Source organism: Nonomuraea sp. NPDC049480 (assembly GCF_044465905.1).
Taxonomy (GTDB): Bacteria; Actinomycetota; Actinomycetes; order Streptosporangiales; family Streptosporangiaceae; genus Nonomuraea.
In genome coordinates, this window is the sequence record NZ_JBITMD010000004.1 from 507921 (window position 1) to 565297 (window position 57377).

Sequence of the window (57377 nt, forward strand, 5' to 3'; positions counted from 1 at the left end):
GTGGAGTAGTCGAAGATCTCCTGGCAGCGGATGGCGTCGACGGTGGTGCCGAGGCCGCTGATCAGCAGCGGCAGGACGTCGTTGCCCCAGCCGGGGTCCACCCCTGAGACGAACAGTGAGCCGCCGCCCTCGCCGATCGCGGCCAGCACCCGCTCGCGGAGCTCGGGCGGGGCGTTGCGCTGGTCGTAGAGAGCGTAGAGGGAAGGGGTGACGACCACGGCGCCGGCGCGGATCGCCCGCAGGACGTCGGCCAGCGCGTCGTCGGGGCGGATGTCGCCGGAGGCGGCGTACACGACCGCCCGGGGAGAGCCGGCCAGGACGGCGTCGACGTCGGTGGTCGCCGCTATGCCCACCTCGTGGCCGAGCCCGCTCAGGTCACCGGCGTCGCGTCCGGCCTTGCCCTGGTCGTGGACCAGGACGGCCGTCAGTTTCAGCGCCGGATGGGCCTCGACGGCCCGGATGGCCGCCCGGCCGACGTTGCCGGTACCCCAGATCACCGTGGACACCATGGGCGGAGCGTAGCAAGCGCTTGGTTCGGTGCCTAGGGCCGATCACAGGTTCTTCGGCCGTGTTGTGATGTCCCTCGCGGAGCGGACGCCCGACGCCCTTCCGACCTGGGGCGCCGGACGAAAAGTCGCGGATCATCGAACCGGTGGCCTCCCGCGGACGTCTTCATTGAACGGGCTCTCTACATCGGAGTGAAGGGCGGCCACACGAACATGATCGGTCCGGATACGGCGCTGGCGGGCCGGTATCGCCTGTTGTCACGGCTCGGCAGCGGCGGGCACGGCGAGGTGTGGCGCGCCCGGGACACGCTGCTCGACCGGGTGGTCGCGGTCAAGACGGTACGGGCGGGGCTGGACACCGATCCCGAGTTCGCGGCCCGCTTCCACGCCGAGGCCCGGTCGATGGCCACCGTGGACCATCCCGGCGTGGTGGCCGTGTTCGACTACGGGATCGCGGAGATGCCCGGCAGGCGCACACCGTACCTGGTGATGCAGTACCTCGACGGGGAGCCGCTCCACCTGCTGCTGTCCCGCCGGGGACGGGTCGCCTCCGGTCCGACGATGGACCTGGTCGCGCAGGCCGCCGACGCGCTCCAGGCCGCGCACGAGGCCGGGGTCGTGCACCGGGACGTCAAACCCGGCAACCTCATGATCCGGCCCGACGGGACTGTCGTGCTGACCGACTTCGGCATCGCCAGGACCGCCGAGGGACTGGGGTTGACCGCCTCGGGCATCGTGCTCGGCACCGCCACCTACTGCGCACCCGAACAGGCCGAGGGTGCCGCGGCCAGCCCGGCGATGGACGTGTACGCGCTGGGGGCGGTCGCGTACGAGTGCCTGGCGGGGCGGACGCCCTTCGACGGCGAGAACGCGGTGGCGATCGCGCTCAAACACCTGCACGAGATGCCTCCGCCGCTGCCCGGCGACGTGCCGCGGGCGGTCGGCGAGGTCGTCATGCGTGCCCTGGCCAAGGACCCGGCTTCCCGCTGGCCGACCGCCGCCGCGTTCGCCACGGCGGCCCGGGCCCTCGCGGGGGACCCGGATGAGGGGCGTCCCTTGGCGGACGGGCAGGCAGCGGCGGCGGCCGGCGGCTCCGGGGGCGGGGCTTCGCCCGCGGGCGGAGGAGCGGCGTCCACCTCACGAGGTGCAGCGTCCGGCGCCGGCGCCAGGATCACGCCTCCCCAAGCCAGGGCCGCTGAGCGGGGCAGGGCGCCTGAAGGCGAGCCGGGCATCGGACCGGGCGGGGTTCCGGTCGGCGGGCCGGGCCAGGATCGTGCCGGAAGGCCGAGCCGTGCGGAAGGGGCCCGCCGCGGGGGAGGGCCGGGCCGCGGGGGAGGGCCGGGCCGGCTTCGGGCGGTGGCCGTGGGAGGCGGGCTCGCCGCCGTGGTGATCGCCACCGCGGCGGCGTCCTGGACCTTGATGCGGAACGACGCGGCCCCCTCCTCGACGTTCCAGGCCCGCATCGGCGAACCGACGCCGTCCCCCACGACGGAACCCTCACTGGACCCCATGACTCACACCAAGGACAGCAAGGTCCGCGACACGCCCACGCCCCCGGAACCCTCGGCCGCCCCCGAGAAATCCACGGCTCCGGACACGACCAAGGCCCCCCGGACGCCCGCGAAATCATCAGAACCATCCCCGCCCCCGGGCCTGCTCGTCGGCGGCATCATCCACCTCGGCGGCCCCTCTCCCGGACTGTCCGCCGCGGACGGCTACCAGCCAGGCCTCGTCGAGGTCTACACCGACAAGGGCCGGCGGGTGGCCGGCCGGAGCGTGGACCGGCGCGGGTTCCGCTTCTCGCTGCCCCAGGGCGGTTACCGCGTCCAGACCGCGATGGGCGACGCCACGTGCGCGACGAAGGCCCAGGTCAAGCCGGACATGACCACCCGCGCGGACCTGAAGTGCTCCATCCCCGCGCCCGCGTCGAACCCGGTCTTCCAGACCGCGGCCATCAAGGACGCACGCGGAGACGTCAAGAACCAGGCGGCCGTGGGGGCGGCGCCGCCGTACGCCGACCTCCTCGCCGCCGCCACGAAGGCCGGCAAGGAAGGGGTGACCATCGACTTCACCACCGCCGGCGCCATCCCCGCGGCAGTGCCCTCGGAGGGGAACAGCCGCCGCCACTGGGCCGTCTCCGTCGAGCAGGGAGGCAAGACGGCGATCCTGTCGATCACCGGCGCGAAGGGCGCGTGGACCACCCGGTGGGCGGCGAAAGACGGCAAGACCGGCCTGCCGTCGGTGACCGACCAGGCGACGCCGGCGGCCAAGCCCGTGATCTCCGGCGCCCGGATCTCCGCCGCCCTCGGCCGGAGCGCGCCGCTGAAGACGGCCCCGATCGACTTCACCAAGCCCTACCGGATCGTGGCCGCCGAGTCGAACATGGTCGATGTGCTCCGAGGCTGGACGGACACCGCCCCCTGACCACCCGGCGCGGGAAGCGGCACGAGCCGGTGGTGTCGGGCCGGCCAGGTGAGGACGGGGCTACGACGTCGGCGACGGGCTCGGTGACGCGGTGCCCGTAGGCGTGGTGGCCGGGGACGGGGACGGCGGCGTGGTGGCGGGCGTCGGGCTCGGGGGCGCGGTGCCCGGGCCCGTGGGGGAGGGCGATCCCGCCGGCGAAGGGGTGAGGTGCGAGAACTGGCCCGTTCGCTCCTTGATCGGCACGTTCAGGCGTACGGGCTCGGCGCCGCTGAAGGCGAAGGTCATCGGCACGGTGGTGCCCCGTGCCCGTACCCCGGTGACCGTGGCGATGGGCTTCTCGCCGGCGCCGACGGGCTGGTTGGGTGGCACGGTGATGGGGCCGGGGAGCTGCACCGACCCACCCCCGTCGACGGTGATCCGCTCGAGCCGCGCCGGCTGGCGGCCGTCGTTGATCAGCACCGCGTACAGGACCTGCTGCGGAGCGGGCGAGGCCGGGTCCGTGCCGCCCAGCAGGAAGGCGTTGCGAATGTGCAGGACGCCTCCGACATCGGCGTTGGCGCCTTCGTTCTGCGGCGCGTCCTGCGCGGTGTCGATTCCCACGTTCGCGCACCCGGCGGCGGCCGCCAGGGCCACGGCGATCACGGCAGAGGCGATGGGACGCATCGCTTCGCCCTCCTCTCGGCACCCCTCGTTGTCCCGGAGCTACCCCTGGACATCACCCTGAACCCAGCCCACGCGGAAGCCGCGACGGGACCGGCCGGACGGACATTCCATTTCGCGCGAAATCTGTCAGGTGACCGTCACCACTCCTTCATGTAGCGTCACGGGAAAGCGGGACCTGCCGGAGGAGCGGTAGATGGTTGAGGAGCAGGCGCTCGACGCCACAGGTCAGCAGAAGAGACGGCAGCTGGTCCGGGCGGTGATCGCCTCGGCCGTGGGCACCTCGATCGAATGGTACGACTTCTTCCTCTACGGCTTCGCCGCCAGCACCATCTTCGCGGAGCTGTTCTTCCCGACGAGCGAGCCGACCACGGGCCTCCTGCTGGCCCTCGGCACGTATTTCGGCGGCTTCGCCGCCCGCCCGATCGGCGCGGCGATCTTCGGCCACTACGGTGACCGCATCGGCCGCAAGGCCACCCTGATCATCACGCTCCTGACCATGGGCATCGCCACGGCCCTGGTGGGCCTGGTGCCGACGTACGAACAGATCGGCATCTGGGGCGGCATCCTGCTCACCCTGCTGCGCCTGCTCCAGGGCATCAGCGTCGGCGGCGAATGGGGCGGTTCCGTCCTGCTCGCCACCGAGTGGGGCAAGTCGCGTGGCGGACGGCGCGGCTTCCTCGGCAGCTGGCCGCAGTTCGGCGTCCCCGTCGGCCTGGTGCTGGGCTACCTGGCGCTGCAGGTGTTCCAGCCGGTCGACCCCTACTGGGGCTGGCGCATCCCGTTCCTGCTCAGCATCGTGATGGCCGCGGTCGGCCTCTACATCAGGCTCGGCATCCTGGAGACGCCGGTCTTCACCAAGGTGCTCCTGGAGAACAAGGTCGAGCGCGTCCCCGTGCGCGAGGTCATCGTCAGGAACTGGCGCGAGATCGTGCTGAGCGCGCTGCTGCGCACCGGCCAGCAGGCGCCTTTCTACGTCTTCACCGTCTTCATCCTGACGTACGCCACCAAGACGCTGGGGTTCGAGGCCAGCCAGGTCTACACGTACGTCATCATCGCGGGCGTCGTCTCGCTCTTCACCGTGCCGTTCTGGGGCTACATCTCCGACATCGTGGGCCGCAGACGCCTGTACATCGTGGGCGCCGCCGCGATGGTCGTCTGGTCCTTCGTCTACTGGCCCCTGCTGGACACCCGCGTCCCGTCGCTGGTCCTGCTGGCCATCGTGCTGGCCGCGCCGATCCACGACATCCAGTACGGCCCGCAGGCCACGTTCATCGCCGAGAGCTTCACCGGGCGGCTGCGCTACAGCGGGGCCTCGCTGGGGTACCAGCTGGCCTCGGTCACGGCGGGCGGTCCCGCGCCGTTGATCGCCGTCTGGCTGTACGCCACGTACCAGAGCTCGTTCGCCATCGCCGTCTACATGGCGATATGCGCGGTGATCAGCGTGGTGGCGGCGTTCGCACTGAAGGACCGTTCGCAGCACGACTACGCGATCGAGTACGACGAGCCGCAACAGCCGCCCGGCTGAACTGCTCGTGCAGGACCGGCTGCACAAAGGAAGACTTTCTACAGAAAAGTTATTCCGGTATTCTTCATCTTAAGTTACCTTGAACTTACCGGACCTAGACCCGGTCCTTCCGTTGTGGGCAGGGAGGCTGTGATGTCGGATGCTCCGCACCCCATCCGGGCGCACGTCGCTTTCGGTTCGCGGCGTCCTAAGGGCCGGCGGGGCGGGAAGGCGCAAGGGCAGACGGAGGCGACAGGCGTTGGCGACCCCGCGGTCGCCATCGAGCAACTGCTGTACGCCGACCACCTCGTACGCGTCACCTGCACCGTGCGGCCGGGCCCCTCGCTGATCCGGGTCACCGGCGAGATCGACAGCACCAACAGCACCGAGCTGCTGGGCACGCTGGAGCAGGCCCGGAGGATCGACCGCGACCTCGTCGTCGACATCGGGCGGGTCTCCTTCACCGACGTCACGGGGATCCGGGCGCTGGCCGCGTTCGCCGGGAAGGGCGGTGCCCGCATACGGAACACCCCGCGCCAGATGCGCCGGCTGATGCGGCTCATGCAGGTGCCGCCGTTCGAAAGGCCGGGGGGCTGAGCAGGCGTGTCTCCTTACTCGGCCGGGCGACGGTGCTCGCCGACCAGGTGGCCGTTGTGCCGGATCCGGGCCACGTCGTACGGGTGCGTGGAACGGGTGACGAACGACTCGGCGATGCTGTCGGCGTGCACCCGATCGACGCCCCAGCCGATCGTGTGCCAGCGCCCCTGCCCCTCCTCGCCGGTGGAGTCGAGCACGGCGATCTCGAAGAGCTGGGCGGCTGGAGCAGGGGTGCAGGAGACATGCCCGGTGCCCGCACCGGTTCGCCGGCTGTCGATACCCGTTCGTTCCATGTGGATCTCCCTTCGGCCCTGACGATGTCGTCCGACGTCGATGTCCGCACGATTCCGGACAAGGTCATACCCGGCTTCGGGCACCAAAACATCCGCGCCGGCCCGTATCCCGCCCCAGTGACGCAGGAACATTCATCCGCGAGGCAGATGCCAGAAGAAGACTTCGCTATAGGATTCTTCGGGAAAGAGCCTCATGTCTCGATGGGAGGGCTGAGGCCTTGCCTGAGGCCAGAAGCGTGAGATCCGATGACCACCTATGACGATCGTCCTTCCTCCTCCTGGACCTTTCTCACTCACCATGCCAGGGTCCTGCTGGAGATCGCCCGTGATCCCGAGGCGCGGCTGCGCGACATCGCCGCCAGCATCGGCATCACCGAGCGCGCCGTCCAGGGCATCGTGTCGGACCTGCACGAGGCGGGCTACCTGACACGCGAGCGGGTGGGGCGGCGCAACCGCTACAGCCTCAACCTCGATCAGAGCTTCCGCTACCCGACCGAGGCCAACCTGCCCGTCCGCATGCTGATCGACCTGTTCACCCAGCACGACCTCTGGCGCGCACGTCCTGCCGGCCCGTCCCGGGAGACGAGTTCGCACTGAGCCCGGGGAGCGAGAATCCCGGCACGGACCTCAGCCGGCTCCGTCCGCTCCTGGTCTCAGCCCCAGACTTTCTGGGCGGTGTCCACGACCAGCTCCAGCTTGCGCCGCTCCTCGTCGACGGTGAGCAGGTTCCCCCTGGCCGTGGAGGCGAAGCCGCACTGCGGGCTGATCGCGAGGTTCTCCAGCGGCACGTACGCCGCCGCCTCGTCGATCCGGCGGCGCAGGTCGTCCTGGGACTCCAGCGTCGGGGTCTTCGACGAGATCAGCCCCAGGACGACGGTGGTGCCCTCGGGGACGAAGCGCAGCGGCTCGAACCCGCCCGCCCGGTCGGTGTCGTACTCGAGCAGGAACCGGTCCACCGGGACCTCCCCGAACAGCCGCTCGGCGACCGGCTCATAGCCGCCCTTGGACATCCACGCGCTGCGGTTGTTGCCCCTGCAGATATGCATCCCGACCGTGACCTCGGGGTTCATGGCCTTGGTCGCGCGCACCAGCTCGGTGTCGATCGCCACCGTCGCGTTGAGCACGTCCTCCGGGCTCGGCCCGGCGGGCCCGAACATGCGGGCGCGGAAGTCCGGGTCGATGACGAAGTTGTAGCTGAGCGAGTCGAGCTGGATCCAGTTCACCCCGCGGTCCAGCAGGCCCTCGATCTCCTTGATCCGTAACGCGACCAGGTCGCGCATCATGTCGGCGGGCGTGGGGTAGGCGGGCCGGCTGATGTCCGGCCGCCACAGGAGGTTGCCCATCGAGGAGCTCATCATCGTGATCTTGAACTGGCCGGGCGCGTGGCGGGACATGAAGTCGGCCTCGACCGCGGTGAGGTGCGCCTTCTGAGTGATCTTGTCCTTGGCCGCCACCATCCGGAACGCGGTCTCCTCGGGCGCCGGCATCGTGCCGTCGTCCCGGAACCACGCCGACGTGGGCGGCTCCACGGGCACCACACCGCCCAGCGACTCCAGCAGCCCGGCCATCCACGTGGCCCGCCGCATCTCGCCGTCGGTGAAGACCTCGATCCCGGCCTCGCGCTGAAGCTCGATCGCGGCCAGCGCCGCGTCGTCCTCCAGCTTCGCCAGCTGCTCGCCGGTAAGCTCGCCCCGGTCGTGCGCCTCCCTGGCCTGCAGCAGCTCGGGCGGCCGCAGAAGGCTCCCGACATGCTCGGCGTGGTGGGTCGCGGGCATACTTCCTCCTCGGTGTCAGGGGCGCGGGAGACCGGTGGGCCCGCGCCGGCTGTGAGGTGAGAGTCCACCAGCCACTCTCCGCCGACGAGGGAGGGCCGTCCACCCCGCGAAGCGGAAATCGAGGAAACCGGCCCGGTGGTTCGCGCCGAGGCGCCGCCGTACGGCGAATCCGCGCTATCGGGCCCCCGGTTTGCCGATCGTGCCCGGTCGCGTGCGGACGTGCGGACGTGATCTTTTTGTGACATAATATGGTGGTAAGTCGGGGTTGATGGGGAATTACCGACTCCGAAGTCCAGCAGAGGGCTTCGACTCACGCGAAAACGTGGTGTGCCTCTGCCTGGACTTTTCCATGTGCAGGGGCGCCTGAGACTTACTCTCGGAGTATGAGATGGCAGTCCTGGAGATCGCACTCGAGGAAATGACCGCCGAGCAGCTCCTGGCCGAGATGAACCGGCCGGAGACGAGCGAGCTGCAGCGGGTCCGCATCCGCGAGCGCCTGGTGGACATGTACGCCGGCCTGGTGAACGAGATCACCCGCCGCTACTACTACCGTGGCGAACCCATGGAGGACCTGCGCCAGGCGGCGTACGTCGGCCTGATGAAGGCCATCAACGGATTCGACCCGGACCTCGGTCACGAGTTCCGCGGCTACGCGATGATCACGATGGTGGGTGAGGTCAAGCGGCACTTCCGCGACCGGACCTGGGCCATCAGGGTGCCGCGCGTGTACCAGGAGCGCCGGCTGGAGCTCAACAAGATCACCGCCGAGCTCACGCAGACCCTCGGCCACTCGCCGACCGTCGCGGAGCTGGCCGAGAGGATGGGCATCTCGCAGGAGGACGTGCTGCTCACGCTCGACGCGTCGTCCGCGTACAACACGCTGTCGCTGGACGCGCCGGTCGGCGGCGAGGAGGACGCGGCCGACCTGGGCGATTTCCTGCCCGCGCAGGACGACTCGCTGGACGACATGCTGGGCAGGTACGCGATCAAGCCGCTCATCGACGCGCTCCCGGACCGGGAGCGGAAAATCCTCCTCATGCGTTTCTACGGCAACATGACCCAGTCCGAGATCGCCGCCGAGTTCGGCATCTCGCAGATGCACGTCTCCCGCATCCTCCGCGCCGTGCTCGCCAAGCTCCGGGCGGCCTTGCAGGACTGACCGGGGGCGTCAGCCGCTGCGCCACTCGCCCGAGCCGAGCGCCCCCGCGGCCTGCGGCCCCATCAGCCCCAGGGCGCCGTCGACGAACACCGTCGCGCCCGTGACGTACGAGGCGGTGGGACCGGCGAGGAAGGCCACGACCGCGGCGACCTCCCGGGCGTCGCCCGGCCGGGGGATGGGATAGCCCGGCCGGCTGCCGGTCTGCGGCGGCACGTCCTCCTGGCCGGTCATCGGGGTGGCGATCTCGCCGGGCGCCACGGTGTTCACGGTGATGCCGTGCTCGGCCAGCTCCAGCGCCAGGACGCGGCTGAGCATGCGCAGCCCGCCCTTGGCCGCGCAGTACGGCCCCGCTCCCACCCGCGGATACTCCTCGTGCACGCTGGTCACGTTGACGATGCGGCCGCCCCGGCCGACCGCGACCATGCGCCTGGCGGCTCGCTGGGCGCACAGGAACGCGCCGTCGAGATCCACCGCCAGCACCGATCGCCACCGTTCGTAGCCCATCTCCAGCAGCGGCTCGGCGGTGCCGGTACCGGCGTTGTTGACCAGCACGCCTATCCCGCCCAGCTCCTCGGCCAGCTCGTCCACGACGGCCGCGGCCCGTTCAGGATCGGTCAGGTCGTGCCGGCGCACCGCCGGGGCCTTGCCGAGTCCGCGGACCAGCCCGGCCGTCTCCTCCGCGCCGTCGCGGTCACTGTGGTACGTGATGCCGACGTCGAACCCCTGCTCCGCCAGGGCCACGGCGGTGGCTTTGCCGATGCCCGAGTCGGCCCCGGTGACGATCGCGACCTGGTCGTACACGTCGCGTCACCCCCTCCCGGGCCCCGCTACCCGGCACGCCACCCATCACACGCCTGTCCACGAGTCCATGTGCGTCGCGCGGTAGTCTCCCGTTCATCGCGAAGCACTGACGGACGGGATCACCGCTGTATGAACGCTGACGTCATCGTCGTCGGAGCCGGCCTGGCCGGGCTGGTGGCGACCTGTGAGCTCGTCGCCAAGGGCAAGAAGGTCGCCCTGGTCGACCAGGAGAGCGCCGCCAACCTCGGCGGTCAGGCGCACTGGTCCTTCGGCGGCCTGTTCCTGGTGAACACGCCGGAGCAGCGGCGGCTGGGCGTGCGCGACTCCGTCGAACTGGCCTGGAGCGACTGGCAGGGCAGTGCCCAGTTCGACCGGCTCGACGACGAGGACTCCTGGGCCGTGCGCTGGGCGCGGGCGTACGTCGAGTTCGCCGCGGGGGAGAAGCGTGCCTGGCTGGACCGCCTCGGCGTCAAGCTGCTGCCCACCGTCGGCTGGGCGGAGCGCGGCGGCCTGCGCGCCGACGGGCACGGCAACTCCGTGCCGCGTTTCCACGTCGCCTGGGGCACCGGCCCCGGCGTGCTCGAGCCGTTCGTGGCCCGCGTCCGGGGGGCCGCCGCCGAGGGGCTGGTCGCCTTCCACCACCGCCACCAGGTGGACGAGCTGATCGTGTCCGGTGGCGCCGTCCAGGGGGTGCGCGGCACGTTGCTGGCCGAGGACGGCTCGCCGCGCGGTGTCACGTCCAACCGCGACCGGGTCGGCGACTTCGAGCTCACCGCCCCGGCGGTGATCATCACGAGCGGCGGGATCGGCGGCAACCACGACCTGGTGCGCCGCTACTGGCCGGAGCGGCTGGGCCCCGCGCCGGAGAGCATGCTCACCGGCGTGCCCGCCCACGTCGACGGACGCATGCTGGAGATCGGCGCCGGGGCCGGGGCGCGGCTGGTCAACCGCGACCGCATGTGGCACTACACCGAGGGCGTGCGCAACTGGGACCCGATCTGGCCCGGACACGGCATCCGGATCCTGCCCGGGCCCTCCTCCCTGTGGTTCGACGCGCTCGGCCGGCGGCTGCCCGACCCCTGCCTGCCGGGCTACGACACGACGGCCACGCTGCGGCACCTGCGCGGCACCGGGCACGACCACTCCTGGTTCGTGCTCACCCAGAAGATCATCGAAAAGGAGTTCGCGCTGTCGGGCTCTGAGCAGAACCCCGACATCACGGCGAAGGACCGCCGGGCCTTCTTCCGCGAGCGCCTGGTCGGCAAGGGCGCGCCCGGCCCGGTGGAGGCCTTCAAGCGGCACGGCGCCGACTTCGTCGTCGCCCCGACGCTGGAGGAGCTGGTGGCCGGGATGAACAAGCTGACCCCGGAGCCGCTGCTAGACCCCGCGCTCATCCGCCGCCAGGTCGTGGCGCGCGACCTCCAGCTGGCCAATCCCTACAGCAAGGACGCCCAGATCCAGGGCATCCGCAACGCCCGCCGCTACGTCGGCGACCGGCTGGGCCGCGTCGCCACGCCGCACCGGATCCTCGACCCGGCCGCCGGGCCGCTGGTCGGCGTCATGCTGCACGTCCTGACCCGCAAGACGCTCGGCGGCATCCAGACCGACCTGGACTCGCGCGCCCTGGACCTGGCAGGCCGTCCGATCGAGGGGCTGTTCGCGGCGGGGGAGGTGGCCGGGTTCGGCGGCGGAGGGGTGCACGGCTACAACGCGCTCGAGGGCACGTTCCTCGGGGGCTGCCTGTTCTCCGGCCGCCAGGCCGGCCGCGCCGCCGCCCGGTGAGTCATTCCTCCGCGGGCATGGCCGGGGCGGGGCATGCCGGCTCGGCACCTGCCCGGAGCGTGCGCGCCTGCGGTGGGCGGCGGCCTCGACCGGGCACGCGCGGCCGCCGCCGGGCAGCGGCTCAGAGCGCGTTGGTGTTCTGCGCGGCCTGGTAGACGGCCATCGCCTCGTTCCCGAAGAAGGGACCGAACATGAAGTCGGGGGCGAAGTTGTACTTGAAGCTGTTGACGGAGTTCAGCCAGCCCTGCCCGGTCGACTCGTCGAAGGCCTGGAACCACGGGCCGCCGCTCGACCCGCCGGTCATGTTGCAGCGCAGCCCGAGATCCCTGGTCTGGACGGTGTCGTCGAACGCGCGCCCGCTGCAGTAGATCAATCTCGACCCGTCGAACGGTTCCGCCGCCGGATAGCCGAAGGAGAACATCTGCCGCCGCCTGGCCTGGTTGAACGCCACCCCCTGGCCGCCCACGACGTCGGTCAGCGACCGCCCCTGCAGAGGCGCCACCACGGCCGCGGCGACGTCGAAGTTGATGTCCTCTCGAGCGTTCCACTGCTGGGTCGTGAGCAGCCTGGTGGCCACCCAGGTGCCGAACGGGCGGCGGCCGCGGTCGAACCCGGGGACGAACACCCAGTTCCGGTGTGCGGCCCCGTTCAGCCGCACGCAGTGCCCGGCGGTCATCACGACGCTCTCGTTGGCGCTGGTCACGGCCGTCCCCGAGCACGAGGACGCGCGCCCGTCCGCCGTGGTGAAGAACACCCTGCCGACCGTGCGCACGACCGCGCCGCCGTCGGTCCACCGCAGGCCGGGGCTGTTGGGCACCAGGGACCGCTGCTGCTGCTGCGAGTCCGTGGCCGAAACGGGCCGCACCGAATACGGGGTGTCCTGCGTGGTCTTCATGGACGCCCCGCCGAACGACCACGAGCTTCGGCGGGTCGCGCTGCTGCGGGTCGCCCACGGGTCGCCCACGGAGGGACCACTCGACTGGCCGGCGCGTCGCGGGGCGGGCGCTGACAAAGGCTGCGCCGCCAGCATGCGCTGCGACGTCCAGTACCCCGTCACAGTCTTGCGCTCCTGCCAGGAGTCCGCGCCGGACCAGCTGACGGGCCTGGGGTGGTCGAGGCCGGTCGAGGCACTGGCCTGGGCTGCGCCCGCGGGGACCAGGGCGCCCGCCACGGTGAGCGCGGCGGCGGAGAGCAGGGCGACTCTGCGGTGCATACGTACCTCCCGAAACCGGATGCTTGCGGGATGAGGTACGTACGGAGCCGCGAATCTTCCTCAAATCATGCACATATGGATATGGGACGATCGGCGGCCGGCCTCCGCGGGCCCCGGTCCTTCTCCGGCTATGGGGCGAGTGCCGCCGTGCGGAGCGCCTGGGCGAGGCGGGCCGCCGGCTCCGGCAGCGGGCCGGGCAGCCTGGCCAGCAGGAGCCGCCGCTGCTCCCGCGGCCCGCCCCGTACCGGGAGGACGCGTACGCCGGGCGGCACGGCGGCGGCGACCGCGACGGGGACGGTGGTCAGGCCGCAGCCGGCGGCGACGAGGTTGAGTTTGGCCAGCCAGTCGCGGGCCACGTGGGCGATCTCGGGGCGCTCGTCCAGGCCTGGCCAGACGACCAACGTGACGCTGTCGCCGGCCGGGGCGGGCGGGCCGGCGATCCAGCGCTGTCCGTGCAGGTCGGCGACATCGATGTAATCGCCGCGCGCGAGAGTGTGGGAGGCCGGTACGGCCACGCGGAGGCTGCGTTCGCTGAGGAGCTGCAGCTCCAATAGCGGCGCCTCGGTGTCGAGCGGTCGGTACGGCGGGATCCAGGCCAGGAGCGCGAGGTCCAGCGTGCCGGCACGCAGGGCGCGGACCAGCGCCGCCGTGCTGCCCTCCCGGCTGTTGACGGTGATCGCGGGGTGCGTCTGCCGCAGGACGGCCAGGGCTCGGGGCAGTACGACGGCGCCCGCGCTGGCGAACCAGCCGAGACGGACCGTGCTCGGTTCGCCGGGCAGGCCGGCCAGCTCGCGCGACCCGGCGTCGACCTGATCGACCACGGCGGCCGCGCGGCGCAGCACGACGCGTCCCGCGGCCGTCAGGCGGACGCCGTCGTGGCGGCGCTCCAGGAGAGGCGCGCCCGCGGCGCGTTCGAGCGAGGCGATCTGCCGGGAGACGGCGGACTGCGTGTAGCCGAGGGCGGTCGCCGCCGCGGTGAGCGTGCCGCGCTCGGCCACTTCGCGGAAGACCCGCAGCGCGGTGAGGGAGGCGTCGGTGAGGGCCATGACAGTTACGCATACCACGCTTGATGAACTTTCGCTGGTCGCATGGGCTGAGCCTTCCTAACCTGAGCCGGGCGGCGTGCGCACGCCGCCGCTCCTCCGTACCGATGGGAAGGATTGCCCATGACCACCACGCCCAAGGTCGCCCTCGTGACCGGCGCGACGCAGGGACTGGGGCTGGCCCTGGTCGAAGGACTGGCGCGGCGGCTCGGTCCGGCGGACACCGTCTACCTCACCGGCCGCGACGCCGGCCGCGTGGCACACGCCGTCGATGCCATGCCCGGCGCCGGCGCCCGGGTGCTCGGCGAGGTTCTCGACGTGGCCGAGCACGAGGCCGCCGCCAAGCTCGCCGACCGGCTACGGGAGCGGCACGGCGGCGTCGACGTCGTGTTCGGCAACGCCGTCATGCGCATCGGGCCCGACGACGACCCCCGCGCGATCATCGAGTCCTATGTCGAGGTGAACAACTTCGGGACCACCCGGCTCATGCGGGCCTTCGCCCCGTTGCTGCGCGACGGCGGGCGGCTCGTCGTGGTCGCCAGCACGCTGGGCACGCTGCACTACCTGGCGCCCGTGCTGCACGACCGCTTCGCCGGCCTGACGTCGCTCGACGAGGTGGACGAGCAGGTGGCGGCGTGGCGCGACGCCGTCAAGGACGGCAGCGCCCGCGCCGGCGCCTGGCCCGGCTTCGTCAACATCCCCTCCAAGATCGCCCTGGTCGCCGCGGTACGCGCCCTCGCCGGGCAGCGGCGGGCCGAGGACGCCCGCCGCGGCATCCTCCTCGCCTCCACCTGCCCCGGGATGATCAACACCCCGACCTCCGCGCTGTGGTGGGACGTCAGCGGTGCCGCCACTCCCGCGCAGGCCGCCGTCCCCCTCCTCGACCTCGCGCTCGGCCCCGTCGACCCGGACCACTACGGCGAGCTCGTCCGCTACGGCCGGGTTCTCCCTTGGAGTCCCCTTTCTCCGGAACATCTCATGCCTGAACCGAACATAATTCTGTAGAATGGGGTGATGACGGACGTCTTCGATGATCTGGCCGCGGAGTATCACCAGCTCGACGCGGTTCTGGAGTCCCTGACCCCCGATCAGTGGTCCCAGCCCTCCGCCGCGGAAGGATGGACGGTCTCCGACGTCGTCCTGCACCTCGCCCAGACCGAAGAGGCGGTCACCGGTCCCGCGATCACGGAGGCGCGGGCCTTCCTGCCGGACGGCGAGACCACCGTGGACGGCATGGCGGAGGACATGGTCGCCGCCGAGCGCGGGATGACCCCGGCCGACCTGCTGGCGCGCTGGCGCAAGGCCGCCTTCGCCACTCCGGGCGCGCTGCGCGCCCACCCGCCGGGCACGCGCCTGTCCTGGGTACGGACCCCGCTGTCCCCGCGTACGCTCGCCACCACCAGGATCGCCGAACACTGGGCCCATGCCCTGGACATCACCGTCCCGCTGGGCATTCCGTACCCGGACACAGCCCGGCTGCGGCACGTGGCCTGGCTGGCCCACCGCACCCTGCCCTACGCCCTCGCCGTCGCCGGGCTCCCGGACGCCCCGGTGTTCTGCGACCTCACCGCGCCGGACGGAAGCCGCTGGACCTTCGGCGACCCGGACGCCCCCAACCAGATCACCGGCCTGGCCTCGGAGTTCTGCCGGGTCGGCGCCCGGCGGCTCACGCCCGAGCAGACCGGTCTCGTCGCCGAGGGGCCGCAGGCCGCCGACGCCCTCCGCCTCGTCCGCAACTACGCCGCCTGATGACGTGCGGCCGACCGGCGCAGGCTGCACGGCTCGGGCCTTTCCGCCGTACCCCGCCGTGAGGTAAGGAGGAGGTGATCCACGACCCCACGCTCCTCGGGAGGAAACCGATGCCGCACATCGAGCTGGGCAACGACGCGCCGGGCATCGTCGGGCTGCTGCAATACCGTCCCGAGACGGGCAGGGTGCTGAACGAGCTGGCCGAGGTCCTGCTGCGCGGCGACAACACCCTGTCGCGGGGCGAGCGCGAGCTCATCGCCTCCTACGTCTCCACGCTCAACGGGTGCCGCTTCTGCGCGATGTCGCACGGGGCGTTCGCCGCCGCCCAGCTCCCCGGAGGCGAACCGGTCGTGGCCCACGCCTGCTCGGCTCCCGGCACCGCCCCCATCTCCGACAAGCTGCGGGCCCTGCTCGGCATCGCGGCGGCCGTACAGCGGGGCGGCACAGCCGTCACCCCCGAGGACGTCGCGGCGGCCAGGAAGGCCGGGGCCACCGACGCCGAGATCCACGACACGGTGCTGATCGCCGCCGCGTTCTGCATGTACAACCGCTACGTGGACGGCCTGTCCACCGTCGCGCCCGACGACCCCGGCCTCTACGCCCGCCGCGCCTCTCACATCGTCGCCCACGGCTATCTCCGGACCTCTGACGACCCGCGCCCCGGATCGGGCAGCGGCTGACGTGGTCAGGCCGTCCCGCGCCCGCTTGACGGACAGCAGAGCGGCCGGTAACGTCCCCCACCCCTAGCGACGCCTTCGGAGCTGCGGGTGGGGCTCACCCACCGGCTCTCTGGAGACTCCTCATGTCCAGCGGCTCGCCGTTCCGGCGGCGCGACTTCCTGCTCCTCCTTCTCGGGCAGACCACCAGCCAGCTCGGCGCACAGGTCAGCGGTGTCGCGATCCCGCTGCTCGCCGTCGTCACCCTCGGCGCCTCGCCGCTGCAGCTCGGGCTCGTCACGGCGGCGGGGACGATCGCCTTCGCGCTGATCGGCCTGCCGGCCGGCGCGTGGATCGACCGGTGGCGGCGCAGGCCCGTCCTCGTCGCCAGTGACCTGGCCCGCGCCGTGCTCCTGGCCACGATCCCCCTCGCCGCCCTCTTCGGCCGGCTCACCATCGCGCAGCTGGTGATCGTGTCACTGCTGGCCGGCGTCGCCAGGGTCTTCTTCGACGTCGGCTACCAGAGCTACCTTCCGTCGGTCGTCGGCCGGGGCGACCTGCTCGCCGGCAACTCGGCCATGGAGACCGTCCGCGCCTGCGGCCAGGTGGCCGGGCCGGGGGCCGGAGGCTGGGCGGTCACCCTGCTGGGCGCCGCGAACGTCGTCCTGGTCCAGGCCGTCACGTTCGCCGTCTCCGCCGCGTCCCTGCTGGCGATCCGGACCCGCGAGCCGGCCCCGTCCCCGCGGCCGGCCCGGCTCGGGGCCGCGATCGGGGAGGGCCTGGCGTTCGTGGCCCGGACCAGGCTCCTGCGCGCCACCGCGATCAGCAGCGCGGCCGGCAACTTCTCCTTCGCGATCGCCTCGGCGGTCAGCTTCGTCTTCATGGTCCGCACGCTCGGCCTGTCGCCCGCCGCCATCGGGCTCGTCCTCACCGCCGGCTCGGTGGCCGCGGCGACCGGCGCGGCCCTCACCACCCGCCTCGCCCGGCGCGCCGGCTCGGCACGGATCATCTGGCTGTCCCTGGCCGTGACCGGCCCGATCGCGATGCTCGCGCCCCTCGCCCAGCCCGGCTGGGCGATCGTCCTCCTGGCGCTCGGCACGGCCGCCGGCGAGCTGGGGCAGATCGTGTACGCCGTCACCAACGTCAGCCTGCGCCAGCGCCTGTGCCCCGAACGCATGCTGGGCAGGGTCAACGCCACCATGCGCTTCCTGATGATGGGCCTGTTCCCGCTGGGCGCCCTGCTGGGCGGGGTTCTCGGGGAGACGATCGGGGAGCGGCCGACGCTCTGGCTGGCCGGCGCGATCATCGCCCTGTCACCGGTGCCGGTCTGGTCGGCGCTGCGCGGCGCCCGCGACGTCGAGGACGTGCCGGTCTGGAACGGGTCCTGAGCACCTGCCCATGACGCGCGGGAACCGGCCCGCGACGAGCCGCCCGGCCCCGCGACACGCATCGGACGCGGGGACGCGGGGCGGCTGTCAGACGGTGAACTCGACTCCCTGGGCGAGTGGCAGCTCGCCGGAGTAGTTGATCGTGTTCGTGGCCCGGCGCATGTAGCCGCGCCAGGCGTCCGAGCCCGACTCGCGGCCGCCTCCGGTCTCCTTCTCGCCGCCGAACGCCCCGCCGATCTCGGCCCCGGAGGTGCCGATGTTGACGTTGACGATGCCGCAGTCGGAGCCCTCGGCCGACACGAACAGCTCGGCCTCGGCCTGGTCGCGGGTGAAGATGCTGGACGACAGCCCCTGGGGCACCGCGTTGTTGAGCGCGATGGCCTCCTCCAGGGAGTCGTACGGCATGACGTACAGGATGGGCGCGAACGTCTCCCGGGCCACGATCGCGGTCTGCGCCGGCATCCGCACCAGCGCAGGCTCGGCGTAGTAGGCGTCCGGCGCCTGGTCGGCGAGTCGGCGCCCGCCGCCGGCCACCAGCGTGCCGCCCTGCTCCACGGCGGCGTCCAGCGCGTCCCGCATGGCCGCGTGCGCGCGTTCGTTGATCAGCGGTCCGACCAGGGTGCCGGACGTGAGCGGGTTGCCGATGGGCAGCCGCGCGTAGGCGCCGGCGAGGCGCTCGACGAGCGCGTCAGCGACGCCGGTGTGGGCGATGACGCGGCGCATGGTGGTGCACCGCTGGCCCGCCGTGCCCGCCGCCGAGAACACGATGCCGCGCACGGCCAGGTCCAGGTCCGCCGACGGGCACACCACGGCCGCGTTGTTCCCGCCCAGCTCCAGCAGCGACCGCCCGAATCTGGCGGCCACACGCGGCCCCACCGCGCGGCCCATGCGGGTCGAGCCGGTGGCGCTGACCAGGTCGATCCCCGGGTGGTCGACGAGCGCCTCGCCGAGGCCGGGACCGCCGACAAGGACCTGGCTCAGGTGGGCGGGCGCGCCCTGCTCGGCCGCGGCCCGGTCCAGCAGCGCCGCGCAGGCCAGGGCGGTCAGCGGCGCCTGCTCCGACGGCTTCCAGACGACCGGGTCGCCGCACACCAGGGCGATGGCCGTGTTCCACGACCAGACCGCCGCGGGGAAGTTGAACGCGCTGATCACGCCGACGACCCCGAGCGGGTGCCAGGTCTCCATGAGCCGGTGGCCGGGCCGTTCGGAGCTGATCGTGCGCCCGTACAGCTGGCGGGACAGGCCCACCGCGTAGTCGCAGATGTCGATCATCTCCTGGACCTCGCCCAGCGCCTCGGAGGTGATCTTCCCGACCTCCAGGCTGATCAGTGTGGCGAGGTCCGGCTTGTGCTCGGTCAGCAGCTCGCCGAGCCGCTTGACCAGCGCGCCCCGGACGGGTGCGGGGACGGCGCGCCAGGCCAGGAACGCCTCGCGGGCCCGCGCCACGGCGGCGTCCACGGCCTCCGCCTCCGCCCAGTCCACGGTGGCCAGCGGCGCGCCGTTGATCGGCGAGGTCGTCGTGACCCCGCCGCCCAGCGCGTCCACGTCCACACCGCAGCGCTTGGCCGTCTCGCGCGCCATCGCGGCCAGCTCGCCGGCGCCGGGCAGCGTGGTCACCATCAAAGATCTCCCTCGGTCAGACGATGTTGAGCTCGGGCCTGGCCCCGGACAGGGCGAAGCGGCCCGCGTCGAAGCCGGAGACGTCCACGAACGGCGTCCGGCCCAGGTAAAGGTCGCGTACCACCTCGCCGACGGCCGGGCACATCAGGAAGCCGTGGCCGGAGAAGCCGGTGGCGTAGATGAACCCGTCGACGTCCGGGGCGGTCCCGATGAGCGCGTTGTGGTCCGGCGTCACCTCGTACAGGCCGGCCCAGCCGGTGGCGATGCCGGTCTCCATCAGCGCCGGGGCGCGGCGGGCCATGGCCTCGCCCAGCCTCGGCAGCCAGGCGTCGGACCGGTCCAGCTTGAACCCCGGGGTCTCCTCGGGGTCGGACATGCCCAGCAGCAGCCCGGGACCCTCGCGGTGGAAGTAGAACGTGGTGCCGAAGTCGATGGTGAACGCCATCGGCGGCAGGTCGGGAACCGGCTCGGTGACCAGGATCTGCCTGCGCAGCGGGGTCACCGGCAGATCCACGCCCACCCACTCGCCGACGGCCTGCGACCAGGCCCCGGCCGCGCAGATCACGGTGTCGGTCTCGATGCGGCCGCCCTCGGTCCGGACCGCGACGATGTGGCCGTCCGCCGTCTCGATGCCGGTCGCGGCGCAGCCGGGCAGCAGCCGCGCGCCCAGCCTCCGGGCCGCGCCCGCGTAGCCGAGCACCACGGACTCGGGCGTGCAGTGGCCGTCGGTGGGGGAGTAGGCGGCGGCGAGCAGCGCGTCGGCGTCGATCAGCGGCGACAACTCCATGGCCTCCGGCACGGAGACCATCCGGCTGGGCACGCCGAGGTCGTTCTGGAGCGCGACGTTCTTCTCGAACTCGGCGACCGATTCCGGTGAGTCGAGCAGGAACAGGTAGCCCGGCTTGTGCAGGTCGATCTCCTGCCCGAAGCGCTCGGGGAAGGTCTCGAACGTCTCCAGGCTGCGTACGGCGAGCTCGATGTTCACCCGGTCGGAGAACTGCGCGCGCACGCCCCCGGCCGCCTTCGAGGTCGAGCCGGACCCGAGCGGCCCCTTGTCGATCAGGACCACGTCGCGCACCCCGGCCGCGGCCAGTGCGTACGCCGAGCTGACGCCCATGGCGCCGCCCCCGATGATGACCACGGAGGCATGCTTGGGCAGCACACGTCCCATTGATCGTTCCTTTCGCCGGCTACCGCATCCAGGATCGCGGATCGGACATAGTTGGAGGAAGCGGTCAAGCACCGCTATCTGTCGGCATGCCCCAAGAAGTTCTTACGCTGGGAAGATCCTCGCCCAGCCGCGCCGCGGCCTGGCACAGGGACCACACCGCGCCGGTCACCGCCGGATTCGTGCTCCGGTGCACGGCCGCGATCCGCCTGCGGGCCGCGATGGCATCCAGCCGGACCGCGACCACGCCCTCGCCCGGCGCGTACGCGAGCGCCGGGACCAGCGCGACGCCCAGGCCGGAGCGTACGAGGCCGGCGATGACGGCGTAGTCGTTGCTGCGGTAGTCGACCCGCGGCTCGTAGCCCGCCAGCGCGCACAGGCGGCGCAGGCAGGAAGCGCCGGCGGTGCCCTGCCGGGTGGCCACCCACGTCTCCTGCTTGAGGTCGTCGAGCGCGGCCGTCTCGGCGGCGGCCAGTGAATGCCGCTCGGGCAGCAGGAGCAGCAGCTCCTCCTCCAGCAGCCGGATCTCCTGCAGGTCCCGCGGCCAGGCCCGGGGCACCAGGTCGTAGCGGTAGACCAGCGCCACGTCGAGCTCTCCGGCCCGGACCAGCGGAATCAGCTCGTCGGGCTCGCCCTCGTCGAGGACGGTCTCCACCGCCGGGTGCGTGCAGGCGTACGAGGCCAGGGCGATCGGCAGGAGCCGCTGGCTCGCCGTGGGGAAGCTGCCCAGCCTGAGCCGGCCGATCGTGCCCTCGGACATGCCGCGGACGTCCTCCTCCAGCGCGTCCAGCGCGGCCAGCACGTCATAGGCCCGCGACACGAGATAACGGGCCGCCGGGGTCGGCGTGATGGTCTGGGCCCCGCGCTCGAACAGCGGCAGCTTGACCGCCCGCTCCAGCGCCGCGACCTGCTGCGAGACCGCGGACCCCGTGTAGCCGAGCCGCCGGGCCGCGGCGGCGAACGAGCCCGCGTTCAGCACGGCGGTCAGCGTCCGCAGATGGAGCGGATTGAGCATGGCAGACCTCACGGGAGTCGCTCGGCGAGCAGTTGGGCCAGGTGGACGCCCTGCCGGGGTGACAGGTCGGCGATCTGCGTACGGCAGGAGAAGCCGTCGGCCAGGACGGCGGTCTCCGGCGTCGCCTGCCGGAGCGCCGGAAGCAACTGCTGCCCTGCCACCGCCACGGACACCTCGTAGTGCCCCTTCTCCACGCCGAAGTTGCCGGCCAGCCCGCAACACCCGCCCAGTCTCCGCACCTCCGCACCGGCCTCGCGCAGCAGCCGGGCGTCCTGGTCCCAACCCATGATGGCATGGTGGTGGCAGTGCGGCTGCGCCACCACCGGCGCCCCGTCCAGCGCGGGCGGCCGCCAGCCGGGCGTCTCGGACAGGAGCTCGGCCAGGGTCCGGGTCATGCGCGCCACCGGCCCGGCCGTCGCCTCGTCCAGCAGCTCCCGGGCGTCCGAGCGCAGGACCGCTGTGCACGACGGCTCCATCCCCACGATCGGCACGCCCGCCTCGGCGGCCTCGGCCAGCTCCGCGACCGTACGGCCGAGGATCTTCCCGGCCGCGTCGAGCTGGCCGGTGGAGATCCAGGTGAGCGCGCAGCACTGGGGGCGCTCACTGATCCGCGGCCGGTAGCCGGCCGCCTCCAGCACGGCCACGGTGGCCCGGCCCACCTCGGGCGCGAAATGGTCGGTGAACGTGTCGACGAACAGCAGGACCGGCTCGCCCGACGCCGGACGGCGGCTCCGCGTGAACCAGGCGCGGAACGTCTCGGCCGCGAACGCGGGCAGCGTGCGCCGAGGGTCCACCCCGGCCAGCGCCAGCGCCGGCCGCCGCAGCGCGGGAACCCGCAGGAGCGCGTTGACGGCCCGCGGCATCCGGCCGGCCAGCCTCGCCCATCGCGGCAGCCGGCCGAGCGAGTAGTGCGCGGCCGGGCGCGGCCGCCCCTTGTAGCTCTGGTAGAGCACCTCGGACTTGTACGACGCCATGTCGATCCCGGTCGGGCAGTCCGACGCGCACCCCTTGCACGACAGGCACAGGTCGAGGGCCTCGTGCACCTCGGGCGAGCGCCAGCCGCCGGAGACGGCGGAGCCGTTGAGCATCTCCTGCAGCGCCCGTGCGCGGCCCCGGGTGGAGTCCTTCTCCTCCTTGGTGGCCAGGTAGGACGGGCACATCACGCCGCCGGTCGCGGTGTTGTCCGCACGGCACTTGCCCACCCCGGTGCAGCGGTGCACGGCCTGCGCGAAGTCGCCGCCGTCGGCGTGGTAGGCCAGAGCCAGGCCGCCCACCGGGCGGGCGGCCGGAACCCGCAGGTCGGCGTCGACGGGACGAGGCCGGACCAGGACGCCGGGGTTGAGCACGTCGCCCGGGTCGAAAACCGCCTTGACCCGGGCGAACAGGTCGAGCGCAGCCGCGGAGTACATGAGCGGCAGCAGCTCGCTGCGGGCCCGGCCGTCGCCGTGCTCGCCGGACAGCGAGCCGCCGTACCCGGCGACCAGCGTGGCCGCGGCCACCAGGAAGTCACGGAACACCTTGCGCCCGCCCGGCCGCTCCAGCGGCACGTCGAGCCGGATGTGCAGGCAGCCGTCGCCGAAATGCCCGTAGGGGAAGCCGGTCAGCCGGTGCTCGGCCAGCAGTGACTCGAAGTCGCGCAGGTAGCGCCCCAGCATCGCGGGCGGCACGGCGGCGTCCTCCCAGCCGGCGTGCGCGGGCAGCCCGGCGGGACTGCGTCCGGACAGGCCCGCGCCGTCCTCCCTGATCCGCCAGAGCGCCGCGGCCTTGGCCCGATCGGTGACGACGAGCGCGTCCTCGCCGCCGGCCGCCACCCGCGCGGCCCGGTCCAGGACCTCGGCCTCGTCGTCCCCCGCGACCTCGACGAACAGCCAGGCGGCGCCGCGCGGCAGCTCCGGCACCGTGTGCGCGCCCCGCCTGCGCCGCACCACGTCGACGATGCGCGCGTCGATGCCCTCGCAGGCCGTGGGCCGATGCTCCAGCACGGCGGGCGCGGCGTCCCCGGCGGCGGCGATGTCGCCGTAGCCGAGCACCACCAGGGCCCGGTACGCAGGGTCGCGCACCAGCCGCACCGTCGCCTCGGTCAGCACGGCCAGCGTGCCCTCGCTGCCGACCAGCAGGCGGGCGACGTCGAACCCGTTCTCGGGCAGCAGGTGCTCCAGCGCGTATCCGGACATTTGCCGGCCGAACCGGCCGAACTCCGTCCTGATCGTGGCCAGGTTCGCCATCACGAGATCACGCAGGGCGGCGGGGGAGCCCGATGCCGCGACCCCGCCCCCCGCCGGGAGGTCCAGGGGCGTTCCGTCGCCTGCCACGGCCTTCAGCCCGGCGATGTTGTCGGAGGTGCGGCCGTAGCCGAGCGTCCTGGAGCCGCACGAGTTGTTGCCGATCATCCCGCCGATCGTGCAGCGCGTGTAGGTGGACGGATCGGGGCCGAACCTCAGCTCGTACGGCGCCGCCGCCCGCTGCAGGGCCGCCTGGACGACGCCCGGCTGGACCACCGCCGTGCGGGCCTCGGCGTCGACGTGCAGCACCCGGTTCATGTGCCGGCTGAAGTCCAGCAGGAGCCCGGGGCCGACCGCGTTCCCGGCGACCGACGTGCCGGCGCCGCGGGCGGTCAGGGGGACCTCGTGGCGCGCGCACAGCTCGATCGCGGCGGCCACGTCCTCGGCCGACCGCGGCCGGGCGATCAGCAGCGGCAGCACGCGGTAGAGCGAGGCGTCGGAGGAATGGATCGATCGGGACGTCGAGTCTGTCAGCACGTCGGTGAGTCCACGCCGGCGGAGGTCGGTCGCGAGGGAGGCTGCCGGATCCATGCGTAGCATGCTACATGCGACCTATGTAGCATGCTACGCACCCGAGGAGAGGGAGAGCACCATGGTCGGCGCGACCGCACTCCGGGCGGCCTTCGCCCGGCGCCTGTCGGCGATGTACGGCACCGAGGTCCCCGCGTACAACACTCTCGTAGACGTCGCCCAGGAGGTGAACCGCGAGGTGATGGCGCGGATGGGCGCCGGCGCAGAGCGGCTCGGCTCCATCGGCCGCGTCACCGCCGAGCGGCACGGCGCGATCCGCGTGGGCACCCCGGCCGAGATGGCGCAGGTCGCCCGGATCTTCGGCGCGATGGGCATGTACCCCGTGGGCTACTACGACCTGAGGGAGGCGGCCGGCAGTTCCGTGCCGGTCGTCTCGACGGCGTTCCGCCCCGTGGACGAGGCCGAGCTGGCCGCCAACCCCTTCCGCGTGTTCACCTCCATGCTGGTGACGGCTGACCGGCGGTTCTTCGGCGAGGACCTGGAACGCAGGCTCGGCGAGTTCCTCGGGGCCCGCCGGCTGTTCCCGCCCCGGCTGCTCGGCCTGGCCGACCGCGCCGAGTCCGAAGGCGGCCTGGAGGAGGAGACGGCCGAGGAGTTCCTCACCCTCGCCACGCGGGCGTTCGAGTTGTCCAGGGAGCCGGTGTCGCGCAGCTGGTACGCCGAGCTGGAGCGGATCTCCGCGGTGGCCGCCGACATCGGCGGCGTGCCGAGCACGCACGTCAACCACCTGACCCCGCGCGTGCTCGACATCGACGCCCTCTACGCCCGCATGAGTGAGCGCGGCATCACGATGATCGACGCCATCCAGGGACCGCCCTGCTGGGACGGCCCCGACCTGCTGCTGCGCCAGACCTCCTTCCGCGCGCTGGCCGAGCCGCGGCTGTTCAGAGAGGACGACGGCAGCGTCGTACAGGACGACCTGCGGGTGCGCTTCGGCGAAGTGGAGGCCCGGGGGATCGCGGTGACGCCCGCCGGGCGCGCGCTCTACGACGACCTGGCCGCGGAGCTGGACAAGGCGCTCGCCGGGCAGCCGGTCACCGCCGGAGAACGCAACGCCGTCGCCGCGGAGTTGTGGGAGGGCCGGGTGCCGCGTACCGAGGCCGAGCTGATCGCCTCCGACCTCGCCTACTTCACCTTCCACGTCCGCGATCCGCGTCCCGGCACCGCACCGCCCGCCGACCTCGCCACCCTCCTGGCGGAGGGCTGGGTGGCCGCCCGGCCCATCGTGTACGAGGACTTCCTGCCGCGCTCGGCCGCCGGGATCTTTCAGTCCAACCTGACCTCCGACGGTTCCAAGGACGTGACCAGGGCCGGCGCGGACTTCGGCGCCGACGCGCTGGCCGCGGTGCTCGGGCGGCCGCTGCACGACCCGTACGAGCTGTACGCGTCGATCAGGGCGGCGTCGCTGGCACGCGTGCGCGAGGACCTCGGCCTTGACCGGGAGATCGCCCTTCCGGCCTGACACGGCCCGGCAAGACCATCGGCCGGCAGAGCACGCACGAACCTTCTCGGAGGAGCCGGCATCCAACAGGCCGTGGGAAGGCCGGGCTCTCGGCGCTCCGTTCGACGTGGCCGCGCGGCGGCAGGTCGGGCCGGTCGCGCGGGGCAGCCTCAGCGGACGGGAACCTGGGGCTCACCGCGCTGACGTTCTCGGCCGACGGCTCGGCCCTGCTGATCCTCGACGGCACCGGCGGGGTACGCGAGCAGCCCGTGGCGCCCGAGAAGGTCGCGGCGGCCGTGTGCGCGCGGGCCCGGGCGATCCTTGGGTACGGCCGAATGGGAGCATTACCTTCCCGGGGTGCCGTACCGGAGAATTTGCCCCGCCCTTTGAGGAAGCTTTCCCTGGGCGGCCGCGTTGGTCCCACCATGGGAAGTCGTTTCGCGGACGTGAACGTCATCAGGCGCCTGCTCACCGAGGCGCAGACGTGGGCATTCGTGGGTCTCAAGGACAATCCTGGCCGTACGGCCTACGACCAGGCGGCGCTGCTCCAGTCGCGGGGCAGGAAGATCGTCCCCGTCCACCCTGACGCCGAGACCGTCCTGGGCGAGCCGGGATACCCGTCCCTCGCCGACGTGCCGGTCAAGGTGGACGTGGTGGCCGTGTACCGGCGTGCCGAGTTCGCGGGACAGGCGGTGGACGAGGCGATCGCGGCAGGCGCTGGGGCGGTGTGGCTGCCTCTCGGGGTGATCGACGAGGCCGCCGCCCAGCGTGCCCTGGACGCCGGCCTCGACGTCGTCATGGATCGGTGCCCGGGGGTCGAATGGGCGCTGCGCCGGGCCGCCTAGGAAACGCCGCGCCGGATGACCTTCGTCAATTGATGCCGTTCTTCGGCGACCGGCGTTTTCGACACCAGCACGTCGGGTGAATCCTGCCGGTAGAAGATGTCGACGTCGACTTCTTCGCCGCCCATGATCAGCGTGTCCCAGGCCCCGCTCATCAGCAGGGTGTGCAGGGTCTCGCTGTTCAGTTTCCGCAGGTGGCCGGCGAGTGTGGCGTCGTCGGGCAGGCCCGGGATACGCGGGGCCAGGCGGTCGCGGATCTGCCGGAGCCGGTCCATGAGCGCCTCGATGTCCGCGTCCCTGTGCGACTGCGCGCTCCCGTCCTCGATGCTCTCGGCGATCTGGTCCTTGATCGCGCGCGTGACCCCGTGCTCGTCGGTGCTCACCATCGCCTTCCAGGCCCGGCTCTTGTGCCGGTACTGGAGCATCGACATCGCCGCCTCGTGGCGGATGAAGTCGGCGTCGCGGAACGGCCTGCCGCGCCAGCTCTGGGCGAGCGACCGGGCCAGCGAGATGGCCGACGCCAGCCCGCTGTTGAGCCCGCGTCCCGGCCAGAAGTGGATCGCGTTGGCGGCGTCGCCGAGCAGGAAGCCGTACGTGCCAGGCGTGGCCGACGTGCGCGGGTAGAGCTGGGCGGTGAACCTCGGCCGCTGGACCATGTCCAGCTGGAACGCGGTGACGGCGCTCAGGTCCTCCTCCGCCACGCCGAAAAGCTTCAGCCCCTCCTTCACCCGGCCCCACAGCGGGGAGCCCTTGACCAGCGCGGGCAGGAACAACGTCCCGTGGGTCGAGCAGTGGAACTCGCCGTGCTCGGTCCTGCTCATCAGGCACGGGCTGGAGGCGACGCACTGCTCGAACACGTGCCGGACCGGGTCGATGCCGATGACCTCCTTGGCCTCGGCGTCGGTGAGGCGCATGTTCAGGAAGCCCTCGCCGCGCAGGGCGTTCAGCAGGAACCGGTTCTGGGCCACGGTCAGCAGGACCGTCATGGGATCCGGCAGGGCGGACTTCACCCGCAGGCCCAGCACGACGTCCTGCAGGTGCTCGCCGTCCAGCGAGTAGATGCTCGTGTCGGCGTTGCCGAACTTGCCGGCGAAGTGCTCGCGCGTACGGGAGCGCCCTCCCTCGCAGATGGCGAGCACGTGGTCCCGGGTCACGGCCTCCTGGTGCTCCGACGGGGAGAACCTGGCCGGGACGAGCCGGATGCGGCCGGGCCGCTCGTTCGCCATCTCGAGCAGCGTGTCCTCGACGGAGGCGATGCGGATGTTGCGCGGGCCCTGGCCGCGGATCGAGTCGGGGCCGGTGGGCCACATCTCGGTGTACGAGCCCGGGCTGAACAGGCGCGCCTGCACCTTCTCAGGGAGGTTGAGGTACTGGCGGCTCTGGATCGTCACGACCTGCCGGCGCCGGACATTGCCTTGGTCCTGGCCCTTCCAGACGACCTTGTCCCCGTCCCGCATCCAGCGGCCGTCGTAGAGCGTGATGGCCACCCGCTCGCCCATGAGGTGGTCGAGGAGCAGGGCGAAACCCAGCCCGACCGGGCCGCCGCCGCTGATCGTGACCCGCAGGACCTGCCCGGGGTCGATGAGACGCTTGCGGATCGTGGCGTCCATGATCGTCTCGGCGTCGTCGGAAGCCTCGAAGCGGAAGATCTCATCGCCGATCGCGATCAGGTCACCGGGTTGCAGAACGTGCGAGGTGACGCCGTTCCCGTTGACCCGGGTTCCATTTCGGCTCCCCAGATCGTGCAGAACATATCGGTCGCCCTCGTAGCGGATTTCGGCGTGCGAGCGCGAAGCCCTTCCGCTGGAGATCACTACGCTGCTTTCGCGCCTGCGGCCGAAAGTGATCGGCGTTTCACCGATCGTGAACCGTTCTCCTGACAGCGGGCCCTCGCGCCCGACGATCACCGGCGGCATAGGCACTCCCATTTCCCAGCCATGGACATTGTCGCCATATCGTGGGCCAGGCCGGCCGGGAATACCGCTGAAAATTACTCAGTGCCGCGGGATCCGCCGTCGCACCGGATTACTTGAGCGACAGCCTGCGCCCCTTGAACATCGGGTGCCTGGTCTCCCAGTAGCGCCAGCCCTCCACCCTGGCGGGCACGTTGGCTATGCCGGAGGTGATCTCCACGTGCCGGCAGGTGCGCAGCACCGACCACGCCGACCAGCCGATGCGGTAGCCGAAGACGCGGTACCACATGTTGCCGTACATTCCCTTGCTGATCTCCTGCGTGTATTCGTGCCCGACGAAGACCTTGTGCCGCTGTTCGAGTTGCGGCAGCCCCATCCTGCGCAGGACGCGCACCACTTCCTTGGTGGTGAACCCGGTTTCGCTCTTGTTGGCGCTGTCGGTCTCGCTCTTGCTGGCGCTGTCGGTTTCACTCTCGGCGGCGGCGGCGGTTTCACTCTCGGCGGTGGTCTTGGTCGCCCTCTCGGTCTCGGTTGCCATATCGGCGGGAATCTCGACCGTCCTCTCCTTGGTGATCTCCTTTCCCTTCTCGGCGGTGGTCTCGGCTCCCCTCTCGGTGGTGGTCTCGGTTCCCTTCTCGGCGGTGGTCTGGGTTCCCTTCTCGGTGGTGGTCTGGGTCCCCCTCTCGTCTCTGACGATCTTTTGCTTCTCGTTCTCCGTCAGGAGGTACGCCTTGACCTCGTGCTCCCGCTCGACCCTCACCTTCATGGAGCCGCCGGGGCCGTCGATGAAGCGGGTGCGGGGCACGAAGAAATTCCGCGGCGAAAGGTACTTCCGCTTGAAGAAGATGCGCGGCCCGCACCATTTGTCGTCGTCGTCCTTATGATCCGCCCGCACGGCCGGGGTCGAGGCCGCGACCAGCACGAGCGCCAGCGAGCCGCTGACGGCCGCCCGCAGCGCGTGACGTTTCCTCGGGCGGGCGGGAGCAGTCGTGGATTCTGAACGCGTAATGGGCGTGAACACGTACGGGTTCCTTTCAGAATACGAAGCTCCGACAGACCCAGCTCGATGTTTACAGTTGCGGTGAATCCCGCCACAACGCCACACCGAAGGCTAATTTCCGGTACCGGGAAAGAAGCGGTGAAGAATCTCCCATCCGGCTCGCATGATCCCGGCCGCTTCCGTACGGGTAACATGCCACCATGCCCCCGACCCGCGCCCACGCCGAGTTGAAGCTGCAGCCGCTGCCGCACGCGGGGCGGTCGCTGGCCGAGCAGGTGATCTCCGAGGTGCGCCGGGCGGTGCACACCGGCGCGATGGTCCCCGGCCGGCTCTACTCCGTCTACCAGGTGGCCGAGCAGCTCAACGTCTCCAGGAGCCCGGTGCGCGAGGCCATGCTGCGGCTCGCGGAGGCCGGGCTGGTGCAGGTCGAGCGCAACCGGGGCTTCCGCGTCGTGCTGCCGCACCCGCGGGAGATCGTCGAGATCTTCGGGGTGCGGCTGGCCCTCGAACTCCCTGCGGTACGACGGGCCGCCGGCAGCGATTCCGCGCCCCTGCGGGCGACGATGGCGGAGATGGCGGCGGCGGTCGGCGCGGGCGACGAGATCCTGTTCTTCCAGCTGGACCAGGCCTTGCACGACCACATCCTGGCCGCGGCAGGCAACGGACGGGCCCGCGCGATGGTCGGTGGCCTGCGCGACACCATGCGCATCCTCGGCACTTCCACCGACGACCGGTCGCGGACGCTGCGGCAGGTGCACGAGGAGCACGAGCCCATCGTGGCGGCCGTCGCGGCGGGGGACGCCGAGGCCGCGGCGCGCGCGATGCGGGCCCACCTGACCAACACCGGCCTCATCCTGGCCAGGCAGGCGGCGCGGGCGCAGGGCGAGCCGGTCGACGTGGACGCGTTGTGGGCGGCCATCGTCGACGAGCCCCAGGGGCGGCGGTGATCGACGCGGCCGCCGGTCAGATCCCCTCCACCGCGTACGTGACCAGCGTGGTGAGCACGTTCTTGACCGACTCGCGCTCGCGCACGTCGCACAGCACGATCGGGGTCTTCTCGGTCAGCCCGATCGCCCGCCGCACCTTCACCGGGTCGTGGCGGCGGGCGCCGTCGAAGCAGTTCACGGCCACCACGAACGGGATGCCGCGCTGCTCGAAGTAGTCCACCGCCGGGAAGCAGTCCTGCAGGCGGCGGGTGTCGGCGAGCACGACGGCGCCCAGCGCGCCGAGGGACAGCTCGTCCCACATGAACCAGAACCGGTCCTGCCCGGGGGTGCCGAACAGGTACAGCCACAGCCCCTCGCGGATCGTGATGCGGCCGAAGTCCAGCGCCACGGTGGTGGTGGTCTTGGCCTCCACGCCCGAGATGTCGTCCACCCCGACGCCTCGCTCGCTCAGCAACTCCTCGGTGTGCAACGGCCGGATCTCGCTGATCGTGCCGACCATGGTCGTCTTGCCGACGCCGAAGCCGCCCGCGATGAGGATCTTGATGGCCAAGGCCGAGGCGACCGCGGTAGCCCCCGGCTCAGAGGCTGCGTAGTCCATGCAGCACTTCCCTGTAGATGCGTTCGTCGATCGTCTGCGCCACGGGGCGCGGGCGCTCGATGGTGACAAGACCCTCGCGCCGCAGGTCGCCCAGGATCACCCGGGTGATGTTGAGCGGCAGCCTGAGGTGCGCCGCGACGTCCGCCACCGGTGTGGGCCTGCGGCACAGCGACAGCGCGGCACGATGCTCCGGGATCAGGCCCGCGGGCTCGTAGGAGCCGCTGACCGTCGTGACGATGGCAACCAGGTCGAACGTCTCGCCCTGCGGGCGCGCCCTCCCCCCGGTCAGCCCGAACAGCCGGATCAGCGGCCCGGGATCCTCTCCTGTCACGGTCTCGCGCCGTTCCAGGCAGGTGCCGGCGCTGCTCCCCTCGGCTGGGCGGAAAGATGCTCGCCGACCCTCTTGACCATCAGCGCCATCTCGTACGTGACCATGCCCAGCTCGGCGTCGCCCGAGGCGAGCACGGCCAGCCGGGCACCCTGGCCGGCGGCGGTCACGAACAGGAAGCCGCCCTCCATCTCGATGATCGTCTGCCGGACGCCGCCCAGGCCGAAGTGCCGTCCCGCACCCATGGCCAGGCTGTGGCTGCCGGCGGAGATGGCGGACAGGTGCTCGGAGTCCTCCCGTGTCAGCTCCCGGGAGCCGCCCATGGCCAGCCCGTCGGCGGACAGCACGATGGCGTGCCGGATGCCGGGGACGCGCTGGGTGAGGTCGTCCAGCAGCCAGCTCAGTTCACTTCTGGGGTCGGGCATCGGGATGGTCGTCCTTTCGATTCCGCGCGTCTGGTCCCTGCTCCGCCTGCTGGCGGCCCTGCTGCCAGCCGCGTTGCATGGACGACATGAGTTGTGAGAGCTCCTCCGGCGAGCGCACCGACACCGTGCGCGGCTGCGCGCGCCTGGTGGCGCGGAGCTGCGGGGCCATGCTGGCCTGCGGTACGCGCATCGGCAGCCCGTCGAGGTCCTCGTCCGTCTCCTGGGCAGGCACCGTGACGCTCCAGTCGGTGGGCGGCCCGGAGAATTCGTCCGATCCGGCGCCCGGCCCGCGCGTCGGCCAGGCGGCGGGCCCACCGCCCGGCCCGCTCCCTGGCACGTTCCCAGTCCTGCCCCCAGCCCCGGTCCCCGGCGCGTTCGCCGGTCCGGGCACCGGGTCGGTCGCCGGCCCCATCCCGGTCGTCATACCGTGCCTCGGCACGGGGCGGGCCTCGAACCAGGCCACGTGCTCGGGCTCCGAAGTACGACCCGGCGCACCGCCAAGGTCGGCCAGGCCATGGCCGCCGCCCGGGAATCCCCGCTCGCCCAGTGCCTCCTGGCCGGTCAGCACCTCCCGCTCGTCCAGGACCTTCCGGCTGTTCAAGAGCTCCCGGCTGTCCAGAGTCTCCGGCTGGAAAGATGAGACGGGCGGCGAGAAGGGCTCCGGGGTGACGGCCCCCCCGTAGGTCCGTGCCTCGGCGGTCGCCGTGCCGATCGCCCGCATGGGCCGGCCCGACCGGGTGGCGGACTGGTCCGCCGGCCCCGCTCCTGGCGCGACGGCCGGGTCCTCGGGGGCGGACAGCATCCCGGAGGGCAGCAGCACGATCGCGGTGGTCCCGTCGTACGGCGACCGGCGCAAACTGATCCTGACGCCGTGCCGGGCCGCGAGCCGGGACACCACGAACAGTCCGAGCCGGTCGCTGTCGGCCAGGTCGAACTCCGGCGGATCGGCCAGCCGCGCGTTGAGATCGTCGAGCGTGGCCTGGTTCAGCCCCAGCCCCCGGTCCTCCACCTCGAGCGCGAAGCCGTTGGCCGCGGTCATGCTGCGGATGTGCACGCTCGTGTCCGGCGGGGAGAAGACGGTGGCGTTCTCCACCAGCTCGGCGATCAGGTGGATCACGTCGGTGACCGCCGCGCCGACCAGCAGCGGCGCGTTCGGCATCGGCGCGACGGTGACGCGGGTGTAGTCCTCGACCTCCAGCACCGCCGCCCGTACGACGTCGAACAGCGGCACCGGGTCCCGCCACCGGCGCGCGGGCGCCGAGTCGGACAAGATGATCAGGTTCTCCGCGTGCCGCCGCATGCGGGTGGTCAGGTGGTCCAGCTTGAACAGGTCCTCCAGGACCTCCGGCTCCTCGACCCGCCGCTCCATGGTGTCGAGCAGCGAGAGCTGGCGATGCAGCAGCGCCTGGTTGCGCCAGGCCAGGTTGAGGAAGACCTGGCCGACGCCCTTGCGCAGGGTCGCCTGGCCCACCGCGGCCTCGACGGCCGTGCGGCGTACCGCGGAGAACGCGTCCACCACGCGGTCGACCTCGGCGGTGTCGGCCGGGGGGAGGCCGGGGGCCTCGGTGGCCGGGTCCACGTCGTCGCCGCGGCGCAGCCGCTCGACCAGCCGGGGCAGCCGCTCCTCGGCCAGCTCGACCGCCGAGGCCTGCAGCCGCCTGAGTTCGAAGACCAGCGAGCGGCCGAACCGGTACGACAACGCCACCGACACGATCACCGCGGCCAGACCCAGGAGCAGGACCAGCCCGATCCGCCAGTACGCCCCGCTCTTCTGCGAGGCCGTCTCGGCCGCGGAGCGGTCCAACTCCTGCTGCGTGTCGAGGTAGATCGCGCCGAGCATGGCCGCGGCGTCGCTCTTCCACTGGGCGGGGTCGACGGGCGGCGGGCCACCGGTGGTGTCCCAGTTGAACAGCTCGTCCTCCGACTCCAGCAGCCGCTTGTACGCGGCGCCGTTGAGCAGCTTGTCGAAGTTCACCCGCAGTTCGGGGCCCACGTCGCGCTCGGCATTGGCGAAGACGGTCCGGCGGCTGGTGAACGCGGCGATGAACGCGGCCCGGTCGGTGGGGGTCATCCTGCGTTGCGCGATCGTGCTGGTGATGACGGCGTGCTCGCGGCCCAGGTACTCCGCCGTGGCGCTGTAGGCCGCCATGCCGCGTACCGAGCGGAAGGCCGAGACGTCGCTCAGCGCGTCGCGGTCGCTGAACTGCTTGTTGGCGGCGTCGATCAGGTTGTCGTACGCCTGGATGATCTTCAGCGGCGGGGACAACGCGCCCGAGTCGGCGGACTCGCGCAGCGACCGCAGCCCGTCGAGCGCCTGGAGCAGTGCCCGCACCTGGGCCGGCGTCTCCGCGCCCTCCGACTGGACGTCGACGGAGCTGATGATCTGGCGCAGCCGCTCAGCCTTGTCATCGGTGACCTTCCGCTGATGGCTCAGCGGCACGGACGTCCCGGTTTCGCGCGGCGCCTCAGCGGATAACTGGCGCTCCCGCTGCAACTCGATGACCAGCTGCAGCACCGGGGACCCGATGGCCTCCCACCGGTCCTGCGCCTGGGAGACCGTGACGATCTCCTCCACACTGGAGTACGCGATGAACCCCCACAAAGCGACCATGGAAACCAGCGGAAGCAGGAGGATCCTGAGCAGCTTGGTACGGATCGGCGGGGGTGAGGTCATTCATCTTTCCCATTCGCGCTAGGAGATGCGCCGCTGGCAGTCGTGAACCTTGCCGCCCCCGAGATGCCTGCCACGACTGGTACGCCTGTGGTCCGTCCACTATGCCGATGGGGCACATGTACTTCAAGGTACAGATGCGAAGAATCACCGCGAATGGCGGGTTGACTCCCTGTCAACATACGGTTCGTAACCGTAGCCGTGGATTTGTCACTTAAGGTGATTGTCAGCGCACGATTGTGATAATCAACACCACAAACGGGCCGTCCGTCGCTGTCTCGGCGACCTCCTCCGGGGCCTGGCACCCAAATCTCCACGCGCTGAGCACAAGGGTGCGATCAGGCGCGTCATGATTCGGCCGGCTCCGCGCCGACGGAACGCCGAATTGAAGGAAGAGACCCGACCTGAAAGCTGGCCACGCGTAAATCCACGAGTTACGATCCTGAAACACATCCGATGTATGTGGCCCGCAGGAGCCCCCATGCTGACCGCCACACCGATGCGCCTGTTCGCCGCCCTCCTCCTGGCTCTCTGTCTTCTGCCCGCTCTCCCCGCCCGGGCCGCCGCCGGGGGAAGCTGGAAGATCTCCGGCTTCCCCGGCGGCCCCGCGGCCGAGCTCGCGCTCGATCACCAGACGGGCGCCCTCACCGTCGCCGTGACCCGCCGCGGCGCCCGCGTCCTCGAGCCCAGCCCCGTCGGCATCGTCACCGAACGGGCGGACCTGTCCCAAGGACTGCGGTTCCTGCACCGCCGCGACCGCCTCGTGGCCGAGCACTACACCACCGCGGTCGGCAAGCGGCGCAAGCGGCTCGCGCTCATGCGCGAGGCCGTGCTCGCCTTCGAGAACGCCGCCGGCGCCCGCCTCGACCTGGTCGTCAGGGTCGCGGGCGACGGCGTCGCCTACCGCTATCGGCTGCCGGACGACCACGGCGCCGTGCTGCGCGAGGCGTCCGCGTTCACGCTCGCCCAGGACGCCACCGCCTGGCTGGCCCGGCACCGCCGCGACTACGAGAACCCGTTCGCCCAGTACCCCGCCCCGGCCGCGCCCGCGGCCGACTACATGGTGCCCGCCCTGTTCGAGACCGCCGGCGGCCACCTCCTGATCACCGAGTCCGCCCTGGACGGCCGCTACTCCGGACCGCGGCTGACGCACGAGGAGGGCACCGGCACGTACCGCCTGCAGCTGTGGGACGAGCGGGTCCAGGTCGCCGGCCCGCTGGAGACGCCGTGGCGGGTGATGATCGCCGGGGACCTGGCCGCCGTCACCGAGTCCACGCTGGCAGACGACCTCGCCCCCGCCTCCAGAGTCCGCGACACCTCCTGGATCGAGCCGGACCAGGTGTTGTGGACCTGGCTCGCGGGCGGCAGGGAGGCCGGGCAGAGTCTGGAGATCCAGAAGGGCTACGTCGACTACGCCGCGGAGCGCGCCTGGCCATACGTGGCGGTTGACGCCGGCTGGTACTTCCTGCGCGACCAGTGGGACGTCACCGACCCCGACTGGCCGGCCACGAGCTGGATCCCGCAACTCGTCGAGTACGGGCGGGCCAAGGGCGTGGGCATCCACGTCTGGATCCACTTCCGCGACCTCGACACGCCCGAGGAACGCGCCCTGTGGCTGCCGACCCTGAACCGCTGGGGCGTGCGCGGCGTCAAGATCGACTTCATGGACGCGGAGTCACAGGAGCGCCTGCGCTGGTACGACGAGATACTCCCCGCCACGGCCGCGAACCGGCTCATGGTCAACTTCCACGGCTCGACCGTCCCCAAGGGCGTCCACCGCACCTGGCCGCACGTCATGACCATGGAGGGCGTGCACGGCGGAGAGAAGCGCACGCTCACCACCGCCCACCTGACCACCCTGCCCTTCACCAGGAACGTCATCGGCTCCATGGACTACACGCCGATGGCCTTCCACCGCCCCTCCCGGCCCACGTCCGACGCGCACGAGCTGGGCCTGGCGGTGACGTACGAGTCGGGACTGCAGAACCTCGCGGGCACCGTCGAGTCCTACCGGGCCAGGCCGGAGGCCGAACGCTTCCTCGAGCAGGTCCCCACCGCCTGGGACGAGACGCGGCTGCTGTCCGGCCGTCCGGCCGACCACGTGGTGCTGGCCAGGCGGAGCGGCGACCGCTGGTTCGTGGGCGCCGGCGTCTCGGGCGCGGCGCGCACGCTGGACGTCCCGCTGAATCTGCCGCACGGCCGCTGGCTGGCCGAGGTCGTGCGCGACGGCGAGACCGGCCTGGTGCGGGAGAGCCACGTCATCGACGGGCCCCGCGGCCGGCTGGCGGTGGCGGTTCCCGCCGAGGGCGGGTACGCGGCGATCGCCTGCCGATGGCGCCCTGGGATCACGACATGTGACCGATAGACCTCCGACCTCCAGTTCCTTCACACCTCCGATGTATAGGTGCACCTTATGAAAAGACGGTTGCTGGCAGGGCCGATCGCGCTCCTGATCGGTTCGGCGCTGGCCGTGGTCCCGGCCGTACAGGCGCAGGCAGGGCGGGCGGCGGAGCCGTACACGTTGTGGTACGACGAGCCGGCCCCCGACACGAACGAAGGCTGGGAGACGCGGTCACTGCCGATCGGCAACGGCGCGATGGGCGCCGCCGTGTTCGGCGGCGTGCGGGCCGAGCGGCTGCAGTTCAACGACAAGACCCTGTGGACCGGCGGCCCCGGCGTCCCCGACTACACCTACGGCAACTGGGACACCCCGCGGCCCGGCGCGCTGGAGGCGATCAGGGAGCGGATCTGGAAGGAAGGCGGCATCTCGCCGAACGACGTCCTGGCCGCGCTCGGGCTGAAGTCGGACACGCCGCGCCACCGCAGGTTCGGCGCGTACCAGAGCTTCGGCGACGTGCGCCTGGCCTTCCCCGACCTGCCGGAGCAGGCAGGGGACTACCGCAGGCGGCTCGACCTCGCCCGCGGCGTGGCGGGCGTGTCGTTCACGGCCGGCGGCGTGCGCCACACCCGCGAGTACTTCGCCTCGGCGCCCGCCGGCGTGGTCGTGGCCAGGCTCGCCGCCGACCGGCCCGGCGGGGTGGCGTTCACCGCGAAGATCGCGGTCCCGGCCAACCGCTCGGCGACGGCGACCGCCGGCAACGGACGGATCACCGTCAAGGGGGCGCTGACCAGCAATCAGATGGCGTACGAGGCCCAGCTCCAGGTGCTCACCCAGGGCGGGACCAGGACCGACAACCCGGACGGCACCGTCACCGTGATCGGCGCCGACTCGGCGGTCCTCATCCTCGGCACCGGCACCGACTACGCCGCCGACTACCCCACGTACAAGGGCGAGGACCCGCACGCCAAGCTCACGGCACGGGTCGACGCCGCCGCGCGCAAGGGGTACGCCAGGCTGCTGGCCGCCCACCGCGCCGACCACGCCGCCCTGTTCGACCGGGTACGCCTGGACCTGGGCGGGAGCCTGCCCGAGATCCCCACCGACGACCTGCTGGCCGGGTACGGCACCGACCCGGCCGCCGACCGGGCCCTGGAGCGGCTGTTCTACCAGTACGGCCGCTACCTCCTCATCGCCTCCTCCCGCCCCGGCTCGCTGCCCGCCAACCTCCAGGGCGTGTGGAACCTCCACGAGGCCCCGCCGTGGCAGTCGGACTACCACCTCAACATCAACCTGCAGATGAACTACTGGCCCGCCGAGATGACGAACCTGGCCGAGCTGGCCCGCCCCCTGCACGACTACGTGGACGGGCTGCGCGAGCCGGGCAGGGTGACCGCCAAGCAGATGTACGGAGCCGACGGCTGGGTCGCCCACCACGCCTCGAACATCTTCGGCCACACCGGCGCCTGGGACCACCCGGCCTACTTCTTCCCCGAGTCAGGGGCGTGGCTGTCCCTGCAGCTCTACGACCACTACCGCTTCACGCTGGACGAACGCTTCCTGAAGCGGACCGCGTACCCGATCATGAAGGAGACCGCGCGGTTCTGGCTCGACTTCCTGCAGACCGACCCCAGGGACGGCAAGCTCGTCTCCATCCCCAGCCGCTCCCCTGAGATCGGCCCGTCCACGGCGGGGGCGGCGATGTCGCAGCAGATCCTCTGGCACCTGTTCACCGACCTGCGCGAGGCCGCGCAGCAGATGGACGACGGGCGGCAGGCGGCCGCGGCCGCCGACGTGCTGGCCAAGCTCGACCCGGGCCTGCGGATCGGCAAGTGGGGGCAGCTCCAGGAGTGGAAGGAGGACATCGACGACCCGGCGGAGACCCACCGGCACGTCTCCCACCTGTTCTCGGTCCACCCGGGGCGGCAGGTCTCGCCGCGCACGACGCCGGAGCTCGCGGACGCGGCCAAGGTTTCGCTCAACGCCCGCACCGACGCGGGCACCGGCTGGAGCAAGGCCTGGAAGATCAACTTCTGGGCGCGGCTGCTCGACGGCGACCGCGCGCACAAGTTGCTGCGCGACCAGCTCCAGACCAGCACGCTGGCCAACCTGTGGGACACCCACCCGCCGTTCCAGATCGACGGCAACTTCGGCGCGACCTCCGGCATGACCGAGATGCTGCTGCAGAGCCACCTCGGCGCGATCGACCTGCTCCCGGCGCTGCCCGCCGCCTGGCCGGCCGGCCGGGTCGACGGCCTGCGCGCCCGCGGCGCCCACACGATCGGCCTGACCTGGGCGGCGGGGCGGCTGTCCGAGGTACGGGTGACGTCCGAACGCGGCGGCGCGGTGAAGCTGCGCAACGACGCGTTCCGCGGCGGGATCCGGATCACGACCGGCCACGGCCGGCCGGTGGCGCACACCATGGAGGGAGACATCGTGACGTTCCGGGCCCGTCCGGGCGGGGACTACCGGATCGTCGTCACCGCCCCGCGATGAGTTCTGAGGTCCGCGGAGGTCAGTCCTGAGGCAGTGCGGCCAGACTCCTCACACAGGATGGTCATGATGCCCGTGACGAGGGTCCGGCCGCGAACGCGATCCCAGATGATCAGCTGACGATCCGTGGCCGGCACGTCGGGGTGGGCGGAGTCGTCACGGCCCCACACCCAGGCGCGCCTCGCCGTGTCCAGGCTGCGGGCCGCCGGCCGGGAGGGTCTGAACAGTTGCCGGCACTCGCTGTGCGAGCCGGTGATCACCGGGAGAACCGCTGATCGATCTCCCGCTCAACGGGTTGCGACGAACGCGGTTCTCAGCCACGGTCCGCCCGAGCCTGCCGGACGGAGGAGGCCCCCCGTCCCACGCCTCCAGGCGCACGTCCGCGTACGCGGCGCCGTACGTGATGGCCGCCTCGTCGTCGATCGCCCGCGGCAAGTCCGCCATCGACGCCTCCCGGGGATGATCAAGGTACGGGCGTGACCCTAGCGGCCGGTCCCGGCATTCGGCGTACCGGACGTGGCCGCCGCATCTGCCCACTTAGTCCGAGCAGACGCGAAAGATGCTCGATTTCTCGTGATTAGCCCCTCCTCGATCGGCGTAACTCGGGTTACATTCACGTTACTTTGCCCTCTCTTATCCCCCCGAGTAGACCGAAGGGAGAGGCATGAGAGCAAGAACCATGATCGCGGCCATGAGCGCCGCGGCGATCCTCATGCCGGGCGCCGCCGCGCAGGCCGCCGGGATCTCCGGCGCCGCGGCCCCGCCGCCCGACAAGGACTTCCAGAAGGTGACGCTCAACGACAACCCTGGCGAGCCGATGGACCTGGCGGTGTTACCGGATTCGAGGGTCCTGCACACCACCCGGCCCGGCGAGGTCTGGTTACACGACCCGAAGACCGGCCTCAACACGCTGGCCGCGAGGCTCGACGTCTACCAGCACGACGAGGAGGGACTGCAGAGCATCGCCCTCAGCCCCGGCTTCGGCAAGGGCTCCAAGAAGGACGATTGGGTCTACCTCTACTACTCCCCGCCGCTCGACACCCCGATCGACGACCCGGCCACCCCCGACGTCAATGAGGGCGACGCCCCGTTCACCGGCACGCCGGCGGACTTCGCGCCCTTCAAGGGGCTGATCCGGCTGTCCCGGTTCCGCTTCGCCGGCGCCACCATCGACCTGCGTACCGAGCAGCGCATCCTGGACGTGCCTGTGGACCGCGGCATCTGCTGCCATGTCGGCGGGGACATCGTCTTCGACGCCGCAGGCAACCTCTACCTGTCGACCGGCGACGACACCAACCCGTTCCAGTCCGGCGGCTACACCCCGATCGACGAGCGGGCGGACCGGAACCCGGCGTTCGACGCCCAGCGCAGCGCCGGCAACACCAACGACCTGCGCGGCAAGATCCTGCGGATCAAGATACGCGACGACGGGTCCTACACGATCCCGCGCGGCAACCTCTTCCCGCCCGGCACGCCGCGCGCCCGGCCGGAGATCTACGCGATGGGCCTGCGCAATCCGTTCCGGATCGAGATCAACCGGTCCAACGGCGATCTCTACGTCGGCGACTACTCGCCGGACGCGCAGGAGGCCGACCCGCAGCGCGGCCCGGCCGGGATCGGCAAGTGGGCGGTGGTGCGCAAGCCGGGCAACTACGGCTGGCCCTATTGCGCGACGGCGCGGCTGCCGTACGTCGACTACGACTTCGCGACCGGTGCGTCGGGCACTCCGTTCAACTGTGCCGCGCCCGTCAACGAGTCGCCGCGGAACACCGGCCTGCGCAGGCTGCCGCCGGTGGTCCAGCCGCAGGTGTGGTACTCGTACGGCGCGTCGCAGGAGTTCCCGCAGCTGGGCACCGGCGGCATCGGCCCGATGGGCGGGCCCGCGTACGACTTCGACCCGAGCGACACGCGCGGCCGCGCTCCCGTGGCCTGGCCGAAGTACTACGACGGCGTCCCGCTCTTCTACGAGTGGACCCGCGACTACGTCAAGGCGTTCCACCGGGACGGGCAGCGGATCGAGGACGTGCTGCCCTCGTTCGTCTTCGACAACCCGATGGACGTCGAGTTCGGACCCGAGGGAGCGCTCTACGTGCTGGAGTACGGCGACGGCTTCTTCCAGGAGAACCCCGACGCCCAGCTCGCGCGCATCGACTACATCGGCCACACCGGAAACCACACGCCCATCCCGGTCGCCGCGGCGTCGGTGACCGCCGGGCACGCGCCGCTCACCATCCAGTTCACCAGCGCCGGCACGACCGACCCCGACGGTGACAGGCTCCGCTACGCGTGGGACTTCAACGCCGACGGCAGGGTCGACTCCCGCAGCCCCGAGGCGTCGTACACCTACCGGCAGAACGGCCTCTACAACGCCACCCTGCGCGTCACCGACGACAGCGGCATGTCGGCGGCCACGTCGGTGCGGATCGTGGTCGGCAACGCCGCGCCGGTCGTGGAGCTGGTCCGGCCCGTCGAAGGGCAGGCGTTCTCCTTCGGCGACGTCGTCGAGTTCGAGGTACGGGTCACCGACGACCAGCCGGTGAACTGCGCCAACGTGACCGTGGACTACATCCTCGGCCATGACGATCACGGCCATCCCCAGACCACGGCCCGCGGCTGCTCGGGCTCCATCCAGACCACCGTGCCCAGCGGCCACGACCCGGAGACCGACGAGCTCACCGGCGTCTTCGTCGCCGGTTACACCGACCCCGGAGGTGGCGACCTGCCCCCGCTGACCGGCACCGACGAGGTCGTACTCCAGCCCACACGTTAGGAGATCCACCCATGTGCTACGGCTACGGCCCCAGCAGACGGTCCCTGCTCGCAGGGGGCCTCGGGCTCGGGGCGGCCGCCCTCGCCACCGCTTCCCCCGCCGCCGCGGCGACCCCGCACCCCGCCCACTGGGGGGAGCGCATCCCCTCGAACCAGATCAGCATCCAGCTCTGGACGGTACGGGACGACCTCGCCCAGAACTACGACGCCACCCTCGCCTACCTGGCCGAGATCGGCTACCCGAAGGTCGAGCTCGCGCTCGGCTACTTCGGCCGTACGGCGGCGCAACTCCGCGCGTTCCTCGACGGGCTTGGCATCCGCTCCACCTCCAGCCACGACGGCATCAGCCCCGACGACGCCGCGCTGGAAACGAAGATCGCCAACGCGCTCACGCTCGGCCAGTCCTACATCGTCGTGCCCTACCTGAACTCCACCAGCGAGGACGAGTGGAAGGCGTGGGCCGAGCGCATGAACGTCGAGGCGGCGGCCGCCCGCAAGGCCGGCCTGCGGTACGGCTACCACAACCACGCCCACGAGTTCACCATCGACCTCGGCGGCGGGAAGACGCCCTGGGACGTGCTCACCTCCGAACTCGACCCGCGCCTGGTCCACCTGGAGATCGACATCTACTGGGCGGTCACCGGCGGCGTCGGGCGCGGCGTCGCGGACCCGGTGCGCTTCACGCTCGACGTCATCCGCAAGGCGCCGCAGCGCGTGCTGCAGTTCCACGTCAAGGACCGGCACCTGGACGGCGACATGGCCGACCTCGGCACCGGGACGATCGACTTCCGGCGGATCTTCGACCGGCACCGGGTCAAGGAGTACATCGTGGAGAACGACACGCCTGACGTGACTCCCCGGCAGACGGCGGAGGTGGGATACCGCTACCTGCGGAAGGTGCGATTCTAAGGATCATCGCGCCCCGGTGACCCCCGCCGCGCCCGTCCACGGTCACGGCCGGGGGATCCCGGGACGCCGATGGTGGCCGGCGCCTGCGGTGAAGCGCACGCCGGTGAACGGTGCGCGCCAGGCCGTGACCTCGGCCGCGAGCCTGGCCGCGTTCGCCGCCATCGCCCGCCCGTACGCGGCTCCCTCGGCCTTCCAGCCGAGCATCGTGACGGCCGGCGCGGCGGGGCGATGATCTCGATCCGTTCGATGGCCTCCAGCCCCGTCTCGTACTTCTCACCCGGATGGCCGAGCGAGGCGCGCGGGCCGAGCCCGGCCGACAAAAGGGCCTTGGCCTGGGGATTCATGACGTTCGGCGCCGGGTTGAGATTGACCGTCTCGGCCTGGTGGATGCGTTCGTTCCACGTCACCAGCCGGCGGATCTCCTGGAGTGTGGCGGCGGGCGGCCGCCCGGCCAGGGCGTCGCCGACGTCGCGCGTCAGCCGCTCACCGGCGGCGGAGACCCAGGGGCGAAAACCGGTGGATCATGACGGCGGCGCCGTACAGAATGGGCCACGTGATGGGGGACGAGCTCGTGACGGCGGCGGCGATCGGGGACGCCGGGGAGGTCAGGCGGCTGCTGGGCGGCGGCGTGGCCCCGGACGCGCCGGACGAGGACGGCAGCACGGCCCTCTACCGGGCCGCCGTCCATGGGGACGCGGGCGTCGTGCGGATTCTGCTGGGGGCCGGGGCCGATCCCGACGTGGAGAGCGGCGGCGATACCGACGGGCTGCCGCTGTGCGGCGCCGCGGTCTGGGGGCACGCCGAGGTGGTGACCGCGTTGCTCGACGCCGGCGCCGATCCCGATCGGATCGAGGACGCCGAGAGGTCCGCCATGACCGCCCTGCACTGGGCGGCGTCGAACGAGCACCTGACGGTCGTGAACGCCCTGCTCGACCGGGGCGCCGCGCCCGACGTGAGCGACGTCGCCGGACGCACCCCGCTGTCGCACGCCGCCGAGCGCGGCGCCACGGCCGTGGTCCGGACCCTGCTCGACCATGGGGCGAGCCCCGCTCACGCCGACCGCGAGGGCCGGTTGCCCGTCGATCTCGCCCGGCGCCACGCCGGCCGCGACATCGAGTCGGAGCTACGCGCCCAGGCCGCCGAACACGCCCCGCCCGGGGCGCGGATCACCGTCCGCCGGGAGGAGTCCGAGGGGGGCGACGTGCGGATGGTGGCCGAGGTGCGCGACGGCGAGGGCGAGCTCCGCTCGGAACGGCGGCTCGGCACCGGCCACGCCGAGATCGTCCGCCTCCTGGAGGCCGCCGCATCCGGCCACCCCGGCCATCCGGGCTAGGACCTGGCCCGCCCACCTGCTTTCGCCCGGACGAGCACATCTCCACTCGCCCGGCGGGGCGGCCGAGGTGGTCAGCACGTGAACGGCCTGATGGAGCGGGTCGTCGCGACGCCGTCCGCCGGGTTGTCGTCGACGTACTTCGTCGCGACGATCTCGGCCGGCGCCGCCCCCTGCTCGACCCAGCGCACGATGGGGGTCAGCGTGTCGAAGACGTTGGGGCCGGGCCCTCGGCCGCAGTGTGCCATGCCGGGCATCAGGAACAGCCGCGCGAACTCCCGGGTCTCCCGCTCGCGCCCGCCGGAGGTGGCGCGCACCACCTGGCGGTAGTAGTCGATGGTGTCGTACGCGGAGACGACCGGGTCGGCCCAGCCGGTGTACATGATGAGCTTGCCGCCGCTGCGCCGGAACGGCCTCAGGTCGGGGTCGGTGGCGTTGATGACCGGCCCGAGCTTCCGTTCGGCGAAGCGCAGGTCGCGGCGGAAGTCGAAGGACCGCCAGTTCCAGTCCGGGTCGTCGAACACCCAGTGCCGCCAGAAGTTGACGCGGGCCGGCTGGGTGGTGCCCCAGTAGCCGCTCCACCCGATCAGCACCCGCCCCGCCGCGTCCACCACCGGCGCCTCGCTGCCGACCGGCCAGCCGGGGTAGATCCGCCGGCCGGTACGCGGGTCGCGGGCGCCGGCGTACATCTCCCGCAAGGCCTGGACCTGGCGCTCGGTCAGGCACGTGGGGGCGTCACCGGCGGGGCAGCGGAGCGAGGCGGGGTCGAAGGAGCAACGCCGCGGGTCGGTGAGGAAGACGTCGGTGGCCAGGCCGCCGTCCCTGCCCCGGCACTGCTTGACGGCGGCGTCCGTCAGCAGCGGCAGTTTGGCCGCGGGCACGATCGGCGTGGAGTCGTCGCCGGGGGCGTGGTTGCGGAGGAACTGCCAGAGGAAGCCGGCGTTGAGCGCGACGCGGTTGTTGCCCGGCGCCCCGGCCACGATGCCGTCGAAGTCGTCCGGATAACGCTGGGCCTCCATCAGCGCCTGGTGGCCGCCGGTGCTGCAGCCGATGAAGTAGGAGTAGCGCGGCTCGGCGCCGGTGTACGCCTCGGCGATCAGTTTGGCGTTGACGATCGTCTCGTGGACGGCGCGGTGGCCCCAGTCCACGATGATCTCGGGATTGGCGGCGCCCTGCACGAACACGTCGGGGTCGTCCCCGGTGTGCCCGGTGTCGGTGCCGACGGTCGCGTACCCGGCCGCCAGCGCGGGCCCGCCCATGGAGGCGAAGTCGATGGCCGAGCTGTAGCCGCCGTTGCCGAACATCAGCAGCCGCCGGTTCCACTGTCCGGGGATCCACACCTCGAAACCGATGGCGGAGCCCGGCACCGGTTCGGCGACGCCGTGAACGCGGCAGAACGCGGGCACGGACGGCAGCACGCGGCCGTCGGGAGCGGTGTGGCGCCCGGCCGGCACCGGCTCAGCCGCGGTGATCGTCGTGTGCGGCAGCGCCGTGCCGGTCAGGCTCTCGCAGCCGGTGCCGGCGGCCGCTGCGGGGACCGCGGGGAGCGCCAGCAGCAGTACGGCGATCAGGGCCAGGAGGCGGCTCACCGTACGTCCTTCCAGGTCGTGAGGTGGATCTCGGTGCCGCCGCGGCCCAGGCGCAGGGCGACCTGCCCTCCGGGGGCGTCGGAGTCGATCTCCGGGTGATCGTCGCCGGACACGATGATGCGGAGGCTGTGTCCGGCGCTCAGCCGGTAGTGGGTCGGCCAGGCGCGGATCTCCAGGTCGTACGTCCTGCCGGGCCGGACGGGGACGGCGCGCTCGTGGCCGAAGCGGTGGCTCGCCTTCAGCCAGCCCTGGGTGATGCGGGTCGCCGTGCCGTCGGGGGCGACGTCCTCGGCCACGACCGCGATGTTGCCGTCGGCGGCGGTGAAGGCGGCGCGGACCTTCGCCGTGATGTCGCCGGCCAGGACGACGTCGCGCGGGTAGGGGTGCGTCTGGAAGGTCAGCCGCTCGTCCGGGGTGGAGGGGGCGGGGTCGGTGTTGACGGTGAAGCGGCGGGTGGCGGGCGCGCCGGCGCCGGTCGTCAGCGTGCCCTCGGCGCTCAGGCCGAGCCGCGTCTGCCGGGCGCCGGGAGGGGGCCAGGTGGCGAACCGCTGCCAGCCGGCGCCCGCGCCGGGGCCGGGGATCTCGTACGAGGTGACCCTGGCGGCGGGCAGGGGCGCGTCCCGGCGTCCCGCGAGCCAGCGGTCCCACCAGGCGAGGTAGGGGCCGTTGCCGATGTCGGCGTGCTGGCTGGCCGGCCAGCCGTGCTGCCAGGGGCCGGCCACCAGCCAGACGTTCCTGGGGCGGGCCTGGAAGTTCTCCACCATGGGAGCCCGGTACCTGTCGTACCAGCCGGCGATCTCCAGGACGGGGATGTCGAGGTCCGCCCAGCGCGCCTTGACACTGCGCTCGCGCCAGAAGTCGTCGTACAGCGGGTGCTGCGCGTAGGTCACCAGGGTGTCGGGAGCGACGGCGCGCTGCCAGTCGCGAATCCTGGCCGAGTAGATGCCGCCGCGGTAGATCGTGTTCTCGTACCAGTCGCTGATCCCGTCGACGGGGATGATCGCCGCCAGATGCGGCGGCTTGTTCACCGCGACGAGGAGGGAGGAGTGGCCGCCGTAGCTGACCCCCATCTGCCCGACCTTGCCGGTGGACCAGGGCTGGACGCCCAGCCACTCGATGAGGTCGTAGTTGTCGCGCTGCTCCTGTGGGCCGAACGGGTCGAGCCGGCCGGGGGAGTCGCCCGAGCCGCGGGCGTTGCAGACGGCGGCGTTGTAGCCGCGCGTGACGAAGTACGCGGCCGCCCGGCCCAGGGTTTCGAGCTGGTCGTAGGCGGTGTAGTCGTAGACGATCACGGGGAACCGGCCGTCGGCGGCCGGGCGGTGCAGGTCGCAGGCCAGGTGGCCGCCATCGCGCAGCGGCACCGAGACACGCTCGGTGCGCACCTCGTACGCGGCGGGCCGGTCGTAGGAGAAGAAGGGGTCGGTGCCGGCGTGGGCGGGGGTGGGCACGATGAGCGGAAGCGTGAGCAGGGCGGCGATCCAGCCGTTCCTCATGAGCGGACTCCTCAGAGCGAGATGGCGCCGGTCAGGAGCGCGGCCACGGTCATGACCGCCGTGGTGCCGAACGCCCAGGCGAAGATGAAGCGCTGGTGCCGTCCGAGATCGACGCCGCTCATCCCGACGAGGATGAACGTCGCGGCGGTGAGCGGGCTGAGCGGGAAGCCCGTGGTCATCTGGCCGAGGATGGCGGCCCTGGCGATCTCGGCGGACTCCACGCCGAAGCCGCCGGCGGTCTGCGCCAGCACGGGCAGCACGCCGAAGTAGTAGGCGTCGGGGGTGAAGACCAGGCTGAGCGGCATGCCCGTGAGCGCCACCAGCACCGGCAGGTGCCCGCCGAAGGAGTCGGGGATGATGTTCACGAACGCCGTGGCCATCTGGTTGATCATCTTGGTGCCGGTGAGGATCCCGGTGAAGACGCCCGCCGCGAAGATCATCGTGGTGACCAGGACCACGCTCTTGCCGTGCCTTTCGAGCAGCTCCTGCTGCTTCTCCCAGGTGGGGCGGTTGACCAGCAGCGCGATCGCGAAGCCGACCACGAACAGCACCGGCAGCGGCATGACCTCGAGCACCAGCCCGGCCAGCAACGCGACGGTCAGCATGAGGTTGAAGACGGCCAGGGCCGGATGCGCGCGTGTGCGCTCCGGCGCCAGGGGCGTCCCCGGGCCGTCCCCGACGACCTGCGGCTGCGGCGGCAGGGTCACCGTGCCGAGGCGGCGGCGTTCCCGCAGCCCGATCAGGTACGACGCCACCAGCACCCAGACGATGCCCGCGACCATCGCGGGCAGCACCGGCGTGAACACCTGCGAGCTGTCCAGCTTCAGCACCGCCATCGCCCGCGCCGTGGGACCGCCCCACGGGATCATGTTCATCACGCCCGCGCCCAGGCAGACGACGCCGCTGAGCACCAGCGGGCTCATGCCGAGCCGCTTGTAGACGGGCAGCAGGGCCGAGACGGTGATGAGGAACGTCGAGGCGCCGTCGCCGTCCAGGGCCACGCACATCGTGATGACGGCCGTGCCCACGGCGATCCGCATCGGATCGTCCCGGGCCACGCGCAGGATGCCGCGGATCAGCGGATCGAACAGCCCTGTGTCGATCATCAGGCTGAAGTACAGGACAGCGAAAGCGATCATGATGCCGGTGGGCGCCACCTTGGTCAGCCCGTTGAGGATCATGGGACCCATCTCGGCGGCGAAGCCGCCGGCGACCGCCGCGAGCACGGGGACCAGCACCAGTGCGGTGAGGACCGAGACGCGCCTGGTCATGGTGAGCACCAGGAACAGGCCGATGGTGAGGAAGCCAAGGAGCGCGATCATCCGGGCGGCCCTTCTTTCGGGAGGTTACGGAGAAGTTTCCGAGCGCCGACCTTTCACGTCCACCATCAAAAGTGGATTTATCCATGCGTTGTGCGCAAAAGTAGGGGTCCATGGACGCCAACCTCCGGCAGCTCTCCGCGTACGTCGCCGTGGCCAAGGCGGCGAGCTTCACCGCCGCGGCGGCGCAGTTGCGCGTCTCGCAGTCGACGCTGAGCCGCGCCGTGGCCGACCTCGAGCGCGTGCTCGGCGTGCGCCTGCTGGAGCGCGACACCCGCAACGTCCAGCTCACCGCGGCCGGCCTGGAGACGCTGCGCGTCGCCGAGCAGATCGTCGGCGCCCACGAGTCCGGCATGAAGGAGTTGCGGCGCTACCTGCTCGGCGAGTCGGGCGTGGTGGCCGTGGCCATCCTGCCCTCGGTCGCGGCGGTGCTGCTGCCGCGCCTGATCTCCGCGTTCCGCCGGCAGCGTCCGCGTGTGACCGTCCGCATCATGGACGGGCTGGAACGGGCCGTGCTCGGCAAGGTGTTGTCCGGGGACGCCGACTTCGCCATCACCACGGTCGGCGGGCGGCAGGACCGGCTCGAACACCGCCCGCTGATCCGCGACCGCTTCCACGCCGTCCTGCCCGAGGGACACCCGCTCGCCGAGCGGGACGAGGTCACCTGGGAGGACCTGGCCGCCGAGCCCTTCCTGGCCGTCGGCGCGGAGTCCAGCGTCCGCAGGCTCACCGACGCCGCCTTCGCCCAGGCGGGGACCGGCGCGACACTCGCCGCGGAGGCGAGCAACGTGGCGACGGTGGGCGGGCTGGTCGCCGCCGGCCTCGGCGTGTCCGCCATGCCCGCCCTGGTGCTGCCCCTCCTCGGACCCGGGCACATCGTGCACCGCCCGCTGGTCGCGCCCGTGGTCGAGCGCCGCCTGGACGTCGTCGTACGGGCGCGGCGGACCCTCCCGTCCACCGCGGCCGCGTTCCTCGGCCTGCTGGAGGAGTCCCGTGCGCAGGCGCTTGAGGTGCCGATGGGAGCCTCCTGGGTCCCCGCTAATGCATAAATCGCATGAATTTATCGACATATCGTGCTGGACCCGCATTTCTCCGCATGGGCAGGATGACAGGACCGGACAGGACGAAGGAGCTCATGCGTGGCCTCTGAACAGCGCGGGCAGCTGCGCGGACTGAAGGTGGTGGAGTTCGCCCACGTGGTCGCCGGGCCGCTGGCCGGCTCGATGCTCGCCGACCAGGGCGCGGACGTGGTCCATGTGGAGCCGCCCGGCGCCGGCGACGCCGCCCGCGCCATGGGCCCCGCGCGGGACGGCGTGCCGCTGTGGTTCAAGGTCGCCGGCCGGAACAAGCGCTCCGTCACCCTGGACCTGCACGATTCCGGCGGCCGGAGCGTCGCGCACCGGCTCGTGGCCTGGGCGGACGTCGTGATCGTCACGTTGCGCGCCGGCCGGCTGCGGGCCTGGGAGCTGGACTGGGAGGCCGTGCACCGGATCAACCCCAGGGCGGTCCTGCTGCAGATCTCCGGATTCGGCGCGACCTCGTCGCAGGCCGACGCGCCCGGCTTCGGCAAGGTGGGCGAGGCCAGGAGCGGTGTGGTGCACCTGACCGGGTTCCCGGACGGCCCGCCCGTGCACACCGGGTTCTCCCACGGTGACGCCGTGACCGGGCTGATGGGCGCGTACGCCGTGCTCGCCGCCCTGCACCGCCGGGCGAACGACCCCGGCTTCGACGGCGAGTGGATCGACCTCGCCCTCTTCGAGCCGCTGTTCCGGCTGGTGGAATGGCAGGTCATCACGCACGACCAGCTCGGCGACGTGCCCGGCAGATCCGGCAACCAGCTGGCCGTCGCCCCCGCGGCCGTGATCAACACGTACCTGTCCCGCGACGGCGACTGGATCACCGTGACCTCCGCGACCCTCCGCTCCGTGCTGAACGTCGTCCGCCTCCTGGGCCTGCCCGAGGAGGAGTTCGCCACGACGCAGCGGCAGCTCGCCGGACGCGAGCGGCTGGACCAGGGGCTGCGCGCCTGGGTGGCCGGACGCGGGACCGACGAGTGCCTGCGTGCCTTCGCCGCGGCCGAGGTGGTCGCCTCACGCGTCTTCACCGCCGCGGACATCGCCGCCGACCCCGTCTACGCCGAACGCGGCGACATCGTCACCGTCGACGACCCCGACCTCGGCCCCGTCCGCATGCAGGCCGCGCTGCCGCACTTCCGCCAGGAACCCGGGCACGTCTGGCGTACCGGGCCCGCGCTCGGACAGGACAACGACCTCGTCTACCGCGACTGGCTCGGGCTCGGCACGGACGAGATCGCGGACCTGGAGAAGCGCGGTGTCATCTGACCGGCCCCCGCTGCGCTCCCTGCTCTTCGTCCCGGGAACCAGAACCGAATGGCTGGCCAAGGCGCAGGCCGCCGGGGCCGACGCGGCCATCCTCGACCTGGAGGACGCCGTCCCGCCGGCCGAGAAGGCCGCCGCCCGTGCCCGCGTGGCCGGCGCCGTCGCCGCTTTCGCGGGGGACATGGCGCTCTTCGTCCGGATCAACCCCCTGGAGGACTGGGCGGCGGCCGAGGACCTGCGTGCCGTCACGCACGCCCGCCTCGCCGGAGTGGTCGTCCCCAAGATCGCCGGTACGGCGGACGTGCGGCTGGCCGACCGGCTCCTGACCTGGTGCGAGCGCGAACACGGCCTGCCCGAGGGGCGCATCGCCCTGGTGCCGCTGCTGGAGAGCGCCGCGGCGCTGCGGGAGGCGTACGACATCGCCCGGGCCGCCTCCCGCGTCGCCTACCTGGGCGCGGTCACCGGCAGGGCGGGCGACGTCGAGCGGGCGATCGGCTACCGCTGGAGCCGCGAGGGCGTCGAAACCCTGGCCCTGCGCTCCCGGGTCCTGCTGGACGTCCGGGCGGCGGGCACGCCGTGCCCCGTCGCCGGCCTGTGGACGCCCATCGGCGACCTCGACGGGTTGCGGGCCTTCGCCGAGCAGAACCGCTCGCTCGGCTACGAGGGCATGATCGCCATCCACCCCTCCCACGTTCCGGTGATCAACGAGGTGTTCTCGCCCGGCCCGGAGGAGCTCGCCCGCTACGAACGGCTGATCGCCGCGGTGGAGGCGGCGCAGGCGCGCGGGGCGGGGGCGATCGCCTTCGAAGGCGAGATGGTGGACGAGGCCATGGCGGCCAGAGCCCGAGCCGCCCTCGACCGGGCCGGGCGCGGCCGGTGAATCGAGGGCGAAACGCGGCGACTATCCGGGTTCGGCGTTCCTGACCTGGGGGATCCAGCCGCCGGCCAGGACCATGGCACGCTGGCGGGCGGACAGGCGGTGCCGCAGGACGACCCCGCCGGCGGTGATCTCGCCGCCGGTCTCCACCGCCTTGCGCAGTCCGTCCAGCCGCAGCTCGTCGCCCTGGCCGAACCGGTCGTAGCCGGCCTCGTCGGCGAACTCCAGAGCCAGCACGCCGAAGTTGGCCAGGTTCTGCCAGTGGATGCGGGCGAAGGACTTGGCGATCACGACCCGCAGCCCGAGGTGGCGGGGGACGATCGCGGCGTGCTCCCGCGAGGAGCCCTGGCCGTAGTTGCGCCCGCCCACGACGGCGTGCGGCCCCGCGGCGCGGGCCCGCTCCGGGTAGGTCTCGTCGATCTGGCCGAAGGCGAAGTCCGCCAGCGCCGCGATGTTGCTGCGGTACGGCAGCGCCCGGGCGCCCGCGGGCATGATCTCGTCGGTGGAGACGTCGTCGCCGACCTTGAGCACGACCGGCAGGGTGAGCGAGTCGGGCAGCGGGTCCAGCTCGGGCAGCGTGCCGATGCTGCCGGCCTTGACCAGCTCGACCCGGCGGGCCTCCTCCACCGGCAACGGCCGCTGCAGCGGGGCGGTGATCAGGCTGGCCGTTCGCGGCTCGCGTATCTCAGGACGGTCCAGGCCGAGCTCGCGCGGGTCGGTGATGGCGCCGGTGAGCGCCGCCGCGGCGGCGGTCTCGGGTGAGCAGAGCCACACCGAGTCGTCGTGGGTGCCGGAGCGGCCGGGGAAGTTGCGGGGGAAGGTCCGCAGGCTGTTGCGGCCGACGGCGGGGGCCTGGCCCATGCCGATGCAGCCCAGGCAGCCCGTCTGGTGGATGCGGGCGCCGGCCTCGAGCAGCGCGGTGACGGCGCCGGACTTGGTGAGGTCGGCCAGGATCTGCCGCGAGGTCGGGTTGATCTCCAGCGACACCTGCGGATGCACCTGCCGGCCGCGCAGGATCTCCGCGACCACCGTGAAGTCGCGCAGCCCGGGATTGGCCGACGAGCCGACCACCACCTGGTGGACCGGCTCGCCCGCCACCTGCCGCACCGGGACCACGTTCCCCGGCGAGCCGGGCCGCGCGATCAGCGGCTCCAGGGCCGACAGGTCGAGCTCGTCGCGCAGGTCGTATCCGGCGTCCGGGTCGGCCGTCAGCTCGGTGTGGTCGTCCGCCCGTCCCTGCGCCTCGAGGAACTCCAGGACCCGCCCGTCGGAGGGGAAGACCGACGTGGTGGCGCCCAGCTCGGCGCCCATGTTGGCGATCACGTGCCGGTCCATCGCGCTCAGCGTGCCGAGCGCCGGGCCGTGGTATTCGACGATCTTGTGTACGCCCCCTGACACCCCGTGGCGGCGCAGCAGCTCCAGGATGACGTCCTTGGCGCTCACCCAGTCCGGCAACGCGCCCGCCAGCCGGATTCCCCAGATGCGCGGCATGGTCACGTACAGCGGCTGCCCGGCCATGGCCATCGCCACCTCCAGACCGCCCACGCCGATCGCCAGCATGCCGAGCGAGCCGGCCGCGCACGTGTGGGAGTCGGCGCCGGCCAGCGTCCTGCCCGGCACGCCGAAGTGCTGCATGTGGGTGGGGTGGGAGACGCCGTTGCCGGGCGGCGAGTACCAGATCCCGTACCGGCGGCAGGCGGAGCGCAGGAACAGGTGGTCGGCCATGTTGCGCTCGTCGGACTGCAGGAGGTTGTGGTCGACGTACTGCGCCGCCACCTCGGTGCGTGCGCGGTCCAGGCCCAGCGCCTCCAGCTCCAGCATCACCATCGTGCCGGTGGCGTCCTGGATCAGCGCCTGGTCGACGCGTAGCCCGATCTCCTCGCCCGGGCGCATCTCCCCGTCGACGAGATGCGCGCTGATCAACTTCTCGGCCAGGTTCACGGCCGTCCGGCTACCCGGGCGGGGGCATGGACAAACCCCGCGAGCAGGTCGTTAGCGGTCCACGGGCTGGGGTAGCCGCGCTGGTAGGGGAGGAAGGGGAAGATCGTGCGTACGCGTGAACTCGACTCGGCGGTGACAGGGGAGACAGGGCGTCCGTGGGCCAGGACCGCGGCCATGCTCGGCGCGAGCGCCGCCGCGGGCGCCACCCTGGAGTATCTGTACGATCCCGACCGCGGCCGAAGTCGCCGGGCCAAGGCACGCGACCAGGTCTCGCACGCCGTTCATGAGCTGTCGTACGCCCTCGGCCGGGTGAGCCGCGACCTGAACAACCGGTCGCGCGGGATCGCCGCGGGCACCCGCTTCCGGTTGATCGGCCGTTCCACGGACGACCGGATCCTGCACGAACGTGTACGCGCGGAGCTCGGCCGCTATCTCACCCACCCGCATGCCGTCCACGTGACCGTCGAGGACCGCGTGGCGCGGCTGGAAGGCGACGTGCTCAGCGGCGAGGAGCGGCGGGCGGCGCGCGCGGTCCGCCGCATCCCCGGCGTGAAGGCCGTGGACGCCAAGTGGAACGTCCGCCGCGACCCGTCGGGGGTGCCGCAGCTCCAGGGGGCGGGCCGGGTCCGGCCGCCCGTTCCCGAGCTGTTCCAGCAGCACTGGGCGCCGTCGGCCAGGTTCCTCGCCGGCACGGCCGCCGCCGCCCTGTGGGTCTACGCCCGCCGCTTCCCGCCGGGGATCGCCTGGACCCTGCGCGGCGCCGGGACCGCGCTGGGCGCCCGCGCCGCCACGAACCTCCCCCTGCGCCGGCTGACGGGCATCAACGCCGGCCGGCGCGCCGTCGACATCAACCGCGCCGTCTCGATCGCGGCGCGCCCGGAGGATATCTGGCCGCTGGTGAGCGACTACTCCCTCTTCGCAAGGTTCATGCCCGATGTCCGGGAGGTCCGGCGATCCGCCGACGGCGTCCGGTCCCACTGGGAGATCAGCGGCCCCGCCGGCCGGCCCATCAGATTCGACGCCGTCGAGACCAGCCGCGAGGAGGGCAAGCACATCACCTGGAAGTCCGCCGAGGGCCAGCTGATCGCCCACACCGGGGCGGTGCGGCTGACCCCCGAGGAGGGCGGCAGGACGCGGGTGCAGGTGCAACTGGCCTACAACCCCGTGGCGGGCGCCGCCGGGCACGCCGTCGCCCGGCTGCTGGGCGCGGATCCTGCGACGAGGCTCAGGGAGGACCTGATGCGGCTGAAGTCGTACGTCGAGGAGCGGCACCGGCCGGCGATCACCCGATAGCCGTTCCGCGACCGAGCAGGTGTGCTTCCCCGGCCGCCGGGGGAGTGGGGAGTCATGGCCCGGATGCTGGTGGAGGTCATCCGGCAGATGGGGATCAACGACCCCCGCCTGCTGGCCGCCGTCGCCGCCACGCCGCGCGACCGGTTCGTGCCGCCGCGCTCGGCCGCGCGCGCCGAGCGGGACGAGCCGATCCCGATCGGCCACGGGCAGCCCACCTCCCAGCCGTCCCTGGTCGCCCAGATGATCGACGCGCTGGTGCTGACCGGCACGGACACCGTCCTGGAGATCGGCACCGGGTACGGCTACCAGACCGCTCTGCTGGCCCACCTGGCCGACCGCGTGTACTCGGTGGAACGCTACGCCGACCTGGCCGAGCACGCGCGGGAGAACCTCGCCGCGATGGGCATCACCAACGTCGAGGTGGTGGTCGGCGACGGCACCGCCGGCCTGCCCGAACACGCCCCCTTCGACGCGGTCGTCGTGTCCGCCGCGGCCGCCGCGGTGCCCGCCCCGCTGGCCGAGCAGCTCGCGGAGGGCGGCCGCCTGGTCATGCCGATCGCGGCGGGCGTGGCCGACCTCGTCACCCTGTTCTCCAAGCGGCATGGCCGCCTGGAGAAGCGGCGGTCGCTGACGCCCGCCCAGTTCGTCCCCCTCGTGGGCAAGCACGTGTGAGGGGAGATCCGCTACTGGTCCGCGGGCTTCAGCGGCGGAACCGCGTTTTTCGCCCTCTCGAGCGCCTGGTCGGGCCACCACTGGCCGGCGTCCGGGGTGACGACGCCGTACGCCGGGTCATGCGGTCCCGACGTGCCCCGGGTGCACCTGCCGTTGGAGAACCCCGGGCTGTTGAGCCACAACAACGCGTCGGCCAGCGGGCTCCCGGTGTCGGCGGTCGGCCGCGCTCCCGCGCCTCTGCCTGGAGGATTGCACCATTCGTCCGGAACCGGGAACCGCCCGGCCGGTGGTTGCCACTCGCCCGTCCCGTTCCTGCTGGTGTCGACGACGAAGTGCGGCAGGCCGGGCGCGTCGTCCGGCACGCCGGCGAGGGCCGCGTCCTCGCAGGAGGCCGTGCGCGAGGCCACTCTCAGGTAGAGGCATCGCGACAACTTGGAGGCGTACGCGAGCGACTGCTCGGTCGGGCGGTAGCCGACGACGTTGACGTAGAAGCCGTCGGCGCGGACCGCCCCCGCGTTGACCAGCCGGTCGGCCATCTGCGTGAACCCCGGCCACCCCGCCAGCCCGCCGTCGAGATAGACGGCGGTGCCGGCCAGGCCGGTGAGGGTCTCGACGGCGTAGGACAGATCGCCGTACCGCTGGGCCGCGGCCGGCTCGCCGCCCTGCGGGCACTCCGGGCTGCCGGGCATCCGCGCCAGGCCGCTGGGTTCCAGGGCGACGACCGCGGGCCGGTCGCCGATGCCCTCGGCCACCGCGTTGATCCACGCCCGGTAGGTTCCGGTGTCCGGGGCGCCGCCGCTCCAGCAGTCCCGTCCCGGGATGTTGTTGGTGACGAACACCGGAACGGTCCGCTGCCGCTCCGCCTGGGTGACCGTCTCCCGCACCGTACGGGAGACGTCGCCGGGGGAGCCGCCGGCCAGCCACATGGCCTGGGGGACCTCCGACATCGCCCGCATGAGGGCGGCGTCGGCCGTCCTGCCCTGCGCCGACCAGGTCCGCGCCTGCCGTGCCGCCTCGGTGTCCGGCTGCACGTAGAAGCGCACCTCGTCGGCGCGCAGCGGGTTCTGGCCGGGCAGCTTCCGCCATCGCGTGCCGGCGTCCTCCGCGAGGGCGGAGACGCCGGAGACGCCGGGGAGCAGGGGGGTGCCGGGAGCGTCGGCCTGGGACACGAGGACGGTGCCCGCCGTCACCAGGGCGAGCGCGGCGCCGCCCACCACGGCCCAGCGCCTCGTCGTGGATCGGCGACGTCTCCGGCGGCGGCCCGCCCCGGTGGGGCCGCTCGGCTCGGTCCCCCGGACCCCGGGCTCGGCACCCCAGAGCTCGGGCCCGGCCGCGTCTCGCGGGCCGCTCCGGGCGCGCGCCCGGGGTTCGTCTCGCAGGGCGCCCTGGGGGAGGGCACCCTGGCGGAGGTCGGCGGATGCGTCGCGCGAAGGGCTCCAGGGGTGGGTCCGGGGCGTGTCCTGCGAACCGCTCCTCGGACGGGTCCGGGGCGTGTCCTGCGAACCGCTCCTGAGATGGGTCCCCGGCGTGTCCTGTGGATCTCCCGGAGCGTTACCGGCCGGAGGCGGGACGATGTAGGGGTGCAGGCGGGCCGTCGTGCGCCCGCCGAGCGCCTCCACCAGATCCCCGGCCGTCGGGCGCGCCGCCGGATCCTTGCTCAGCGCCCGCCAGACCAGCTCAT

General features: G+C 72.1%; 47 protein-coding genes (2 of these 47 cut by a window edge). 24 read left to right on the forward strand and 23 right to left on the reverse strand.

The genetic code is table 11. From position 1 onward, the window contains the following. Positions 1-509, reverse strand: partial view of a dihydrodipicolinate reductase gene (locus ACIBX3_RS15515; RefSeq protein WP_397117210.1) — the 5' end (the start) only. The gene continues 574 nt to the left of window position 1, outside the view; only the first 509 of its 1083 coding nucleotides appear in the window; it begins with the start codon at positions 507-509; the stop codon falls past the left edge of the window. A 210-nt stretch (positions 510-719) separates the two neighbouring features. Here ACIBX3_RS15515 and ACIBX3_RS15520 point away from each other — a divergent pair, with 210 nt between their 5' ends. Beyond that, positions 720-2930 (forward strand): protein kinase, encoded by a 2211-nt coding sequence (locus tag ACIBX3_RS15520; protein WP_397117212.1) that lies wholly within the window; start codon positions 720-722, stop codon positions 2928-2930. Positions 2931-2990: 60 nt separating this feature from the next. On the opposite strand, the gene ACIBX3_RS15525 is transcribed toward ACIBX3_RS15520, so the two are convergent. Continuing rightward, on the reverse strand, positions 2991-3593 hold the full coding sequence (locus tag ACIBX3_RS15525) for a hypothetical protein (RefSeq protein WP_397117214.1): 603 nt from the start codon (positions 3591-3593) through the stop codon (positions 2991-2993). Positions 3594-3786: 193 nt separating this feature from the next. On the opposite strand from ACIBX3_RS15525, the gene ACIBX3_RS15530 reads away from it, so the two are divergent. After that, a complete protein-coding gene (locus tag ACIBX3_RS15530; protein WP_397117216.1) occupies positions 3787-5118 on the forward strand; it encodes an MFS transporter in 1332 nt (443 codons plus the stop codon). A gap of 132 nt (positions 5119-5250) precedes the next feature. Further along, positions 5251-5694, forward strand: a complete 444-nt coding sequence (locus ACIBX3_RS15535) for an STAS domain-containing protein (RefSeq protein ID WP_397117218.1) — start codon at positions 5251-5253, stop codon at positions 5692-5694. Between the two features lie 14 nt (positions 5695-5708). Here ACIBX3_RS15535 and ACIBX3_RS15540 read toward each other — a convergent pair whose 3' ends face one another. Then, positions 5709-5987 (reverse strand): hypothetical protein, encoded by a 279-nt coding sequence (locus ACIBX3_RS15540; RefSeq protein ID WP_397117220.1) that lies wholly within the window; start codon positions 5985-5987, stop codon positions 5709-5711. Positions 5988-6233: 246 nt separating this feature from the next. Here ACIBX3_RS15540 and ACIBX3_RS15545 point away from each other — a divergent pair, with 246 nt between their 5' ends. Then, positions 6234-6584, forward strand: coding sequence for a helix-turn-helix transcriptional regulator (locus tag ACIBX3_RS15545; RefSeq protein WP_397117222.1), 351 nt, complete (start codon positions 6234-6236; stop codon positions 6582-6584). A gap of 56 nt (positions 6585-6640) precedes the next feature. Here the strand turns inward: ACIBX3_RS15545 and ACIBX3_RS15550 are convergent, their stop codons facing one another. After that, positions 6641-7762: a 5-methyltetrahydropteroyltriglutamate--homocysteine S-methyltransferase gene (locus tag ACIBX3_RS15550; RefSeq protein WP_397117224.1), complete on the reverse strand. Its 1122-nt coding sequence runs from the start codon at positions 7760-7762 to the stop codon at positions 6641-6643. A 388-nt stretch (positions 7763-8150) separates the two neighbouring features. Between ACIBX3_RS15550 and ACIBX3_RS15555 the strand changes: the two genes are divergently transcribed. Next, positions 8151-8921, forward strand: coding sequence for a SigB/SigF/SigG family RNA polymerase sigma factor (locus ACIBX3_RS15555; RefSeq protein WP_397117226.1), 771 nt, complete (start codon positions 8151-8153; stop codon positions 8919-8921). Positions 8922-8930: 9 nt separating this feature from the next. On the opposite strand, the gene ACIBX3_RS15560 is transcribed toward ACIBX3_RS15555, so the two are convergent. Beyond that, positions 8931-9722 (reverse strand): SDR family oxidoreductase, encoded by a 792-nt coding sequence (locus ACIBX3_RS15560; RefSeq protein ID WP_397117228.1) that lies wholly within the window; start codon positions 9720-9722, stop codon positions 8931-8933. A gap of 129 nt (positions 9723-9851) precedes the next feature. On the opposite strand from ACIBX3_RS15560, the gene ACIBX3_RS15565 reads away from it, so the two are divergent. After that, positions 9852-11504 (forward strand): FAD-binding dehydrogenase, encoded by a 1653-nt coding sequence (locus tag ACIBX3_RS15565; protein WP_397117230.1) that lies wholly within the window; start codon positions 9852-9854, stop codon positions 11502-11504. A gap of 121 nt (positions 11505-11625) precedes the next feature. On the opposite strand, the gene ACIBX3_RS15570 is transcribed toward ACIBX3_RS15565, so the two are convergent. Both ACIBX3_RS15570 and ACIBX3_RS15575 read right to left on the reverse strand, forming a co-directional pair. Beyond that, a complete protein-coding gene (locus ACIBX3_RS15570; RefSeq protein ID WP_397117232.1) occupies positions 11626-12717 on the reverse strand; it encodes a trypsin-like serine peptidase in 1092 nt (363 codons plus the stop codon). A 128-nt stretch (positions 12718-12845) separates the two neighbouring features. Then, positions 12846-13763: a LysR family transcriptional regulator gene (locus tag ACIBX3_RS15575; RefSeq protein WP_397117234.1), complete on the reverse strand. Its 918-nt coding sequence runs from the start codon at positions 13761-13763 to the stop codon at positions 12846-12848. 120 nt (positions 13764-13883) lie between these two features. On the opposite strand from ACIBX3_RS15575, the gene ACIBX3_RS15580 reads away from it, so the two are divergent. The 4 genes from ACIBX3_RS15580 to ACIBX3_RS15595 all read left to right on the forward strand — a co-directional run bounded on the left by ACIBX3_RS15580 (position 13884) and on the right by ACIBX3_RS15595 (position 17553). Continuing rightward, positions 13884-14765 carry an SDR family NAD(P)-dependent oxidoreductase gene (locus ACIBX3_RS15580; protein WP_397117236.1) on the forward strand — a complete coding sequence of 294 codons (882 nt, stop codon included), beginning with the start codon at positions 13884-13886 and terminating at the stop codon, positions 14763-14765. A 9-nt stretch (positions 14766-14774) separates the two neighbouring features. After that, complete coding sequence (locus tag ACIBX3_RS15585) at positions 14775-15509, forward strand: maleylpyruvate isomerase family mycothiol-dependent enzyme (RefSeq protein WP_397117238.1); 735 nt, start codon at positions 14775-14777, stop codon at positions 15507-15509. A 74-nt stretch (positions 15510-15583) separates the two neighbouring features. Continuing rightward, on the forward strand, positions 15584-16189 hold the full coding sequence (locus ACIBX3_RS15590; RefSeq protein ID WP_397117240.1) for a carboxymuconolactone decarboxylase family protein: 606 nt from the start codon (positions 15584-15586) through the stop codon (positions 16187-16189). A gap of 122 nt (positions 16190-16311) precedes the next feature. Further along, entirely contained in the window at positions 16312-17553 is a 1242-nt protein-coding gene (locus ACIBX3_RS15595; RefSeq protein WP_397117242.1) for an MFS transporter, read from the forward strand. Positions 17554-17640: 87 nt separating this feature from the next. Here ACIBX3_RS15595 and ACIBX3_RS15600 read toward each other — a convergent pair whose 3' ends face one another. The 4 genes from ACIBX3_RS15600 to ACIBX3_RS15615 form a co-directional block, all read right to left on the reverse strand. Further along, positions 17641-19173, reverse strand: coding sequence for an aldehyde dehydrogenase family protein (locus ACIBX3_RS15600; protein ID WP_397117244.1), 1533 nt, complete (start codon positions 19171-19173; stop codon positions 17641-17643). Between the two features lie 16 nt (positions 19174-19189). Next, on the reverse strand, positions 19190-20344 hold the full coding sequence (locus ACIBX3_RS15605) for an NAD(P)/FAD-dependent oxidoreductase (RefSeq protein WP_397117246.1): 1155 nt from the start codon (positions 20342-20344) through the stop codon (positions 19190-19192). Positions 20345-20408: 64 nt separating this feature from the next. Next, positions 20409-21356: a LysR family transcriptional regulator gene (locus ACIBX3_RS15610; protein WP_397117248.1), complete on the reverse strand. Its 948-nt coding sequence runs from the start codon at positions 21354-21356 to the stop codon at positions 20409-20411. A gap of 8 nt (positions 21357-21364) precedes the next feature. Next, the gene (locus ACIBX3_RS15615) at positions 21365-24169 is read right to left on the reverse strand and encodes an FAD-binding and (Fe-S)-binding domain-containing protein (protein ID WP_397117250.1); all 2805 of its coding nucleotides are present in this window, start codon (positions 24167-24169) and stop codon (positions 21365-21367) included. 61 nt (positions 24170-24230) lie between these two features. On the opposite strand from ACIBX3_RS15615, the gene ACIBX3_RS15620 reads away from it, so the two are divergent. Next, on the forward strand, positions 24231-25631 hold the full coding sequence (locus tag ACIBX3_RS15620) for a 2-oxoadipate dioxygenase/decarboxylase family protein (RefSeq protein WP_397117252.1): 1401 nt from the start codon (positions 24231-24233) through the stop codon (positions 25629-25631). Between the two features lie 404 nt (positions 25632-26035). Further along, entirely contained in the window at positions 26036-26455 is a 420-nt protein-coding gene (locus ACIBX3_RS15625; protein WP_397117254.1) for a CoA-binding protein, read from the forward strand. Here ACIBX3_RS15625 and ACIBX3_RS15630 read toward each other — a convergent pair. Both ACIBX3_RS15630 and ACIBX3_RS15635 read right to left on the reverse strand, forming a co-directional pair. Continuing rightward, entirely contained in the window at positions 26452-28368 is a 1917-nt protein-coding gene (locus tag ACIBX3_RS15630) for an FHA domain-containing protein (RefSeq protein WP_397117256.1), read from the reverse strand. The genes ACIBX3_RS15625 and ACIBX3_RS15630 overlap by 4 nt on opposite strands. Before the next feature lie 109 nt (positions 28369-28477). Then, positions 28478-29386, reverse strand: a complete 909-nt coding sequence (locus ACIBX3_RS15635; protein WP_397117258.1) for a hypothetical protein — start codon at positions 29384-29386, stop codon at positions 28478-28480. A 179-nt stretch (positions 29387-29565) separates the two neighbouring features. Here ACIBX3_RS15635 and ACIBX3_RS15640 point away from each other — a divergent pair, with 179 nt between their 5' ends. Next, on the forward strand, positions 29566-30312 hold the full coding sequence (locus tag ACIBX3_RS15640) for a GntR family transcriptional regulator (RefSeq protein ID WP_397117260.1): 747 nt from the start codon (positions 29566-29568) through the stop codon (positions 30310-30312). A 16-nt stretch (positions 30313-30328) separates the two neighbouring features. Here the strand turns inward: ACIBX3_RS15640 and ACIBX3_RS15645 are convergent, their stop codons facing one another. The 4 genes from ACIBX3_RS15645 to ACIBX3_RS15660 are packed head-to-tail and all read right to left on the reverse strand — an operon-like array spanning position 30329 to position 34337. Beyond that, the gene (locus tag ACIBX3_RS15645) at positions 30329-30910 is read right to left on the reverse strand and encodes a GTP-binding protein (protein ID WP_397117262.1); all 582 of its coding nucleotides are present in this window, start codon (positions 30908-30910) and stop codon (positions 30329-30331) included. Then, the gene (locus ACIBX3_RS15650) at positions 30891-31241 is read right to left on the reverse strand and encodes a DUF742 domain-containing protein (protein ID WP_397117264.1); all 351 of its coding nucleotides are present in this window, start codon (positions 31239-31241) and stop codon (positions 30891-30893) included. The genes ACIBX3_RS15645 and ACIBX3_RS15650 overlap by 20 nt, the downstream gene beginning before the upstream one ends. Continuing rightward, positions 31238-31663 carry a roadblock/LC7 domain-containing protein gene (locus ACIBX3_RS15655; RefSeq protein WP_397117266.1) on the reverse strand — a complete coding sequence of 142 codons (426 nt, stop codon included), beginning with the start codon at positions 31661-31663 and terminating at the stop codon, positions 31238-31240. Before ACIBX3_RS15655 ends, ACIBX3_RS15650 begins: the two co-directional genes overlap by 4 nt. Further along, on the reverse strand, positions 31644-34337 hold the full coding sequence (locus ACIBX3_RS15660) for a nitrate- and nitrite sensing domain-containing protein (protein WP_397117268.1): 2694 nt from the start codon (positions 34335-34337) through the stop codon (positions 31644-31646). The genes ACIBX3_RS15655 and ACIBX3_RS15660 overlap by 20 nt, the downstream gene beginning before the upstream one ends. 478 nt (positions 34338-34815) lie before the next feature. On the opposite strand from ACIBX3_RS15660, the gene ACIBX3_RS15665 reads away from it, so the two are divergent. Both ACIBX3_RS15665 and ACIBX3_RS15670 read left to right on the forward strand, forming a co-directional pair. Further along, the gene (locus ACIBX3_RS15665; RefSeq protein WP_397117270.1) at positions 34816-36699 is read left to right on the forward strand and encodes a glycoside hydrolase family 97 catalytic domain-containing protein; all 1884 of its coding nucleotides are present in this window, start codon (positions 34816-34818) and stop codon (positions 36697-36699) included. 48 nt (positions 36700-36747) lie between these two features. Next, on the forward strand, positions 36748-39168 hold the full coding sequence (locus ACIBX3_RS15670; RefSeq protein ID WP_397117272.1) for a glycosyl hydrolase family 95 catalytic domain-containing protein: 2421 nt from the start codon (positions 36748-36750) through the stop codon (positions 39166-39168). 153 nt (positions 39169-39321) lie between these two features. On the opposite strand, the gene ACIBX3_RS15675 is transcribed toward ACIBX3_RS15670, so the two are convergent. Continuing rightward, positions 39322-39609: a hypothetical protein gene (locus ACIBX3_RS15675; RefSeq protein ID WP_397117274.1), complete on the reverse strand. Its 288-nt coding sequence runs from the start codon at positions 39607-39609 to the stop codon at positions 39322-39324. A gap of 220 nt (positions 39610-39829) precedes the next feature. Here ACIBX3_RS15675 and ACIBX3_RS15680 point away from each other — a divergent pair, with 220 nt between their 5' ends. The 4 genes from ACIBX3_RS15680 (at position 39830) to ACIBX3_RS15695 (ending at position 44176) form a co-directional block, all read left to right on the forward strand. Next, complete coding sequence (locus ACIBX3_RS15680; RefSeq protein WP_397117276.1) at positions 39830-41935, forward strand: PQQ-dependent sugar dehydrogenase; 2106 nt, start codon at positions 39830-39832, stop codon at positions 41933-41935. Between the two features lie 11 nt (positions 41936-41946). Continuing rightward, complete coding sequence (locus tag ACIBX3_RS15685; RefSeq protein ID WP_397117278.1) at positions 41947-42843, forward strand: sugar phosphate isomerase/epimerase family protein; 897 nt, start codon at positions 41947-41949, stop codon at positions 42841-42843. An 88-nt stretch (positions 42844-42931) separates the two neighbouring features. Then, complete coding sequence (locus ACIBX3_RS15690; RefSeq protein WP_397117280.1) at positions 42932-43075, forward strand: hypothetical protein; 144 nt, start codon at positions 42932-42934, stop codon at positions 43073-43075. A 324-nt stretch (positions 43076-43399) separates the two neighbouring features. Then, positions 43400-44176 carry an ankyrin repeat domain-containing protein gene (locus ACIBX3_RS15695; protein ID WP_397117412.1) on the forward strand — a complete coding sequence of 259 codons (777 nt, stop codon included), beginning with the start codon at positions 43400-43402 and terminating at the stop codon, positions 44174-44176. 71 nt (positions 44177-44247) lie between these two features. Here ACIBX3_RS15695 and ACIBX3_RS15700 read toward each other — a convergent pair whose 3' ends face one another. The 3 genes from ACIBX3_RS15700 to ACIBX3_RS15710 are packed head-to-tail and all read right to left on the reverse strand — an operon-like array spanning position 44248 to position 48577. Then, positions 44248-45762 carry a tannase/feruloyl esterase family alpha/beta hydrolase gene (locus ACIBX3_RS15700; RefSeq protein WP_397117282.1) on the reverse strand — a complete coding sequence of 505 codons (1515 nt, stop codon included), beginning with the start codon at positions 45760-45762 and terminating at the stop codon, positions 44248-44250. Continuing rightward, the gene (locus ACIBX3_RS15705) at positions 45759-47255 is read right to left on the reverse strand and encodes a CocE/NonD family hydrolase (RefSeq protein WP_397117284.1); all 1497 of its coding nucleotides are present in this window, start codon (positions 47253-47255) and stop codon (positions 45759-45761) included. Before ACIBX3_RS15705 ends, ACIBX3_RS15700 begins: the two co-directional genes overlap by 4 nt. Before the next feature lie 11 nt (positions 47256-47266). Beyond that, on the reverse strand, positions 47267-48577 hold the full coding sequence (locus ACIBX3_RS15710; protein ID WP_397117286.1) for a CitMHS family transporter: 1311 nt from the start codon (positions 48575-48577) through the stop codon (positions 47267-47269). Between the two features lie 110 nt (positions 48578-48687). On the opposite strand from ACIBX3_RS15710, the gene ACIBX3_RS15715 reads away from it, so the two are divergent. The 3 genes from ACIBX3_RS15715 to ACIBX3_RS15725 all read left to right on the forward strand — a co-directional run bounded on the left by ACIBX3_RS15715 (position 48688) and on the right by ACIBX3_RS15725 (position 51793). Beyond that, positions 48688-49623 carry a LysR family transcriptional regulator gene (locus ACIBX3_RS15715; RefSeq protein WP_397117288.1) on the forward strand — a complete coding sequence of 312 codons (936 nt, stop codon included), beginning with the start codon at positions 48688-48690 and terminating at the stop codon, positions 49621-49623. 90 nt (positions 49624-49713) lie between these two features. Then, a complete protein-coding gene (locus ACIBX3_RS15720) occupies positions 49714-50916 on the forward strand; it encodes a CaiB/BaiF CoA transferase family protein (protein WP_397117290.1) in 1203 nt (400 codons plus the stop codon). Then, positions 50906-51793 (forward strand): HpcH/HpaI aldolase/citrate lyase family protein, encoded by an 888-nt coding sequence (locus ACIBX3_RS15725; RefSeq protein WP_397117292.1) that lies wholly within the window; start codon positions 50906-50908, stop codon positions 51791-51793. Before ACIBX3_RS15720 ends, ACIBX3_RS15725 begins: the two co-directional genes overlap by 11 nt. A 21-nt stretch (positions 51794-51814) precedes the next feature. Here the strand turns inward: ACIBX3_RS15725 and ACIBX3_RS15730 are convergent, their stop codons facing one another. Further along, the gene (locus ACIBX3_RS15730; protein WP_397117294.1) at positions 51815-53731 is read right to left on the reverse strand and encodes an aconitate hydratase; all 1917 of its coding nucleotides are present in this window, start codon (positions 53729-53731) and stop codon (positions 51815-51817) included. 105 nt (positions 53732-53836) lie between these two features. On the opposite strand from ACIBX3_RS15730, the gene ACIBX3_RS15735 reads away from it, so the two are divergent. Further along, positions 53837-55024, forward strand: coding sequence for an SRPBCC family protein (locus tag ACIBX3_RS15735; RefSeq protein ID WP_397117296.1), 1188 nt, complete (start codon positions 53837-53839; stop codon positions 55022-55024). Positions 55025-55078: 54 nt separating this feature from the next. Further along, positions 55079-55696: a protein-L-isoaspartate(D-aspartate) O-methyltransferase gene (locus ACIBX3_RS15740; protein WP_397117298.1), complete on the forward strand. Its 618-nt coding sequence runs from the start codon at positions 55079-55081 to the stop codon at positions 55694-55696. Positions 55697-55707: 11 nt separating this feature from the next. Here the strand turns inward: ACIBX3_RS15740 and ACIBX3_RS15745 are convergent, their stop codons facing one another. Next, on the reverse strand, positions 55708-57377 hold the 3' portion of the coding sequence (locus ACIBX3_RS15745) for a glycoside hydrolase family 6 protein (protein ID WP_397117300.1). It continues 739 nt past the right edge of the window; only the last 1670 of its 2409 coding nucleotides appear in the window; the start codon falls outside the window, past its right edge; it ends in the stop codon at positions 55708-55710.

Coding starts and splice junctions, on each gene's coding strand:
- ACIBX3_RS15595 (WP_397117242.1), top strand. CDS start 16,312: ATGTCCAGCGGCTCGCCGTTCCGGCGGCGCGACTTCCTGCTCCTCCTT.
- ACIBX3_RS15710 (WP_397117286.1), bottom strand. CDS start 48,577: ATGATCGCGCTCCTTGGCTTCCTCACCATCGGCCTGTTCCTGGTGCTC.
- ACIBX3_RS15625 (WP_397117254.1), top strand. CDS start 26,036: ATGGGAAGTCGTTTCGCGGACGTGAACGTCATCAGGCGCCTGCTCACC.
- ACIBX3_RS15680 (WP_397117276.1), top strand. CDS start 39,830: ATGAGAGCAAGAACCATGATCGCGGCCATGAGCGCCGCGGCGATCCTC.
- ACIBX3_RS15575 (WP_397117234.1), bottom strand. CDS start 13,763: ATGGCCCTCACCGACGCCTCCCTCACCGCGCTGCGGGTCTTCCGCGAA.
- ACIBX3_RS15605 (WP_397117246.1), bottom strand. CDS start 20,344: ATGGGACGTGTGCTGCCCAAGCATGCCTCCGTGGTCATCATCGGGGGC.
- ACIBX3_RS15645 (WP_397117262.1), bottom strand. CDS start 30,910: ATGGACTACGCAGCCTCTGAGCCGGGGGCTACCGCGGTCGCCTCGGCC.
- ACIBX3_RS15600 (WP_397117244.1), bottom strand. CDS start 19,173: ATGGTGACCACGCTGCCCGGCGCCGGCGAGCTGGCCGCGATGGCGCGC.
- ACIBX3_RS15535 (WP_397117218.1), top strand. CDS start 5,251: ATGTCGGATGCTCCGCACCCCATCCGGGCGCACGTCGCTTTCGGTTCG.
- ACIBX3_RS15570 (WP_397117232.1), bottom strand. CDS start 12,717: ATGCACCGCAGAGTCGCCCTGCTCTCCGCCGCCGCGCTCACCGTGGCG.
- ACIBX3_RS15740 (WP_397117298.1), top strand. CDS start 55,079: ATGGCCCGGATGCTGGTGGAGGTCATCCGGCAGATGGGGATCAACGAC.
- ACIBX3_RS15615 (WP_397117250.1), bottom strand. CDS start 24,169: ATGGATCCGGCAGCCTCCCTCGCGACCGACCTCCGCCGGCGTGGACTC.
- ACIBX3_RS15550 (WP_397117224.1), bottom strand. CDS start 7,762: ATGCCCGCGACCCACCACGCCGAGCATGTCGGGAGCCTTCTGCGGCCG.
- ACIBX3_RS15640 (WP_397117260.1), top strand. CDS start 29,566: ATGCCCCCGACCCGCGCCCACGCCGAGTTGAAGCTGCAGCCGCTGCCG.
- ACIBX3_RS15630 (WP_397117256.1), bottom strand. CDS start 28,368: ATGCCGCCGGTGATCGTCGGGCGCGAGGGCCCGCTGTCAGGAGAACGG.
- ACIBX3_RS15705 (WP_397117284.1), bottom strand. CDS start 47,255: ATGAGGAACGGCTGGATCGCCGCCCTGCTCACGCTTCCGCTCATCGTG.
- ACIBX3_RS15530 (WP_397117216.1), top strand. CDS start 3,787: ATGGTTGAGGAGCAGGCGCTCGACGCCACAGGTCAGCAGAAGAGACGG.
- ACIBX3_RS15585 (WP_397117238.1), top strand. CDS start 14,775: ATGACGGACGTCTTCGATGATCTGGCCGCGGAGTATCACCAGCTCGAC.
- ACIBX3_RS15670 (WP_397117272.1), top strand. CDS start 36,748: ATGAAAAGACGGTTGCTGGCAGGGCCGATCGCGCTCCTGATCGGTTCG.
- ACIBX3_RS15565 (WP_397117230.1), top strand. CDS start 9,852: ATGAACGCTGACGTCATCGTCGTCGGAGCCGGCCTGGCCGGGCTGGTG.
- ACIBX3_RS15665 (WP_397117270.1), top strand. CDS start 34,816: ATGCTGACCGCCACACCGATGCGCCTGTTCGCCGCCCTCCTCCTGGCT.
- ACIBX3_RS15520 (WP_397117212.1), top strand. CDS start 720: ATGATCGGTCCGGATACGGCGCTGGCGGGCCGGTATCGCCTGTTGTCA.
- ACIBX3_RS15540 (WP_397117220.1), bottom strand. CDS start 5,987: ATGGAACGAACGGGTATCGACAGCCGGCGAACCGGTGCGGGCACCGGG.
- ACIBX3_RS15525 (WP_397117214.1), bottom strand. CDS start 3,593: ATGCGTCCCATCGCCTCTGCCGTGATCGCCGTGGCCCTGGCGGCCGCC.
- ACIBX3_RS15660 (WP_397117268.1), bottom strand. CDS start 34,337: ATGACCTCACCCCCGCCGATCCGTACCAAGCTGCTCAGGATCCTCCTG.
- ACIBX3_RS15555 (WP_397117226.1), top strand. CDS start 8,151: ATGGCAGTCCTGGAGATCGCACTCGAGGAAATGACCGCCGAGCAGCTC.
- ACIBX3_RS15545 (WP_397117222.1), top strand. CDS start 6,234: ATGACCACCTATGACGATCGTCCTTCCTCCTCCTGGACCTTTCTCACT.
- ACIBX3_RS15695 (WP_397117412.1), top strand. CDS start 43,400: ATGGGGGACGAGCTCGTGACGGCGGCGGCGATCGGGGACGCCGGGGAG.
- ACIBX3_RS15715 (WP_397117288.1), top strand. CDS start 48,688: ATGGACGCCAACCTCCGGCAGCTCTCCGCGTACGTCGCCGTGGCCAAG.
- ACIBX3_RS15620 (WP_397117252.1), top strand. CDS start 24,231: ATGGTCGGCGCGACCGCACTCCGGGCGGCCTTCGCCCGGCGCCTGTCG.
- ACIBX3_RS15610 (WP_397117248.1), bottom strand. CDS start 21,356: ATGCTCAATCCGCTCCATCTGCGGACGCTGACCGCCGTGCTGAACGCG.
- ACIBX3_RS15655 (WP_397117266.1), bottom strand. CDS start 31,663: ATGCCCGACCCCAGAAGTGAACTGAGCTGGCTGCTGGACGACCTCACC.
- ACIBX3_RS15675 (WP_397117274.1), bottom strand. CDS start 39,609: ATGGCGGACTTGCCGCGGGCGATCGACGACGAGGCGGCCATCACGTAC.
- ACIBX3_RS15580 (WP_397117236.1), top strand. CDS start 13,884: ATGACCACCACGCCCAAGGTCGCCCTCGTGACCGGCGCGACGCAGGGA.
- ACIBX3_RS15685 (WP_397117278.1), top strand. CDS start 41,947: ATGTGCTACGGCTACGGCCCCAGCAGACGGTCCCTGCTCGCAGGGGGC.